We start from the raw sequence: 55,707 nt of genomic DNA on the forward strand, positions 1-55,707 counted from the left end.
CAGCACTCACCCCTGCCCCCATCACCTTCATTTTCTGGATCAGTCAGGCTGCTCGAGACGGAGGAGGAACTCCTTCGCGGCCGGCCCACCGGCATACCCACCGACACCGACGCGGCCGGTGACCCCGCCGCCCGCGGGCAGCACCCGGTGGCACGGCACGAACAGGCACAGCGGGTTCGCGCCGAGCGCCGTCCCGACCGCCCGGGACGCACGCGGCCGGTCGATCTCACCCGCGAGCGCGCCGTAGGTCGTCGTCTCGCCGTAGCCGACCCGCCCCGCGAGCTGCTCCAGCACCTCTCGCTGGAACGCGCTCGCGAGGGCGAGATCGACGGGGGTCTCGAGGTGCCGCGCGCGACCGTCGAGGTAGGCCGCCAGCTCGCGTCGCGCGGTGTCGAGTGGTCGCGCCTGTCGCAGCACCCGCGGTGACACGACGTCCGAAACCCGTTGCAACCAGTGGGTTTCCGCGTCGTCGTCCGGGACGTACGCCGACGTGACGAGCCGTCCGTCGGCGCGCACCGCCAACAGCAACCGGCCCACGGCGGTCTCCTCCACGGCATACGAGACATCGGTCTCCGGCAGGACCGGAGGTCGCACGGGCGGATCGAAGTCGCTCCAGGTCGTCGTGGTCATCGCAGCTCCTCGGCGTCGAGTCGGAGGGTCGCCAGCGCGTCCGAGACGAGGCGCCGGCTCATCGCCGGCGTCGTCCCCAGGGAGGCGGCGACGGCGTGGTGGTCGAGGTCGCCGACGTACTTGAGGACGACGGCCTCGCGCTGTCGCTCGGGCAGGGCGGCGACCCGCGCCCAGAGGTCGGCGTCGGGTTCGGTGGGCCCGGCCACGACGGGGGCCTCGGTGAGCGAGGCCGGGTCGTCGTGGGCGACGGTGCGCCGACGCGCCCGGTGGGCGTCCATGGCGCAGCGGTGGGTGATCGTGAGCAGCCAGCCCCGCAGGTTGCGGGCCGACGTGAGCCGCGGATAGGCGGCAAGCGCCTGGGTCCACGCCTGTTGCGCGACGTCGTCGCCGAGGTCGGGCCCGGCGAGGGCGTGCGCGAGCCGGCCGACGTCGCGCCAGTGGGCGTCGACGAGGCTCTGGAACGGCGGCAGGCTCACGATGAGGGAACGGTATGCCGTCTGGTCCTGTGAGTGGGCGTGCGGAATCGACCGCTCAGCCGCCGGAGCGCAGCTGGTCGAGCTCGGCACGGTAGTCGGCGTACACCGTCGTGAGCTCGTCGACCGGCCAGTCCGCAGGCAGGAGCTCGGGCGGGAGCGCGGGGTCGGTGCCGAGATGGCCCACGGCGGCCACCATCGTGAAGAAGCGCGTCCCGTCGTCCTGCGCCGCGCGCAGGGCGTCGAGGTAGGCCCGGCAGCGCGCCGCCCATGCCTCGAGATCCCACAGGCGGGCCGCCAGGGCGGAGGGGTCCTCCTGCGGTTGCGCCCGGAATCGGGTCACCACCTCGTCGAGGGGGCCGTCCGGGTCCTGCTCGAGGTTGGCGGGGCGGGTCCACACGCCCTCACGCAGTTCGGCGAGGCGGCGACGGCGCATGTCCGTGCGCAAGGCGCTCCGGTCTGCTGGGCTGCGTCCCGTCGTCGTGACGACCTCCATCTCCCAGGTCCCGTCCCACGGCCGCTGCTGCGGAGGCTGGGCATCGCGCTGACGCTGGATGAGCCGGGCGGAGAGGGTGTAGACCGCGTCGTCGCGGGTGAGGTCACCGCTGGCGACCATGCGGGTCAGGGCGACGCGGGTGGTCGCCTCGGAGATCCCGAACAGTCCCATGGCAGTGACGATGTCGCGTCCGCTCAGTGAGGGTGGGTGGGCGCCCAGGAGCAGGCTGAGCACGGCGGAACGGGCCGTGACGGGCGGGACCAGGGGCGAGGACATCGCTGGCACCCTACCGACGCCAGACCTATTACGTTCTTGCGTCGAGTGTTGCTCGGGATGTAATGTCCGGGTCATGTCCACGCACGAGGTGACGAACCAGGTCCCGCCGCTCGTCGGCGCCAACCCCGCCGAGGCCCCGGTCATCGCCGAGACGGTCGCCCGCTCCGGCATGGACGCCAGCGGTGTCGAGGAGATCACCACCCTCGGTGCCCTCGCCGGCACCGCCGAATCCCTCGAGCTGGGTGACCTCGCCGAGGCCCACCCGCCCGTGCTGAGGACGCACGACCGCTACGGCAACCGCGTCGATGAGGTCGCCTACGACCCGGCCTACCACCGCCTCATGCAGACCGCCGTCGAGCACGGCCTGCACGCCGCGCCGTGGGCGGACCCGCGTCCGCACGCGCACCTCATCCGCGCCGTGAAGTTCTCGGTGTGGGGGCACGTCGACGCCGGCCACGGGTGCCCGATCTCGATGACGTATGCCGCGGTGCCGGCGTTGCGTGCGGACGCCGCGCTCGCGGCGGCATACGAACCACTACTCACGGCACCGGCATACGACCCCGGACTGCGCGCTCCGCTGACCAAGCGCGGGCTCATCGCCGGCATGTCGATGACCGAGAAGCAGGGTGGCTCGGACGTGCGCGCCAACACGACGTCGGCCCTGCCGCAGGGTGACGGGACCTACCGGATCACCGGGCACAAGTGGTTCACGTCGGCACCGATGTCCGACCTGTTCCTCACGCTCGCGCAGGCGCCGGAGGGGCTGACCTGCTTCCTCGTGCCGCGGGTGCTGCCCGACGGGACGCGCAACACCTTCACCCTGCAGCGGCTCAAGGACAAGCTCGGCAACCACTCCAACGCGAGCAGCGAGGTCGAGTACGACGGCACGCTCGCGTGGCGCGTCGGCGACGAGGGGCGTGGAGTGCGCACGATCGTCGAGATGGTCAACATGACCCGGCTCGACTGCGTCCTCGGGACGGCGACCCTCATGCGCACGGGCGTCGCGCAGGCAGCCCACCACGCGGCATACCGCACCGCCTTCGGTCGCCCGCTCAGCGACCAGCCGCTCATGCGCAATGTGCTCGCCGACCTCGCCGTCGAAGCCGAGGCCGCGACGACGGTCGGCTTGTGGCTCGCCGAGCTGACGGACGCGAGCGCGCGCGGGGATGAGCGGGCGGGGCTGCTGCGGCGGATCGGGCTGGCCGTGACGAAGTACCACGTGTGCAAGCGCGGCCCCGTCCACGCGGCCGAGGCCCTCGAGTGCCTGGGCGGCAACGGGTATGTCGAGGAGTCGCGGATGCCGCGGCTCTACCGCGAGGCGCCGCTGATGTCGATCTGGGAGGGGTCCGGCAACGTCGCCGCCCTCGACGCGCTGCGGGCGATGGCGCGCCAGCCGGAGTCGGTCGCGGTGCTGCTCGACGAGCTGCGGTCGGCGACGGGTGCCGATCCGCGGTACGACGCGGCGGTGGCCGAGCTCGAGCGGACGATGCTGGGGCTCGACCCGGGTGACCAGGACGCGATGCAGTTCCGGGCGCGGCGCATCGTCGGTGACATGGCGACGCTGCTCCAGGGGTCGCTGCTCGTGCGCCACGGGGACCCGGCCGTCGCGGATGCGTTCTGCGCGAGCCGGCTCGCGGGGGAGCGCGGTGACGTCTTCGGGACGCTGGGGCCGGGTGTCGACGTCGGCCGCATCGTCGAGCGCGCGACCCCCAAGGTCCCCGAGACCGCCTGAGCCGCCCGGCGAGGCACCGATCGGTGAGCCGAGCACCCATGCGTGGTCGGTTGACCAGGTGGTGGCTCGCTCGGTCGTGACGTATGCCGTCCGCTCGCGACCCGGCGTAGGCGCCACTGATTGCGCACGGTTCGCATGCTCGCTGGCGCTCGCGTGCGAACTGTGCGCAATCAGTGGGGTATGGGGTGCCGGGAACTGGCAATCAGTGGGGTGTGGGGTGCCGGGAACTGGCAATCAGTGCCGACTTGTTGCTGGTTCCGTGCGGTCGGGGTGAACGGAATCGGCAATCAGTGGGGGTGCGGGTGCGAGAGTGGGGGCGTGCAGGGAAACTCGTCCGGGCGGCCCCTCGTCATCGCCCACCGCGGGGCGAGCGCCGAGCAGCCGGAACACACCCTCGCGGCCTACACCACCGCGTTCGAGGCGGGCGTCGACGGTGTCGAGTGCGACGTCCGGCTCACCGCCGACCACCACCTCGTCTGCGTCCACGACCGCCGCGCCAACCGCACCAGTGACGGCACGGGGGTCATCTCCACCCTCGAGCTGGCCCGGCTCAAAGAACTCGACTGGGCGAGCTGGAAGACGCTCGATGACGGCAGCAGCACCGAGCAGGCCGACCGTGACCCCGAGCGCGGCCGGCTGCTCACCCTGCGCCGCCTGCTCGACGCCCTCACCGACCAGCGCCAGGAGCTGCTCACCCTCATCGAGACCAAGCACCCCACCCGCTGGGGCGGTCTCGTCGAGCGCCAGCTCGTCCAGGTGCTGCGCGAGTTCGGCCTGACGACCGGGGACCTCCCGGGGCTGCCGCACGTGCGCGTCATGTCGTTCTCGCTCATGGCGCTCAAGCGGATGCAGGGCCTCGCGCCGCAGGTGCCGCTCGTCTATCTCATCGACCACGCTGCCCCGCGGTTGTCGTTCGACGGGTCGCTGCCCAAGGGGATCGACATCGTCGGCCTCGACATGCGCATCGTCCGCCGCAACCCGGCCGCCGTCGAAGCGCACCGTCGGCGCGGACACACCGTGTACGTGTGGACGGTCAACACGCCGGAGGACGTCGAGCGCTGCGTCGAGGCGGGCGTCGACGCGCTCATCAGCGACCGGCCGCGTGACGTGCTCGCCCAGCTCGGTGGCGACCAGCGCCGGTTGCTCGGCTAGCGGTCCATCACCGTCTCGCCTAGCATCCCCGGGGTGACTCGCCCCGCAGCGTCCCGCAAGGCCGCCGATCCCGACCTCCCGGGCCTCGGTGACCTCGACGAGTTCGGCGGCACCGTCGGGCAGGGTCAGGTGCGCACCATCCGGGTGCCGTGGGGCCCGTCGACCGTTGCCAGGGTCCGCAAGGCCGTCGTCGCCGACCTACGCGCCCGCGACATCGCCGAAGGCACGATCGACGAGTCCGAGATCGTCGTCTCCGAGCTCATGACCAACGCCATCCGGCACGCCCGCCCGCTCGCCGACGGGTGCCTGCGGGTGCGCTGGAAGGTCCGCGGCGAGGTCGTCGAGGTCGAGGTCACCGACGGCGGTGGCGACACCGTCCCCAAGCCCGCCCCCGCCTCGCTGTGGGTGACGAGCGGCCGCGGACTGCGCATCATCCGTTCGCTCGCGCACGAGTGGGGTGTCGGCGAGGACAAGGGCGCCCAGACCGTGTGGGCCGCCATGGGCGGCCCGAGCCGGCGCCGCGCCACCTGAGGCGACGCCACGGCGCGCAGCGCGCACCCGGCATACCGTCGATCGGCGCGGACACGCGCCAGTAGGGTTGCGGTCATGGGCAAGGCTTCGCGACGACGCAGGACCACCGACGACACCGGTGCACCGGCCAAGAGGCGCAGCGCCGCCGTCCCCTACGTGAGCCGTCCCTTCGAGGGGCTGCCCAACGAGACGGACTGGGTCGCGATCCGCGAGATCTTGCCCGCGGCGACCGCGCCCGTGACCTTCACCGGCGAGCACGCCCCCGAGGGCGTCACCGACGCGACCATCGCCACGGTCCTGCCGATGGCATGGCCGGCGCTGCACCGTGCCGACGGCACCGTGCTCATCGGCACCCAGGCCGGCAGCTCGACCGGCGACCCGAGCCGCGACCTCGCCGCGCAGCTGCTCGCCGGCGCGGCCGCCGAGCCGGGCAGCGCCGTCCAGCACGTGCCCGCCGCGACCGCCGACACCCCGAGGCTGCAGGACCTCATCGACACCACCGCGCCCTTCGAGGTGACGGTGCACGAGGGCTTCGACTTCTGGGTCGAGGGCCAGGAGCTCGACGACGAGGGCCGGGCCTCCCTCGACAGCGCCAACGAGTCCGTCGTCCCGACCGTGCGGATGGAGGCGCTGCCGTCGGCCTACTGGGTCCGCATCGGCGAGCGCACCTACATCCGCGTCGTCCTCCCCGAGGACGAGGACACCGCGACCGACGCGCTCGCGCGCATGCACGCCGCCGGGGAGTCCTCGCTCGGTGAAGGCACACGCCTCCTCGGCGCCTTCCGGGCGTGCGGCCTGCTCGTCCCCGTCCTCGAGGTGCCCGCTGACACCGAGGCGGCCGCTCACGAGGACGCGCTCGCGCAGTTCGGCACGCGGTATACCGCCGCGCTGGCTTCCACGGACCAGCTCACCGCGGAGGAGCGTCGGGCCCGCAACGGCCTGCTCAGCCGCCAGGTCACACTGCGGTGACCGCGCCGTCGGGGACAGCCGCCGACGCCCGCTCGGTCGCGGCGATCATCCCGTGCAAGGACGAGGGTGAGCGCATCGTCGCCACCGTCGAGGCGGTGCTCGGGCTCGAGCACGTCGACCGGGTCGTCGTCGTCGACGACGGCAGCACCGACGACACTGCGGCGGCCGCGCACGCCGCCGGCGCGGACGTCATCGTGCACGCCCAGAACTTCGGCAAAGCCGCGGCGCTCACGACCGGCGTCCGTCACCTGCGCGAGCTCGAGTCGGGCGAGGGAGGCGTGGGCGCCGCGGGCGAGGCGGGTGGCGCCGTCGGCGCGGGTGGCACCGGGGCGGGTGGCGCCGCTGCAGGCCCGCGCCACCTGCTCTTCGTCGACGGTGACCTGGAGGGTTCGGCGAGCAACCTCGGCGTCCTCATCCCACCGGTCCTCGAGGGGCGGGCCGACATGACCATTGCGATCCTCCCGCCGCAGCGCACCCCCGGCGGTGGCCGCGGCTTCGTCGTCCGGCTCGCCCGTGACGGGATCGAGGACCTCACCGGCTGGACCGCCACCCAGCCCCTGTCGGGCATGCGCTGCCTCACCGCCGAGGCGTTCGAGGCGGCGAGCCCCCTCGCCCCGGGCTGGGGTGTCGAGGTCGGCCTCACGACCGACGTCCTCGCCGCCGGAATGCGGGTCGTGGAGGTCCCGTGCGACCTCCAGCATCGCGTCTCCGGCTCGGACTGGCGCGGACAGCTGCACCGCGCCGAGCAGTACCGCGACGTCTGGCGCGCGCTCACCTGGCGCCGCACCCGCAAGGCCCTCACCGAGCTGGCCCCCGGTGTCGCGCGTCGCCTCTGACGCCACCCCCGGCGCGGACCGGGCAACGGGTGAGGCAGCCACGCTCACCCGTCGCGGGCTGCTCACCGTCGCGTTCGTGCTGCTGCTCGTCGTCGGTCTCGCCCTCCCGCACGCCGCCGCCCCCGATCTAGGCCCACGCGGCTGGGCACCGGGCACCATCCTCCCGATCACCCTCACACCGGCAGCGGTCACCGCGACCCTCTGGACGGCATACGCGCTCGGCGCCGCAGGCGTCGTCCTCGCGCTGCGCCAGGGGATGCGCGCCCTCTCGACGCCGGTCGTCGGCGGGCTCGCGCTCGCGGCGGCGCTGACGACACCGTTTGGGTCGGCGGACCACGTCAACTACGCGGCATACGGGCGGATCCTCGCGCTCGGCGACGACCCGTGGCTCGTCTCACCCGTGTCGTGGCGCGGTGACGCCGACCCCGTCGTCAGCGCCGTCGAGTCGCCGTGGCGCGAGGAACCGAGCGTCTACGGGCCGTTCGCGACCCTGCTCCATGGGCTCGGCTCGCTGGTCGGCGGGGACAACCTGCGCGAGACCGTGTGGCTGTGGCAGCTCGTCGTCATCGCGTCGTGGCTGGCGGTGCGCTGGTGCCTGCGCCGGCTGCTGCCGGGCCACGAAGGGCGGGTCGACGCCCTCTGGACGGCCAACCCGCTCGTCTTCGCCACCGGCGTCCTCGGCGCGCACGTCGACATGCTCGCGGCGGCGTTCGTCGTCGGCGCCGTGTGGGCGGTGCAGCGGTATGCCGGCGTCGGCGGCGCCGTGCTCGCCGGCACCTTCGGGGGGCTCGCGTTGTCGTCGAAGTTCACGTATGCCGTTGTGCTGCTTGCGATTCTGCTCGCCCTGCGGTCACGGCGGGTCGCCCGCGGTGCCGTCATGATCGGCGTTGCGGCGCTGGTGGCGGGGGTGCTGCACCTGTGGGCCGGACCGCACGTGTTCGACCAGGTCGGGCGGTCGGCCAAGGCGGTCGCGCTGTCCTCGCCGTGGCGGATGCTGCTCGAGGTGGGCGGAGGCGGACCCACGGTGCGGTCGGTCATCTCGGTGCTCGCGGCGCTGGCGGCCGTCGGGTTCGCGGTGTGCCTCGCCCGGCTCACGACGCCCCGTGGTGACGGGGAGGGTGCGCGGGCGCTGCGCTGGGTCGTCGTGCTCGGCGGTGGCTACGCGCTGGCGGCGGCGTACTCGCTGCCCTGGTACGACGTGCTCGTGTGGTCGGCACTGCCTGCCGTGGTGTCGGGGGTCGGGGTGGCCCGAGTGGGGCTCGTCGAGCTCGCGCTGCTCGCGCGGCTCACGGTGATGTCGTTCGCCTACACCCCGGGGCGCGTCCTCGGCATGACACCCGGTGTCGAGGCGGTGACGATGACGGTGCGCAAGGAGGTCGCGCCGGTGCTGCTGCTGGCCGTGTGGGCCGGGGTCGTCGTGGCCGCCTTACGCGCGCGACCGCGGGCTCCCGGCGTCCCGAACCGTCCAATTGGGTGAGATCGGGACGGGAGGTGAGCGCGCGGCATACCGGCGCGGCTGTCCCCAACCGTCCAATTGGGTGAGATCGGGACGGGGTGTCCCCAACTGTCCAATTGGGTGAGATCGGGACGGGGGGTGAGCGGACGGCATACCGGCGCGGCTGTCCCTAACTGTCCAATTGGGTGAGATCGGGACGGCGCCGGGGGTCAGGCGCGGCGGGCGCGGCGGGTGGGCGCCACCGCGCGCAGGTCCTCCTCGAGGTTGCGCACGACGACGCTGACGATGAGCGGCACCGCCACCGTCGCGCCGACGGCCGGGATCGCCGTCCCCGAGTCGTTGATGAGGAACCCGACCGTCAGGGTGATGACGACCGCGATGAGTCCCGAGCGCAGCGTCGGCGCCTTCTCGAACGACTTGGCCAGGCCCTTCGACCCCCACGACGTCGGCCGCGCCAGCACGTAGATCACGAAGATCAGGGCCGCCGGGACGAGCAGGGTGAGGGGAGCGTTGCCGGTGAGGATGTCCCAGTTCTGCTGGGCCTTGCGCTGCACGATGTCGAGCGCGTTGCCGTCGATGATCGCCTGGATGAAGTTGCCGAGGTGGGTGCGCTCGCTCGGCGCGCGCAGCCAGTCGAGGAACGCGACTCCGAGGAAGAGCCCGGCTGACCCGAGCCCGATGAGCAGGACCCGCTGCCAGGTCATCGCGATGCCGAGGATGGCGAGCACGAGGTAGGCGATGCCGGGGATGAGGGCTGGTGGACCGCCGCCGTCGGCGCCCCAGAAGGGCGCCCCGTCGACGATGACGGTGCCGATGCCGAGGACGAGCACGGCCAGCGCCGCGACCCGTGGCCGACCCGCCCGGACGAGCACGCTCGAGACGGCAGTCGCGAGGAGCAGTGCCGACGTCGCGAAGAGCGCGAACGTCACGTTGCCCATGCCGTAGAACCGTCCGGCCACGACGGGCTGCAGGCCCATGAGGGAGGACTGCTGGAGCCGGGATCCGGTGATGACGTCTCCGGCGAGGACGGCCATCGTCACCGCCGCGACGAAGGCGAGCGGGCCCAGAGCCGCACCGCCCCACGGGCCGCGCAGCGCGGCATACGCGATGAGGGCGACGAAGACGCCCACTGCGGCGACGATCGAGATCATCGGGATCGGGAAGCGCCACCAGGGCAGCAGGTTCGCGAGGAACGTCGAGGCGGGCACGGCCGCGGCGGCGACCGCGACGACGCGCACGACGCCGAGGACTCGGCGGCGGGTGTCGTCGGTGCCGATCTTGCCCTTCCAGACGAGCAGGACGAGGAGATAGATGACGAGCTGGCCGTAGGCGAACCCGTTGAAGAACGGCGGGACGAGGCTGTGCACCTCGTGGCTCGCGAGGTCATAGTCGACGAGGGACTGGAGCCGGTCCGCGGCCCGCTTCTCGGAGTTGTCCGGCGCCGACTCGCTCGTCATCGCGGCACCGCCGAGGCCGCTCGGCTTCGTGATCCCGGTGATGTCCATGAGGGTGACCGGCAGGTCCTGGGACTGGACGAGGCCGGGCTGGCGGGTCGAGTGCGACAGCAGCACGCCCGAGCCGAAGTTGGGTCCGCGAGCGACGACGAGCCGGAGGCGCTCGGTCACGCCGGCGTCGGACAGGCTCGCGACGATGAAGTCGGCGCCACCCGGTGCGGCCGCGATGACGTCACCGATGCGCTTGTCGACGGTGGCGATCTGCTGCTCGCGCGACTGGGTCGGCACCTGCTCGCCCTCGGCGACGTCGTCGGGGTCGCGCACACTGCCGACGTCGACGATCGTCACGGGGCAGGTGTTCATGTCGACGAGGAGGTTCTCGTCCGAGTAGGGCGACCAGCGGTCGACGGTGCCCTCGGGCATGGCGGCCGCGATGGCGGCGCCCGGACCGACGGGCTTGATGCACACGTCGGACTTCGCCGCAGCCTCACCGAGCAGGCCGAGCCGGGCGTCGAACTTGCGCGACTGCGCGGACTGCACGTACGTCTCCCAGTTCGCGACCTCGCCACCCTTCGGCTCCGCCACGGGTGGGCACGGGCGCTGCTGGGGAGACCCCTTCCCGGTGCGCGGAGCGGAGGCGCGCGTCCCCGCCGAGAGCCCCAGCCAGCCGTCGACGGGACACGTGTTGGTCTCGACGGAGCGCACCGACATCGCCGCACTCGAGCCGTCGCGCAGGAGCGTCCAGAGGTTCGGCGTCTTTTCCTTGGACACGTCGGTCCAGGTGATGCCGCCCGTGCCGATGAGCACGGTGGCCCCGAAGGGGTCCGGGGTGCCGGCTCGATGGGCGGCCGCGGAGCCGGGCACGCTGGCCGTGCTGCCCGAGGCGCCGATGGCCCATCCCCCGATGCCGAGAACCGCCACGACGGCGACGAACAGCGCAGCCAGGGCTCGACGAGTCATGGGCTGGATCCTAGGCGGGCCACGTGTGGGTGGCCTGCCGAGGCCGTGGGTGCCGGCTGGAGAAGGTGTGAAGGCCGGCGCCAACCAGCCCGGCTGGACACGCGGGCCGGCCCGGCTGGGACACGCGGGCCGGCCCGGCTGGGACACGCGGGCCGGCCCGGCTGGGACACGCGCGCCGCCGGGGGAGGCGCGCGGACGGCATACGGGGACAATGGGCACCGTGACCCCGACGAACCCGCCGCGTGCCCGCTGGCTGTGGCCGCTCGCCGTCGTCGTCATTGCGCTCGCGGCGACGCCGGTCGTGTTGCGCTATCTCGTCTTCTGGCCGATGGACCAGTGGCAGGTCGACGTCGAGGTCTACCGCGAGGCGGGGGTGTCGATCCTCACCGGTCGGCCGATCTACTCGGCGATGACCGAGGCGCCGCAGCTGCTGCCGTTCACGTACCCGCCGTTCGCGGCGCTGCTCGCGCTGCCGCTCGCGTGGGTGCCGTTCGAGGTGGCCGCGTGGCTGTGGACCGCGGCGCAGGTCGCGGCCACGACGGCGATCGTCTGGTATGCCGGGTGGCGGCTGTGGACGCGCGCCGGCGGGTGGGCGCCCCTCGCGCTCGCCGTGGTCGTCGCGCCGATGTTGTGGCTGCACCCGGTGTCGGACGGGATCCGGTTCGGTCAGGTCAACGCGTTCATGGTGCTCGCGTGCCTCATGGACCTGCGTCGCCCGCGGCCGCGGCTGCTCGCGCGGGTGCCGGCCGGCGTGCTCGTCGGGCTGGCGATGTCGGTCAAGCTGACGCCCGGGGTGTTCGTCATCCACTACCTCGTCAACCGCCGATGGCGCGAGGCGGCGACGGCGGTCGGGACCGCGGTCGGGGTGACCCTCGGGTCGTGGGTGCTGCTGCCGGAGGCGTCGTTCGCGTTCTGGGGCGGGGCGCTGCAGGACCCGACGCGGCTCGGGCCGAACTTCGGGACGTCGAACCAGTCGCTGCGCGGGCTGCTGCTGCGGGTCGGGCCGGACGGGACCGCGGGCACGGTGCTGTGGCTGGTGCTGGCCCTCGGCGTCGCAGTGTTCGGGTATGCCGTGGCGCGGCGGTTCTATCTGCGCGGCGACTCGGTGGGCGAGGTCGCGACCGTCGGGATGCTCGCGTGCCTCTGCTCTCCGGTCGCGTGGATCCACCACTTCCACTGGATCGTCGTCGTGGTGCTGGCGCTCGTCGGTGGGTGGCCGCTCGTGCGTGGGCGTCTCGTGGCGGCCGGCGTCGTCATGGCGTGGTTCCTCATGCGGATGCCGTGGTGGGGCATCTCGTGGCTCAACCATCCGGACTGGCCGGAGCTGCCGGGGCGGCTGCTGCAGAATGCCGACGTCGCCGGTGGGGTCGTCGCGCTCGGCCTGCTCTGGTGGGTGAGCCGCCGCCAGCCCATGGCGAACATGCCAACGGATCGTCGGTACGTCGTCAACGAGATCATCGAACGAGGGCGCCGTCGTCCCGTCCTTGATGACCGTTCCGAGGACGAGATCTTGGGCTACGACGAGCGCGGGCTCCCCTCCTGAGCGTCGGGGGTGAGCGGACGGCATACGCTGGCGGGCATGTTCGCGCCGTCGTGGGCCGAGTGGTTGCTGCTCGCCCTCACCGTCCTGCTGCCGCTGGTGGTGCTCGCCGTGCTGCTCGTCGCCGTGTTGCGGTTGCGGGCGCGGGTGGCCCAGCTCGAGCGGCAGCGGCCTGTCGGGGCGGGGGAGCTCGCGGCGCTGCGCGCGGACATCGGCCAGGCGCTGCGGCACGTCGCGGTGGTCCGCTATGACGCGTTCGGGGACATGGGCGGCCGGCTGAGCTTCAGCGCGGCGATCGTCGACGACCAGGGTGACGGGGTCGTGCTGTCGTCTATCCACGCGCGCGGGGAGTCCCGCACCTATGCCAAGGGGATCACCGACGGCGGCTCGGACGCGACCCTCACCCCGGAGGAGCAGCAGGCGCTGAGCGCGGCACGGACGGGGCGGCAGCGATGACGACGCGGTATGGCTACCTCGGGCCGGAGGGGACCTTCACCCAGATGGCGCTGCAGTCATGGGTGACGGCGCACGAGGACGGTCCGGATGCGGCCGGAACCGGTGAGCAGGTGCCGTTCGGGTCGGTCGACCAGGCGCTGGATGCGTTGCGCCGCAGTGAGATCGACGCCGCGATGGTGCCGATCGAGAACTCCGTCGAGGGTGGCGTGTCCGCGACGCTCGATGCGCTCGCGTCCGGTGACCCGCTCGTCGTCACCGGCGAGGTCAACGTGCCGATCACGTTCGTGCTGGCTGCCCGCGCCGGTATGCCGCTCGCGGACGTGCGCTCGGTCGGCACCCACTCGCACGCGTGGGCGCAGGTCCGCGGCTGGATGGACGCTCACCTTCCAGCGGCGACGTACGTCCCGACGTTGTCCACGGCCGCTGCCGCGGCCGGGCTGGGAGACGCGGGCGGGAGCGACGGTGGGCGCGCGGCATACGACGCCGCCGTCTGTGCCCCGGTGGCGGCGACGAACCACGGGCTGACGGTCCTCGCGACCGACATCGGGGACCGGGTCGGGGCGGTGACCCGGTTCGTCCTCGTGGCGCGACCGGGGGCGCTGCCGGAGCGGACCGGGGCGGACAAGACGACGGTCATGCTCTTCCAGCGCGACGACCGGGCCGGTGGGCTGCTCGAGCTGCTGGAGCAGTTCGCGGTGCGCGGCATCAACATGACGCGCCTGGAGTCGCGGCCGACGAAGGAGTCGCTCGGGTCCTACTGCTTCTCGATCGACTTCGAGGGGCATGTGTGGGACGAGCGGGTCGGCGAGGCGCTCATGGGGCTGAAGCGGGTGTGTGCGGAGGTGCGCTTCCTCGGGTCCTACCCGCGCGAGGACGGGGCGCAGGTCGAGGTAGCGCCGCTGACGACCGACGAGGACTTCGCCGGCGCGCGCGCCTGGCTGACGTCGCTGCGCCGGGGGTAGTCCGTCGTTCGGTGTGCTCGGGCGCGATCCGTGTCCGGGAGACGGCGTGCGCAACGTTTCCGCGCCCGGTGCTCTGATCTTGCGTCGTCCTTTGGGCCACCCTGACTCCGAGTGGCCCAAAGGACGACGCAAGATCAGAGTGTTCGACGACGGGCCCAGCGGCCCAGCGGCCAGGCGGCTCGTCGGCGGGTTCGCTGCGAGGGACGGGGGAGTCGGCGCTCGGTGGGGAACCGGGTGGGGACAGGTCCGGGTCACAGGGCGCCGGCCGCGATGACGCTGGCGAGGACGAGGTAGACGATGCCCGCTGCGTAGTGCAGGACGGAGGCGGATCGCGCCGAGCGCAGGAACCGCGCATGGAAGGCGCCGGCGAGGACGCCGATGGAGCCGTAGAGCACGACCTCGCTCGCGACGTTGACGGCGCCGAGCATGGCGAGCTGGACGCGGGTGCTCTGGGCCGTGCCCACGAACTGCGGCAGCACCGCGAGGAAGAACAGGATCACCTTCGGGTTGGTGAGGCTGACGATGACCCCGCGTCGATAGGGGCTGCCGGGGCGGGGGGCCGCCACCTCGGCGACCGTCGTGCGCTCATGGGCCTTGCGCAGGGTCACCCACGCGAGCCACGCGAGGTAGGCCGCGCCGACGAGCTTCACCGCGTCGAGGGCCGTCGGGTGGGACTCGGCGAGCTGGGCAACCCCCATCACGACGGCCAGGGCATACACGCTCATCCCCGTCCCGATGCCGAGAATCGCGGCCACCGCAGGCCGACGACCGCTCTCGAGCCCCACGGCGATCATGAACGCCATGTCGGGTCCGGGCGGTGCGAGGAACACCAGGATGACCGCCACGAATCCCGGCAGCACGGTGAGGTCAACCATCGCCTCCTCCTCTCCAGCATCGTTCCGCGACATGGGGAACCGTCTAAGACGGTTCTACATCGGGAGGCGGGAGGGCGCAACCGCCTAAGATGGTTCCATGAGCGATGAGCCACCCCCGTTTCGTTCGGGCAACGTGCTCGCGACCACGTTCACCGGCACCCTGTCCGAGCGCCGGGGGGAGCCCGTGGAGCGGATCCCGACTCCGCAGCGGTTGATGGACTGGTTCGCCGAGCAGGGCCTTGCCGTGTCGTCGTGCTCCGCGGCCGAGCTGCGGCTCGCCCGCGGCCTGCGCGAAGCCATCCACCGTGCCGCGACGCAGGTGGCGCAGGGCGCGGCCGTGAGGGCGGCTGACCGCCGGATCATCAATGACCGCGGCGCTGGTGGCCGGGCTCACGCGCGACTGGCCCCGGACGGCACTCGGCACTGGGTTCTGCCGTCGTCCTCCGTGGACGACGCGCTGGCGGTCATCGCGGCCGACGCCATCAGCCTGCTCACCGGCGACCGCGACGGCAGGCTCGCGCTCTGCGCGTCACCGACGTGCCGGGCGGCCTTCCTGGACACGAGCCAGAGCCGCAGCCGCCGCTGGTGCGACATGAACACGTGCGGCAACCGGGAGAAGAAGGCGCGCTTCCGGGCCAGGCAGCGTGAGGGTCGCGGCTGAAGCGGGTGTGCGCGGAGGTGCGCTGCGCCGGGGATAGTCCAGCTGGGCCGCTGGTCGCACGGGCCGGCGCCGTAGGCTGCGGGCATGGACGCGATGCCACCGATGGAGAATGCGGTCCACCCGCCGCGGGAGGACCCTCCGACGTGGTCCGAACGGCACCCTCGCGCGATGGCGTGGCTGAGGTGCCTCCCTCCGCTCGCGTTCATGGTGCTGATGGTGGGACGTCTTGAGGAGGACGGGTTGGACTGGTGGCCGGTCGCTGGTCTCGTGGCCGCCTCGATGGTTCTGGGCGCCAACCTCACGATGGCGGTGTCGGGCGCCGACCGGGGCGCTGACTCGGCCTAGCGGAGGCCGCCCGCTGAAGACGAAGCGCCCACGGTTCGGCGCTTCGTCGTGCGTGTCCTTCCAGTGCTTGGGTCTTGACCCGTACTCTGGAACACCACTGGGCCGTTCCACAGTACGGGTCAAGACCTGAGTGTGAACCCGACCGATGCACCGAGCGTCGCCTCAGGTGCGAGGGGCCGAGTGCTGAGTGCTCGACAAGCCCGTTGCGGGCTCTGGACCGCCTTCGTATGCCGTGACCCAGGCGTCGATGTCGTCCCACCGTTCGTCGATCCACGCCTCGATCCCCGCGGCGTCGTTCGGCACCTGCGACCCGGCGTACGTCTGCGTGCGCACGAGGAACGGCCGCCCGGTGAACGGGATCGCGTCCCAGATCTCCGCCGGCGTCGTGAGCCGGCCGAACCCGGCGTGCCCGACGATCATGACGTCGGCATCGGGGCGGGCCTCGAGGCTGGCGATGACGCCCCGGGTCTTCGGGGGCAACGTGTTCCAGAGCTGGAGCGCGCGGCGCACCCGCAGCTCGTGCCCGGCTTCACGCAGCCGGTCGATGAGGTCGCGGCGCCGGCGCAAGGAGAAGTTCTGGCCTTCCGGGAAGAGCAGGAGCACGTCGTCGCCGTCGAGACCTTCGGCCAGCGCGCGCACTCCCGCGGTCCGGTCGTCGCCGGCCCCACTGCGTGACGGGACGAAGTAGGAGCGCATCCGCGTCAGCAGCGCATCGACGGTCGGGTCCCACCGAAGTGCTTCTGCGAGAACGATCTTCGGCATCCGGCCAGCCGTGTGACCGAGCAACCAGGCCAGCGCGAGCGAGTCGCCCGGTCCGGCGTGCCGGGCGAACGCGATGAGCGGCGCCCCCTCGGTGCCGAAGTGCATCCGCCCGTCGAGGACGACCTCGAACCCGACCCAGCGCTTGGCGAGGATCATCGCCCGGTTGAGCCCGGCGAGGAAGACCTGCTCGTGGTCCTCCTCCCACGTCGGGCTCGCCTCACCGCGCGCCCGGAGCGAGAGCTTCCAGCACTCCATGAGCATGCGGACGTCGACCCAGACGAGCCCGACCCCGAGGCAGCTCACCCGGAACAGCCGTGCGCGCTTGTCGACGAACGAGTGGAACGCGCCCGCGACGATGACCGGTGCCGCGAGGCCGGTGAGCGCCGCCGCCCCGACCGGCCAGGCAACGGCGAGCGCCCGCCGCGCCAGCTTCGGCGGCTTCGGGATGGCGGCGAGACCCATGGAGCGAGCGTATGCCGGTCTAGAGGTCGGCGAGGTAGGCCGACGACGCGGCATACGCCTGCTCGGCACGCGCCGTGAGGCGCGAGGTGCGGCCGTAGCCGATGGCGACAGACGGCGTCTCCGGCGCGCCACTGGGCAGCACGTGCACCTCGACGTCGTCCGGGATCTCGGCCATCTCGTGGACGAACCGGTGTCGACGCCCGATCTCGAACGCGACGATCCCCACCTCCCACGGGCGACGCGGCGGCGTCAGCGGCTGCTCCACGCGCCCGACCTGGAGCACGAAGATCCGGTCCGCCCCGAGCTGGACAGCCCGGCCGACCGGGATCGAGTGCACGAGACCGCCATCGAGGTAGTGCCGACCGTCGATGACGACCGGCGGGAACAGCCCCGGCACGGTGCACGAGGCGATGACCGGGTCGACGAGCTCGCCGCTCGAGAACCATTGCGCGTCAGCGGTTTCGATGCACGCGGCGACGCACTGGAAGTCGACGTCGAGCTCCTCGAACGTGTCGACCGGCAGGTGCTCGTCGATGACCTTGCGCAGTGGCTTGCTCGACAGGATGTGCGTGCGGAACCGGGCGATCCGCGCGGCCGAGCGCATCGGGTTCTCGAGGAAGATCCCGCTCGACCCCATCGCCCGCCACAGGTCGGCGAGAGCGGTGATGCCCTCGACCGACGGGTTGGCCGCGACGAAGGCCCCGTTGAGGGCGCCGATGCTCGTGCCGAGGACGACGTCGGGGCGGATCCCCTGCTCGGCAAGGGCGCGCAGCATGCCGATCTGGGTCGTGCCGAGCACCCCGCCGCCGCCGAGAACGAACGCCGTCGTCATGCCGACCACCCTAGAACCCGCCGACCGCTCGCCTCGACCGGGAAGCCGCGGCGTGGGAAAGGCGAGAGGGGCGCGGGCGGCGAGCGGGCCTCATACAGTGAACGCCATGCCCGGCGCCGCGTTCTTCGACCTCGACCGGACGATCCTGCGCGGCGGCACCGGGCCGCACCTGTCGCAGGCGATGCTCGACCTCGGCCTCGTGCCCCGCGAGCTGCCCGGCCAGAAGGCGCTCTTCACGATCTTCGACGTCCTCGGCGAGACGCTGCCGTCGATCGCGCTCGCCCGGCAGGCCACTGTCGTCGCGCGCGGCAAGGACGCGACGAGCTTCGACCAGGCCGCCCTCAACGCCGCAGAGGTCATCGCCGAGCTCATCCACCCCTTCGCCCTCGCCCTCATCGAGCAGCACCACGCCGAGGGTCGCCGCGTCGTCATGGCCACGACGACCCCGAAGCACCTCATCGCGCCGCTCGCGGACCGGCTCGGCTTCGATGACGTCATCGCGACCCGCTACGGCACCCGCGAGGACGGCCGCTTCGACGGGTCGATCCGCGGGCCGTTCGTCTGGTCGACGGGCAAGCTCGCCGCCGTCCGCCACTATGCGGAGCGGCACGACATCGACCTCGCCGAGAGCTTCGCCTACTCCGACAGCATCTATGACGTGCCGCTCCTCGAGGCGGTGGGCCGTCCCGCGGCGGTCAACCCCGACCCGCGGTTGACCCTGTATGCCGTCGCGCGGCGCTGGCCGATCGTGCACTTCGACGTGTCGCCGGGTGTGCTCAAGGTGCCGGTCGTCGGGGTGGAGCTCCAGCGGCTCGCGCTCGAGGCGCTGCGCTCGACGTTCTTCCCGGCGGCGCGCTTCGACATCGCCGGGGTCGAGAACATCCCGCGTCACGGGCCGGCCATCCTCGCCGTGAACCACCGCAGCTACTTCGACCTCGTCGCCATGGCGCAGGTCGTGCGGCAGTCCGGTCGGTCGGTGCGGTTCCTCGGCAAGAAGGAGCTGTTCGACGTTCCGGTGCTCGGGTCGCTGTTCACCGCGATCGGCGGGATCCGGGTGGACCGCGGCGGGGGCGGGCTCGAGTCGTATGACATGGCGGCGCTCGCGCTCGAGGGTGGTGAGGTCGTCGGGGTGACGCCGCAGGGGACGATCCCGCGCGGTGAGGCCTTCTTCGACCCGGTGCTGCGTGGCAAGACCGGGGCGGCGCGGCTCGCGGCGCTGAGTGGCGCGCCGGTCATCCCTGTCGGGCTGTGGGGCACGGAGAAGGTGTGGCCGCGCTCGTCTTCGATGCCGAACCTGCTCCGGCTCTGGGACCCGCCGACGGTGCGGGTGCGCGTCGGCGAGCCGGTGGAGCTGAAGTATCGCTCCGCCACCGCCGACACGAAGCGGATCATGGCCGCGATCGCGGGCCTGCTCCCCGAGGAGGCGCGCACCCGGCATACGCCCACCGAGACCGAGCTGCGCACCACCTACCCCGGCGGCAGCCTCCCCAGCCATCCCTGACGTCTGACCCCGGGCCGCGTCCCCCGACTTATTGCGCATAGTTCGCATACGAGTGCCAGGGAGCGTGCGAACTGTGCGCAATAAGTCGGGGTCGGGGGGTGAGGTGCCGGGCGCTTGTGGATGACGGTGCCGGGAAGTCGGCGGGACGGCATACCGTTGTCGTTCGTTGGTACGCACGGCAGGCGCGAACGGGAGGTGAGCCGCCATCGTCACCCACGACCCGCAGACGCTGGCGGAGGTCACCGACCGCATGGTCACGCGTGCGTTCGACAAGGCGACCCGTGTGCGCGGCGCCGACTACGCGCGGGCCGGGCGGGTGACGAGCCTCGTCCTCGCCGACGCCGGCCGCCGCGCCGCCGCGAAGGTCATCGGGTCCGGCAGCAGCATCTACCGGACCGAGGTGGCGCTCGAGATCGGTGACGACCTCGCGCCCTACCTCGACTCCGACTGCACCTGCCCCATCGGTGTCGCGTGCAAGCACGCCGTCGCAGTCGTCCACGCCGTCCGGACACAGCAGCCGTGGCGCGTCGAGGGCGAGGAGCCGCCGACCGCGAGCGCGCCGGCGTGGCAGAACGCCTTCGACGAGCTGCTCGCCACACCGGCGGCCGGTTCGGCGTCGCGCACGGGAACCGTCGGCATCGTCCTCGACGTCGAGCCGGCGACCCGCCGCCCGAAGCCGTGGCAGCACGGCGCCGACCGCGACCGCATCATGCTCCGCCCCGTCGTCCCCGGCGCCCAGCCCGGTCGCTGGATCAAGACCGGCATCTCGTGGGAGGAGGTGGCGGGTGCCTACTACTCGCCCTACCACCGACCCATCGACGACGACGCTCTCGACGCGTTGACCGCGATCGCCGACGCCTACCGGCGGGGCAGCCGGATGTCCGGGTATGGCCGCATGCCCGCCTCGCTCGCGCTCGCCCAGGTCGGACGTGGCTGGGTCACGCTGCTCGCCCGGGCGCGCGGCGCCGGGGTCGCGCTGCTCACCTCCGCGAAGGACGGGGGTGAGGTGCATCTCGACGAGGAGCCGGGGCATTTCGTCGTGGACCTCACGCCCGCGCCCGAGGGGGGAGTTCGGGTCGAGCCGAGCCTCGACCTGCCGCCGGGTGACGGCCAGGTCGTCGTCGTCGGCGAGCCGCCGACGGGCTGGTTCCGACGCGAAGGTGACGACCTGCGGCTTGGCGGCTTCGGCCCGGACGTCGACCTCGCCGCGGCCCGGTTCGTCGAACGCGGTGGTTTCACCATCCCCGAGAGCGACTGGCCGGTGTTCGCCATGGAGCGGCTGCCGGCTCTGCAGCGCCGGGCGACCGTGCGGGTCCACGACGGGCTCGACGTCCCCGAGGTCACCCCGCCGCGACTGCACCTGAACATCCGGTTCGCGGCGAAGCACACCGCGCACCTGGAGTGGTCCTTCCACTACGGACCGACCGGGTCGCCGGTCGTCGTGCCGGTGCGCCGCGACCCCTATCCGGCGCGCGACCCGCACGCCTACCGCGACCCCGACGCCGAGGCCGAGCTGCTCGAGCTCGTCCCCGACTGGCGTCGCGTGCCCGCGCTGTGGGAGCTCACCGGCATCGGCTGGGTGCTGCGAGAAGCGGTGTCGCTCAAGGGTTTCGAGACCGTCGCCTTCGCTGCGGCCCTGCCCGAGCTGGAGGCCCACGACCAGGTGGAGGTTGTGACGCGAGGTGAGCGGCCGGCATACCAGGAGGTCACCGAGGCGCCGCGGATCGCGATCGGGACGACGCAGTCCGAGGAGCGCAACGACTGGTTCGACCTGTCGATCACGGTGACCGTCGGCGACCACGAGGTCCCGCTCGCCGACCTCGTCACCGCGCTCGCTCGCGACGAGAGCCGGCTGCTGCTGCCCGACGGTGCGTGGTTCACCCTCGATCATCCCGAGCTGCACAAGCTGCGTGCCCTCGTCGAAGAAGCGAGATCGTTGCAGGACAAGGCTTCCGACCCGCTGCGGCTGTCGGTGCTGCACGCCGGACTGTGGGACGAGCTCGTCGAGATCGGCGTCGTCGAGGAGCAGTCCGCAGCGTGGCAGAGGTCGGTCGACGCCCTGCTCGGCATCGGTACCGACGCCGGATCGGGGCTGCCGCCCGCGGAGGTGCCGAGCGCGCTCAAGGCGACCCTGCGGCCATACCAGGAGGACGGGTTCCGGTGGCTGTCGCTGCTGTGGGACCTCGGCCTCGGCGGCGTGCTCGCTGATGACATGGGTCTCGGCAAGACCCTCCAGGTCATCGCGACCGCGTTGCGCGCCAAGGATCGAGGCGAGCTCACCGACCCCATGCTCATCGTCGCGCCGACGTCGGTCCTCGCGACCTGGGTCGGCGAGGTCGAGCGGTTCGCGCCGGATCTGACTGTGGCAGTGCTGGACCGGACGCGCGGCAAGGCGCGGGTGCCGATCGAGGAGGCGATCGCCGGTGCCGACCTCGTCGTCACGACGTATGCCGTCGCGCGCATCGACGCCGAGGAGTTCCGGTCGGTTCCGTGGTCGGCTGCCGTGCTCGACGAGGCGCAGTTCGTCAAGAACCACCAGGCCAAGACGTATGCCGCGATGCGGCGCCTCCCCGCGCGGGTCACCTTCGCGCTCACCGGCACGCCGCTCGAGAACTCGCTCATGGACCTGTGGTCGCTGTTGTCGATCGTCGCGCCGGGGTTGCACCCGAGGCCGCAGCTGTTCAAGGAGCAGTGGGCGCGGCCGATCGAGAAAAGTGGGGACGCGGAGCGGCTCGCCACGCTGCGTCGGAGGATCCGGCCGCTCATGCTGCGCCGGACGAAGGAGGCCGTCGCAGCGGACCTGCCGCCGAAGCAGGAGCAGGTGCTGCATGTCGCGCTCGACCCCAAGCACCGGGCCATCTATGACCGGCACCTGTCACGCGAGCGGCAGCGGCTGCTCGGGCTCATCGACGACGTCGACGGCAACCGCATCCTCATCCTGCGGGCCCTGACGGTGCTACGGCAGATGGCGCTCGACCCCGCTCTCGTCGACGCCGAGGCGTATGGCGGGATCGCGTCGAGCGCGAAGGTCGAGGCCTTGGTCGAGCAGGTGAGCGAGCTCGCGGCCGAGGGGCACCGGGCGCTCGTGTTCAGCCAGTTCACCGGGTTCCTGTCGGTGGTGCGCGAGCGGCTCGAGGCCGAGGGGATCGACTATGCCTACCTCGACGGGCGCACCCGCGGACGCACTGAGGTGGTGCGCTCGTTCCGGGAAGGGGATGCGCCGGTCTTCCTCATCTCCCTCAAGGCGGGCGGGTTCGGGCTCACCCTGACCGAGGCGGACTACGTCTTCGTCCTCGACCCGTGGTGGAACCCCGCCGCCGAGAACCAGGCCATCGACCGGGCCCACCGCATCGGCCAGACGAAGTCGGTCAACGTCTACCGGATGGTGTCGACGGACACGATCGAGGAGAAGGTCGTCGCGCTGCAGGAGCGCAAGCGGGACCTCTTCGCCAAGGTCGTCGACGAGGGCGCGGCGCTGTCGAGCGCCATCACCGCCGACGACCTGCGCGCCCTCCTCGAGCGGTAGTCGCACGGGTGGTCCCCTGGCCACAGTGAGCGTCCCGTGGACGCCACTACCGCCCTAGGCTGACGACCGGATTCTGAGCCGTCCTGGTCTGGTGCAAGCGGAAGGGAGACATGAGCGAGGCAGCCAAGCCCATGGGGCGCTGGAAAGCCATTGTCGTTGCCGGCGGGGCCGGGCTGGGGGGCCTGCTGCTCCTGTCGTTGAGCGGGTTCCTCATGACGACCGTCGATGACGAGCCGCAGAACTCGGTGGGTGTCTTCCTCACTGCAGCTGCCGGTCTGATCGTCCTTGCCCTGGCGGCGGTGATCGGAACCGGCTTGCGCTACGGGAAGTCGACCCGGGGCCGTCAGGCCCTCACGACGGCCTGGGTCGGGCTGGGGATGACGGGGCTCATCTTCACGATGCTTGGCGTGCTGTCGGCTCGCCTGCCCTGGACCATCTTTGCGATCATCCCGCTGCTCGTCGTGGTCGCACTCATCAAGGACATTGGTCGAGTGCGTCGGGTCAGCCAGGACGTCGAAGATTGAGCCCGAGAGGCTGAGCCCGCCGTCCGGCGGGCTGTGTGGCGCAGCAGGGGAGCCGTTTACGGCTCACCCGGTCACGGCGTGGACCCGGGCCGTACTGCCGGGGACGGCGGCCAACTTGCCGTCGAGGGTGATCAGCGGGACGTCGAGCTGCCCGGCGAGGGCGAGGTACGCAGCGTCGTACGCCGTCGCGTTGTGCATCAGCGATCGCATGGCCGGCGCGAGGTTTGCGCGATCGGTCGGGGTGCTGGGTGAATGGAACCGGCAAACATTGCCGGTGGGCGCCTGGGTGAGCGCAACGAGAGGCGAGCGGACGGCATACCGGCACGCCCGCCGCAGGCGCTGGCGCAGGCGACATGAACGCGCAAGGCTGAGCCTCATGAGCGAGCCGACCACGGACCCCACGACCGTCATCCTCTTCGGCGCGACGGGCGACCTCGCCAAGCGCAAGCTGCTTCCGGGGATGCTGAACCTGTTCGGGACGCGCCTGCTCGACGACCTGCGCATCGTCGGCACCTCGCTCGACGAGATGAGCCCCGACGAGTTCCGCACGCTCGCGCACGACGCGATCAAGGAGTTCGGCACCCGCGAGCTCGACGAGAAGCAGTGGGAGGCATTCGCCAAGCGGCTCGACTACGTGCCGATCTCGGCCGGTCCGCAGGCGCTGCGTGAGGCGGTCGAGCGCTCCGAGGCCGAGCTGCCCGGCGACACCGAGCTGCGCCTGCACTACCTGTCAGTGCCGCCCAAGGCGGCGCTCTCCGCGATCCGCACCATCGCCGACGCGGGTCTCGTCGAGCGCAGCCGCGTCGTCATGGAGAAGCCGTTCGGCACCGACTACGCCTCCGCCGTCGAGCTCAACCGGCAGGTGCACGAGGTCTTCCTCGAGGACCAGGTCTTCCGCATCGACCACTTCCTCGGCAAGGAGCCGGCGCAGAACATCCTCGCGTTCCGGTTCGGCAACGGCCTCTTCGAGCCGATCTGGCACCGCAACAACATCGCCCACATCCAGATCGACGTGCCGGAGACACTGGGGTTGGCGACGCGCGGCGACTTCTACGAGGGCACCGGCGCCTACCGCGACATGGTCGTCACGCACCTGTTCCAGATCCTCGCGTTCACGGCAATGGAGCCGCCGACCTCACTCGAGCCGCTCGCGATCAGCCGCGAGAAGAACAAGGTCTTCGAGTCGATGCAGCCGATCAACCCCAGCGACGTCGTGCGCGGGCAGTACCTCGGCTATCTCGACGAGCCCGGCGTCGCTCCCGACTCCGACACCGAGACCTTCGTGGCGCTCAAGGTGCACATCGACAACTGGCGCTGGGCGGGCGTGCCGTTCTACCTGCGCACCGGCAAGCGCATGGCCGAGGGTGCGCGCATCATCTCGATCGCGTTCCACGAGCCGCCGCAGTCGATGTTCCCGCCCGGCTCCGGCGTCGGCGACCACGGCCCCGACCACCTCACCTTCGACCTCGCCGACAAGTCGCGAATGTCGTTGTCGTTCTATGGCAAACGGCCCGGGCCGGGGTTCAAGCTCGACAAGCTGTCGATGCAGTTCGCCATGCAGGAGACGTCGTGGGCGGGGTCGGTTCTCGAGGCCTACGAGCGCCTCATCTACGACGCCGTCCGCGGCGACCACACCCTCTTCACCTCGGCCGAGGGCATCGAACGCCTCTGGCAGGTGAGCCAGCCGCTCCTCGACAACCCGCCGGTCGTGCGTCCGTATGCCCCCGGCACGTGGGGCCCGAACCAGATCCACCAGCTCGTCGCACCGCACACCTGGCGACTGCCGTTCGAGCGGCCGTGGCGGGAGAAGTCGCCGGATCCGGGGCCGATGTCACCGGTCGAGGGCGGCGCCCGCCGCTGACTCGGGGCGCTGGCGCTGCTCGCCACGCGCCTGCCCAACATGGTTCGCGAACCACGGCGTGGCTCGGAAACCGGATCGATCCGGACTGCGAGTGCGTCGATGGTTCGCGAACCGTTCTGTGCCGGTATGCCGGTCAGTCGCCGGGCGTGGTCGCGACCGCTGCCGCCTGGGTCGCCGTGGGCGTCCGGATGATGAGAGCCTTGGGACGAACCTCGAACCGCACCTCGCGGGCCTCGCCGATGACGTCACCGTCGACCTCGACGAGCTGCGGGTGGTCGAGCTCGACGAGCACCGACTGGCAGCGGTAGCGCTCGATGCGCGGGTGGCGGCGCTCGCGCTTGGCGAGGACGTGCACGGCGACGCCGGCCCAGCCGACGATGCCCTTGGGGGTGATGGCGACGACGTCGAGGATGCCGTCGTCGACCTCGGCGTCGGGCATGAGCGTGATCCCGCCGGTGAGCCGGCCGACGTTGCCGACGACGACCGAGCGAGCGGTGTGCCGGATCGGCTCGCCGCCGTCGATGCGGAGCCGGGTCTGGAACCGGGCGCCGAGGATGTTGCGTGCTCCCGCCGCGACGTAGGCACCCCAGCCGATGCGTGCCTTCGCCTCCTCCGACGTCTGGTGCATGATGCTCGCGTCGAGGCCGAGCCCGGCCATGACGAGGAACGCGAACTGGTTCTCCGCGGCCGCCGACCCGGTCTCGTCGGAGGCGCCGACATCGGGCTCGGTCGGACCGTCGTGCGCGGGGTCGAGCTCCTCGGTCGACTCCTGCACCGGGTCCGGGTCGAGCGTCACCCAGCCGACGTCGATGCGCCGGTTGCGGCCGGTGAGGGCGACGTCGAGGCCCTCGGCGATGTCGAGTGGGACCTCGAGGTTGCGGCCGAGGAGGTTGCCGGTGCCGGCGGCGATGAGGCCCATCGGCGTCGACGTGCCGGTGAGGACGTGTGCCACGGCGCGCACCGTGCCGTCGCCGCCGATGGCGCAGACGAGGTCGACGCCCTGCTCGAGCACCGCCCGGGTCTGCCCGAAGCCGGGGTCCTCCGCGGTCGTCTCGGTGATGATCGGCTCGTCCCACCCGGCGTGCTTCGCGACGGTCGTGCGCACCAGCTCGCGCGTCGCCTCGACGTCCTCGACCTTCGTCGGGTTGAGAACGACGCCGACCCGCTTGAGCGGCGGCGGCGCATCGTCCTCACCGCCCTTGCGGAAGGAGTCGCGGGCGGGCCGCTTGGCGGCGGCGTGGCGACCCTTGGACCGCCCCATCCCGGTCGCGAGGAGGACACCGCCACCGAGCACGAGCAGCACGACGAGGATCGCGATGATGACGGGCAGGGAGTCGGACACGACAGGGACCGTACCCCACAACCGATCAGGGATAACCTCACGCTCACGGCTGTGGCGAGGCCGTCCCCCGCTGCCTAGTCTGGCGCCATGAGCGACGCGAGCCGCACCGCCCCGGGCGCCCCTGCCCCCGGCGGGATCGTCCCCGACACCAAGGACTGGACCTGGACGCTCGAGCGTCCCTGCCCCGACTGCGCCTTCGACGCCGGCACCGTCCCGGCAGCCGACATCGCGAGCCGCGTCACGGCATACACGACGCCGTGGACCGAGGTCCTCGCGCGCCCGGACGTGGCCACGCGGCCGGACCCGGGCACGTGGAGCGCTCTCGAGTACGGCTGCCACGTCCGCGACGTGTGCGACCTCTTCGCCGAGCGCGTCGCCCTCATGCTCGAGACCGACGGCGCACCCTTCGAGAACTGGGACCAGGACGCGACCGCCGTCGAGAAGGCGTATGCCGACCAGTCGCCGTCCGAGGTCGCCGCGCAGCTCCCGCTCGCCGCAGCGCGGCTGTCGAGCGCGTATGCCGGCCTGTCGCCCGAGCAGCTCGGGCGCCGCGGGGTGCGGTCGAACGGGTCGGAGTTCACCGTCCTGACGTTGGGGCAGTACGGGCTGCACGACCTCGCCCACCACCTCTGGGACGTCCGGGCGTGAGCGCTGCCGACGCGGCCTACCTCGTCCTCGGGGTGGCCCTCTTCTTCGCTGTCATCGTCCCGCCGCTGCTCGAGCGGTGGAAGATCAACGCCCCGATCGTCCTCGTGACGCTCGGGCTGCTCATCGGGCTCATCCCCGGCGTCGGCGACCCGGAGGTCAAGGGCGGGTTCGACCTCGACCCCATGGAGCACGAGACCCTCGTCATGCACGTCACCGAGTTCACCGTGCTCGTCTCGCTCATGGGTGTCGGGCTCGCGCTCGACCGGCCACTGAGCCTGCGCAACCTGCGGACGTGGAAGTCGTGGTCGCCGACGTGGCGGCTGCTCGGCATCGCCATGCCGCTGTGCATCGCCGGGGTCGCGTTGCTGGCGTGGGGTCCCTTCGGTGTCGCGCTGCCCGCGGCCGTCCTGCTCGGGGCGGCGTTGGCGCCGACCGACCCGGTCCTCGCGTCCGACGTGCAGGTGGAGGCGCCGAGCGTCGACGAGGTCGACGCGGACAAGAACGCTGACGCGGACGAGAACACCGGCGCGGACAAGCACGAGGCCGACGGCGCCGCGCAGGAATGCGAGGGCGACGACGGATCGCAGAAGCCGGCGAAGCAGCACGGCGACGCCTGCATCGACGAGGAGGACGAGGTCCGCTTCGCCCTCACGAGCGAAGCCGGGCTCAACGACGGTCTGGCGTTCCCGTTCGTCTACCTGGCCCTGATGCTCGCGACGATGGGTGCCTTCTCGGAGTGGGGCTGGCGCTGGGTCGCCTGGGAGCTCGTCGGCAAGGTCGTCCTCGGGGTCGGTGCCGGGCTGCTCGTCGGCTGGGCCGTGGCGCGGCTCGCCTTCACCGCGCGCAACTCCCAGATCCGGTATGCCGCGACCGGGCAGCCGCTCGTCGCCATCGGTGCGCTGCTCACGTCATACGGTCTCGCGGAGGTCATCGGCGGCTACGGCTTCCTCGCCGTGTTCACGGCCGCGGTGGCGATCCGCAGCTTCGAGCGCTCGCACAGCTACCACCACGACATGCACGCCGTCATCGAGCGGCTCGAGCGGTTGCTCACCCTCGTCGTGCTGCTGCTCCTCGGGGCGTCGATGACCAACGGGCTCCTCGCGAACCTCGACCTCGCCGGCGTCGTCGTCTCGCTCGCCCTGCTGCTCGTCATCCGGCCCCTCGCCGGGATGGTGGCCTTCCTCGGGCACCGCAGCCAGCGCGGGGTCTACGGGCTGGGGTGGCGCGAGCGCGTCGTGACGTCGTTCTACGGCGTGCGCGGCGTGGGGTCGCTGTTCTACCTGTCCTATGCGCTCACCGAGGCCGAGTTCGCCGAGGCCCGCTGGATCTGGTCGGTCGTCGGGCTGACCATCGTCCTGTCGGTCTACCTGCACGGGTTGACCGCGCCGTGGGCGATGCAGTGGCAGGAGCAGGGCGAGCAGGCCCAGCGTCGCGCGAAGGTTCGGGCCGCCGGCGACTGAGGCGTCAGTGACCCTCCGTCAGTAACCCCCCCGAGTCGGTGACCCCCGTCGCGACCCGTCAGCGCGGCTCCGTCCGCAGTCGCTGTGCGATCTCGTCGATATCGCGCAGCTCCCCACCGGCGATGTCCATGACCAGAGTGAAGGCTTCGTCGTCACTCAGCGTGACGCGCTGCCCGTTGAGGTCGAGGAACACAGTGCACGCCAGCCAGGCGAGCCGCTTGTTGCCATCGACGAGTGCATGGTTGCTGGTGATGGAGTGCAGCAGGGCGGCCGCCTTCTCCACCGTGCTCGGATAGGCGGGCGCCCCGAACACCGTCGAGCGAGGTCGTGCGACAGCGGAGTCGAGCAGGCCGACGTCCCGCACAGGGCCCGCGTCCAGCAACCGCGTCAGGGTGATGAGGTCGTCCAGATCAAGGAAGGTGGTCACACCGTGCCCAATCGGTCGATGACGTCCTTCCAGCGGTCGAGCTGCCGGGCGGCGCTGTCCGTGACCTTGGTGGAGTGGTCCATCCGGGCACGGCGCTCCAGGACGGCGGCCCGGATGACCTCCTGCTTCGAGGTCCCCTCGGCTTCGGCCAGCTCGGTCAGGGCGGCGTCGAGCTCGGCATCGGTACGCAGGGTCATCGCCATACCCTCGACGGTATCACTCTGATACCACTCGGGTCACGGCCTCGCGACGAGCCAGCACCCACACGACTCCACCGAGCAGGAGCGTGGCCGCTCCGGTGAGCAGGAAGAGGCCAACCCGCCACGTGTGACCCACCGCGCCGAAGAACCCGGCCAGCATCCAGACGCTCGCCGCGGCCCACGTCCACGCCCAGACATCGAGAACGCGCGGTGAACGCGACGGCGCCGCTCCTCCTCTGGGGGCTGTGATCCCCCACCACGTCTCACGGAAGAGCTGATGGGTGAAGACGACGTGGATCACTGGCACGAACCACGCCACGAGGAGCCAAATCCGGTCACGGTGAAGACGGCTCGGATCCACGCGCCGCGACCCAGAGAGGAGGTAGGCCCACCCGCCGACGAGGAGGGTTTGTGCGGTCACGCCCGTCATGACCAGCCCGCCGAGGCCATCGAGGAGCTCGACCGGGAGGCCGCTGAGCCACACGAGTGCCGCCATCGCAAACAGCGCGAACCCGACCAGTCCGGTCACGGCATACAGGGCGTGGGTCATGGAGCGGAAGGACGGTGGGAGGGCCGGACGGGACGCGGTCAGCGCATCGTGGGTGTGTTCGGTCCAGCGGGTGCCGTCCCACCACCGCAGCTGACCCCGCAGGCCGGGGTCGGGCGCCCAGTGCGGGGGAAGGGGAGGGGTGGGTGTGGCGAGCGTCGTCGTCTGGGTGCGTGGTGTGGTCGTCATGGCAGCGAGTGTTGCCGGGATCGCGAAAACCGCCGCGGAGTTTTCCACAGCCCACCATTAGGCTGGCGCGCGTGATCGATCTCAAGCTGCTCCGTGACGACCCCGACCGAGTCCGCGCCTCGCAGCGCGCGCGGGGCGAGGACGAGTCCGTCGTCGACGCCGTCCTCGCGGCCGAGGAGAAGCGGCGGGCGAGCCTCACGGCATACGAGCAGGCCCGCGCCGAGCAGAAGGCGATGGGCAAGCAGGTCGCGCAGGCCCAGGGCGACGAGAAGCAGGCCCTGCTCGCCCGCACCAAGGAGCTCGCCGCGCAGGTCAAGGCCTACCAGGCCGACGCCGACACCGCGGCCGAGGACCTGCAGCGGCTGAGCCGCGGCATCGGCAACATCATCGAGCCCGGTGTCCCCGTCGGCGGTGAGGACGACTACGTCGTGCTCGAAACCGTCGGCACCCCAAGGGATTTCGCCGCCGAAGGCTTCGAGCCACGCGACCACCTCACCCTCATGGAGGGCCTCGACGCCCTCGACATGGAGCGCGGCGCCAAGGTCAGCGGCTCGCGGTTCTACTTCCTCAAGGGCGTCGGCGCGCGCCTCGAGATGGCGATGCTCCAGCTCGCGATGCAGCGCGCCATCGACGCCGGGTTCGTCCCGATGATCACGCCGACCCTCGTCAAGACCGAGGTGATGGCCGGCGCCGGCTTCATCGACCACCACGCCGAGGAGGTCTACCGCCTCGAGGCCGACGACCTCTACCTCACCGGCACGAGCGAGGTCGCGCTCGCCGGCTACCACGCCGACGAGATCATCGACCTCTCGAACGGGCCGATCCGCTATGCCGGCCAGTCGACGTGCTACCGGCGCGAGGCCGGGTCCTACGGCAAGGACACCCGCGGCATCATCCGCGTGCACCAGTTCAACAAGATCGAGATGTTCGTCTACTGCAAGCCCGAGGACGCCGACGCAGAGCACCAGCGGCTGCTCCAGTGGGAGCGCGAGATGCTCGACCTCATGGAGGTGCCGTACCGCATCATCGACACCGCGGCCGGAGACCTCGGCGGGCCGGCGGCGCGCAAGTTCGACTGCGAGGCGTGGGTGCCGACGCAGGGCCGCCACCGCGAGCTGACGTCGACGTCGAACTGCACGACGTTCCAGGCGCGGCGGCTCAAGACCCGGTATCGCGTTGATGGCGGCGGGACCGAGGTCGTCGCCACCCTCAACGGCACCCTTGCCACGACCCGTTGGCTCGTCGCGATCCTCGAGAACCACCAACAGGCCGACGGCTCGGTCGTCGTCCCCGAGGCGCTGCGCCCCTACCTCGGGCTCGACGTCCTCTCTCCGGTCTGAGGGTCGAGCGGGCCCGTGGTCGCCTCCGCCTCGAGGCGGATCCGTCGCGGGTGGTTCCGTCCCTAGGCTGAGTCGTATGCCGTCCGCTCGCCCCTCGCTGCCCGCGCGCCTCGGCGGTCGGCTGCGTGCGTTCTTCGCCCTCGACGACGAGTGGGTCCGGCCGAGTCCGGGCATCGGGCAAAGTGATCTGACCTTCGGCCTCGTCATGCTGGGGCTGGGGTTGCGCGCGCTCGAGCTGTCCCGCAGCGCCGGCGGGCTGACCGGCGTGACCGAGCCGCGATGGGTGCAGATGCTCACCGTGGCAGCGGGTGCCCTGCCCCTCGTGGCGCGTCGGCGCTATCCCGTCGCGGTGGGGGTCTTCCTCGCGCTGCACATGTTCGTCGTCGGCGTGACGATGGGCCCGGTCATGGGGCAGCTGGCGATGCAGATCAGCTACTTCATCGCTCTGTTCAGCCTCGTGGCGTGGTCACGCTCGCGCCGCACGGCGGTCGTCGTCGGTGGCGGCATCATCGCGTTCATGCTGCTCTGGGTCGTGTGGCAGTTCGCCCTCGGATCAGGAGCGAGCGAGTACCTCGACGCACGCCCCGAGGATGCCTCGACGGGAATCTTCGCGCCGCTGCCTGCCGCAATCATCCTGTCCTTCGCCGTGAACATCCTCTACTTCCTCGGGGCGCTCGTCGGTGGGCAGGTCGCCTGGCGGGGAGCACGTCAGCGCGCCGCGCTCGAGGCCCAGGCGGCGACGATCCACGAGCAGGCCGACTCGCTGCGCCGCCGCGCCGTCGTCGACGAGCGGCTGCGCATCGCCCGCGAGCTGCACGACGTCGTCGGGCACCACGTCGCCGTCATCGGCATCCAGGCCGGTGCTGCCCGTCGGGTGCTCGACCGTCGGCCGGCAGAGGCAGCCGCTGCGCTCGGACGCATCGAGTCGAGCTCGCGCGACGCCGTGACCCAGATGCGCGGCCTGCTCGGGACTTTGCGCGACATCGAGGACACCGCCGACGGCACGAATCCCGATGTGTCGCAAGGTTCCCGGGACGGCGACTCCCGCACACCCGAGCCGACGCTCGCGGACCTCGCCACGCTGGTCGGTGACCACGACTCGGGAAGCCTGCGGACGGCATACCGGCTCGTCGAGAGTCGTGACGGCGCCCACCGGGACGTGCCCGCTCCGGTGGGGCTGACCCTCTACCGCATCGCGCAGGAGGCGCTCGCGAACGTCTCACGGCACTCGACGGCGACGAGGGTCGACGTGGTCGCGCGGGTCGAGTGCGAGGGCCGCGCATATGCCGAGGTGGAGGTCGTCGACAACGGGCGCCCGCGGGCCGGCACGTCGGGGTCCGGACTCGGCCAGCTGGGCATGCGGGAACGGGCCGCGTCTCACAAGGGGATGGTCGACATCGGCCCACGACCTGTCGGGGGCTATCGTGTGCGCGTGCGAATACCGTTGGGGGAGAAGGATGTCTGACGCCACTGGTGCGGACGCACCGATCCGCGTACTCATCGTCGACGACCAGGCGCTCGTGCGGTCGGGGTTCTCAATGATGCTGTCCGCCGACGACGACATTGCCGTCGTCGGCGAGGTCGCGAACGGCGAGCTGGGGGTCGCTGCGGCCCGTGAGCTGCGACCCGACGTCATCCTCATGGACGTGCAGATGCCGGTCATGGACGGCATCGAGGCGACGCGCGCCGTCGTCGCGGAGGACCTCGGCCGGGTCATCATCCTCACGACGTTCGACCGCGACGACTACCTCTTCGACGCGTTGCGGGCGGGGGCGAGCGGGTTCCTGCTCAAGAACTCCGAGCCGGAGCAGCTCGTCGAGGCGATCCGGTCGGTCGCCGGCGGCAACGCGTTGCTGGCACCGGAGGTGACGACCCGGGTCATCGCGGCCATGGTCGACGGTGGCGCGCAGCCGGTCGGTGCCGTCGCCGGGGGAGAGGGCGGGGTCGCTGCTCCGGCGCCCGCCGAGATCGTCGGCTCCCCGGAGGAGCTGGGGCGGCTCACCGAGCGCGAGCGCGAGGTGCTCGTGCTCATGGGCCAGGGCCGCAGCAACGCCGAGATCGCCGCCGAGCTCTTCCTCGGCGAGGCGACCGTCAAGACGCACGTGTCGAGCTGCCTGGCCAAGCTGCACCTGCGTGACCGCGTGCAGGCCGTCGTCTTCGCGCACCAGCAGCACCTCGTCGCCACCCGCTGACCGCCGGGAACCGGCAATCAGTGCGACTTCTTGCTGGTTCCGTTCGGGTGGGGGTGAACGGATTCGGCAATCAGTGCGACTTGTTGCTGGTTCCGTTCGGTGGGGGTGAACGGATTCGGCAATCAGTCGGGGGAGGGAGATCAGCCGGGAGGGGGAGGTGCGTGGCCGGCGGAGTTCGTCCTTGCGGCTGATCCGCTCTCGTATGCCGGTCCGTAGCGTCGTCGTCATGGACACCTCGCAGACGAACCCGACCGGCTCCACCGCCCAGACCACCACGCGCCAGGCCGACGCACGGATCCTTGCGCTCATGCCCGCTCTCATGCTCATCCCCGTCGGCCTCGTCCTCGCGGTCGTGTTCGGCCCGAAGGTCACCGACACCAGCCGCGCAGCCTGGGGCGTCGCCGCCATCGTCATCTGCGCCGTCGGCGGCGGCATCATCGCCGGGCTCGTCGCGCGGGCCAAGAAGCAGGGGCGCGCGTGATCGCCGTCAAGGGGCTGACCCGCACCTTCGGTGACCTCGTCGCGGTCGACGACGTCACCTTCGACGTCACCGACGGCCTCATGACCGGGTTCGTCGGGGGCAACGGCGCCGGCAAGACGACGACGATGCGGATGGTCATGGGCCTGCTCGCCATGCATGGCGGCGAGGTCCTGTGGAACGGCGCGCCCATCACGGCCGCCGAGCGGCGCCGGGTCGGCTACATGCCGGAGGAGCGTGGCCTCTACCCGAAGCAGAAGGTGCTCGACCAGCTCGTCTACCTCGGTGAGCTCTCCGGCATGACCGCGTCCGCCGCCCGTGCGTCCGTCACGACCCACCTCGAGCGCTTCGGTCTCGAGGACCGGGCCGGCGAGCGGGTCGAGAAGCTCTCGCTCGGCAACCAGCAGCGCGTCCAGATCATCGCCGCGCTCATGACCGAGCCCGACGCCCTTATCCTCGACGAGCCGTTCTCCGGCCTCGACCCACAAGCCGTCGACTCGATGGCCGACCTGCTGCGCGAGCACACCGCTCGCGGGATCCCGGTCCTCTTCTCCAGCCACCAGCTCGACCTCGTCGAGCGGCTCTGCGATCGGCTCGTCGTCCTGGCCCACGGGCGGGTCGTCGCCACCGGCAGCGTCGACGAGCTTCGCTCCGGAGGGCCCGAGCTCTACCGGCTCACCCTCGATGGCGACGCCGGCTGGGTCCGGGACCTGGCCGGCATACACGTCCACGACGTCGACGGGACCACGGCGCTCGTCGAGCCGGACGACGCAGGTGCGCGCCGCGCACTTCTCGAGGCTGCCGTCTCCCGCGGCGACGTCCTCGACTTCGCCAAGCAGGTCCCAGCCCTGTCCGAGATCTACCGAGAGGTGACGGCATGACCCGCCACGCCTGGCTCACGGTCGCGCGCCGCGAGATCATCACCAAGCTGACCGACCGCGCGTTCATCGTCGGAACCCTCGCCCTCATCGGCATCCTCGCCGCCGCGCTCGGCGTCCAGGCGTATGTCGGCAGCCGAGCGAGTGAGTATGCCGTGGTCACCAGTTCCGCTGCGGCAGAACGGATGGCGGACGCCGTCAAGGTCGCGGCCGAGGGCGCCGACGACAAGACCACCGTCACCCTCGCCACCGCACCCGACGACGCGGCCGCGACCCAGCGGGTCCGCGACGGCGACGCCGACGTGTGGATCCGTGAAGGCACCGACGGGTGGGTTCTCACCGGCAAGGAGGAGGTGCCCGGCGACCTCGAACGCGTCGCGACGAGCGCCATCCGGGATGCCACCCTCTCCGAGAACGCTTCTGCCGCAGGCACGTCCGTCGAGGCGCTCGCGCGCGGCTCCGAGGTGACGACGGCCGTGCTCGACGGTGACGCCGACAAGGCGTTCATCGCCCAGGCCGTCGGGTTCGCTCTGGCGATGCTGTTCTACCTCGCGTCGTTCACGTTCGGGCTCGCCCTCGCCAACAGCGTCGTCGAGGAGAAGGCCAGCCGCATCGTCGAGATCATCACGACGAAGATCCCGGTCCGGCAGCTCCTCACCGGCAAGGTCGCGGGCAACCTCGCGCTCGCGTTCGCGCAGATGGCGATCTTCGTGGCCGTCGGCCTGGTGGGGCTGAGCTTCACCGAGTACGACCGGTTCCTGCCGGCGGTGTCCGGCGCGGTCGGCTGGTTCGTCGCGTTCTTCGTCGTCGGGTTCGGCCTGCTCGCCTGCCTGTGGGCGGTGGCCGGCGCCCTCGCCAGCCGGACCGAGGACGTGCAGTCCACCTCGACCCCGTTGACCATGCTCACCATGGCGGTCTTCTTCGCGGCGCTGCTCGCGGAGGGTTCGCTCAAGGTCGTGCTCTCGTTCGTGCCGCCCTTCTCGGCCGTGCTCATGCCGATCCGGGTGCTCGAGGGGTCGGCTCCGTGGTGGCAGGCGCTGCTCGCGCTCGGCCTGCTCGTCGCGGCGGCAGCCGGTGTCGTCGCGGTGGCGTCGCGGCTCTACCAGCGTTCGCTGCTCCAGACCCAGGGCAAGCTCTCGCTCCGTCAGGCCTGGTCCACCCCCGAGTGACCCGGGGGCGGAGCGGCGGGCCCTCAAGCGCCGTGGAGGCGGTCATCTCGGACACGTGACGCGCGCGGCATACGCAGCGCACCGGCATACGGGCCACGCTGGCTCACCCGAAAGGACATCCACCTCCACCCGAGAAGCCTCCTCGGGTGGAGGTGGACCGTATCGGGTCACCCGATACTGCTGGGAAGGATGAGACGGGATTTGACAAGGTGAGGCTGACCTAACTTAGGGTCGCCTTATGTTCTCCCGACGCCGACTTCTTGCGGCGGCCGCCAGCACCGCTGCCGCCCTCGCCCTCACCGCCTGCTCGACCGGCCCGACCTCCGACGCGGGCGCCGACCCGGTCGCGTCGTCGAGCACGTCCGTCGACGAGGGCGCCTTCCCCACGACGATCAAGCACGCCTTCGGCGAGACCACGATCACGGCCGAGCCCAAGCGCGTCGCCACGGTCGGCTGGAACGACCAGGACGTCGTCGTCTCCCTCGGCGTCATCCCGGTCGGCGCCACGAAGATCACCTGGGGCGGCAACGCCAAGGGCTCGACCGAGTGGTTCGACGCCGGCGTCGCCAAGCTCAACCCGGAGGCGACCGTCACCCGCTACGACGACAGCGCGGGCATCCCCGTCGAGGAGATCGCGGCCACCAAGCCCGACCTCATCCTCGGCGTGAACTCCGGCCTCACCAAGGAGGAGTACGACAAGCTCTCGAAGATCGCCCCGACCGTCGCCTACCCGGGGCAGGCCTGGGGCACCTCGTGGGAGGACAGCCTCAAGATCGTCGGCCAGGCGCTCGGACGGTCCACTCTCGCCACGGAACTCGCCGCCTCGACCAACAAGCAGATCGACGAGGCCGTCGCCAAGTACCCCCAGATCAAGGGCAAGAAGGCCGCGTGGGCGACGTTCGCCCCGAGCGACCTCTCCGTCATAAGCCTCTACACGACGAACGACCTCCGGCCGCAGCTGCTCCGCCGGTTCGGCCTCGTCGACTCGCCGGTCGTCACCGCCCTCTCGAAGGGCACGAACCAGTTCAGCGCGAACCTGTCCGCCGAGAAGTCCTCGACGCTCGACGCCGACGTCCTCATCTTCTACGTCGAGAAGCCCGATCTCGTCGACACCCTCAAGAAGAACCCGCTGCTGAGCCAGATCCCCGCGCTCAAGAACGGCACCTACATCGCGAACGCGGACAACGCCACCGCCCTGACGATGTCGTCGCCGTCGCCGATCTCGATGCCCGTGACGCTCGAGAAGTTCCTGCCCAAGATCGCCGCGGCCGTGGACGGGACCCCGCAGCAGTGACCGTCCGGGCCACGACCGCGCCCGCCATGCCGGCCCGCGCCGACCGCGGGACCGGCCCCCAGCCGGCTGCCTCGGCTCACCTGACAGGGGAGGTGAGCCGGGGCGGTCGTGTCCCGGCGCCGGTGATCGTGGGCGTCGGCCTCCTCGGTGTCGCCCTCATCGCAGTGGTGTCGCTACTCCTCGGCACGCAGTCCGTCGCGCCGGGAGCGATCCTCCGCGCCCTCTCGGGTGGTGAGGCATCCACCGAGGTCCGCGGGATCGTCGACTCACGGATCGACCGCACCGTCATCGGGCTCGTCGTCGGCGCCGCCATCGGCGTCTGCGGCGTCGTCCTGCAGGGCCTCACCCGCAACCCCCTCGCCGAGCCGGGAATCCTCGGCATCAACGCCGGAGCCGCCCTCGCCGTGGTTCTCGGCATCAAGTTCTTCGCCATCTCGACCGTCGGCGGCTACGTCTGGTTCGCCCTCGCGGGGGCGGTCGTCGCCGCGGTCGTCGTGCAGCTCCTCGCCCTCCTCGCGCCGGTCCGTGCCCAGCCGGTGACGATGGCCCTCGCCGGCGCCGCCATCATGGCGACCTCGACGAGCGTCGTCGGAGCGATCGTCGTCTCCGACCAAGGTGCCCTCGACGTCTTCCGCTTCTGGCAGGTCGGGTCGGTCGCCGGCCGCAACTGGTCGATCGTCACCGAGGTCGCGCCGTTCCTGATCCTCGGCTTCATCCTCTGCTTCGCCTCCGGCCGCACCCTCAACGCGATCGCCCTCGGCGACGACCTCGCCCGAGGGCTCGGCCAGCGTGTCGTCCTCCATCGGCTGCTCGCGGCGACGGGCGCCATCCTCCTCGCGGGTTCGGCGACGGCCCTCGCCGGCCCGATCGCCTTCGTCGGCCTCGTCGTCCCGCACGTCGTGCGCGCCGTCGTCGGTCCCGACCACCGGCGGATCCTGCTCGGCTCGCTCTTCGCCGGGCCAGTGCTCGTCATCGCCGCGGACACGGTCGGCCGCCTCGTCGCCGCGCCGAGCGAGGTGCAGGCCGGCATCGTCTGCGCCGTCGTCGGAGCGCCGTTCCTCGTTGCCCTCGTCCGCCGGATGCACGTCTCATGAGCGCCCTCATGGCCGCTGCGCCCCACCTCGCCGACAGCGCTCCCGAACCCCGGGCCGCGAGGCGGGCCGACACGATCGCGACGTTGCGCGACGTACGCCGTCGGGTGCGTCGCCGCCGGGTCCTCCTCGTCACCGCCCTCGCGGTGCTCGTCGTCGCTCTCTTCCTCGTCCGGGCGCTCCTCGGTGACTACCGCATCTCCTTCGTGGACGGCATACGGATGATCTCCGGGACCACGATCCCCGGTGCGTCGTTCATCTTCATGGAGTCCACGCTCCCGCGCGCCGTCATGTCGGTCCTCGCGGGGGCGGCGTTCGCGTCGGCGGGTGCGGCCTACCAGTCGATGCTGCGCAACCCGCTTGCGAGTCCCGACGTCCTCGGCATCAACCTCGGTGCGAGCGCTGCTGCGGTGTTCGCGGTCGTCCTCCTCGGGTGGTCCGGTATGCCGGTCACGGCCGTGGCGTTCCTGGGTGCGGTCGCCGTGGCGGTCACCATCCACGGCTTCGCCGGACGCGGTGGAGCGGCCACCGGGCGGATGATCCTCGTCGGTGTGGGGCTCGCGGCCGTGCTGTCGTCGGTCGTGCACTGGGTGCTGCTGCGCGCCGACGTCTACCGCGCCCAGGACGCGCTCGTCTGGCTCACCGGCAGCCTCGGCTCGGTGACGTGGAGCGAGATCGCGCGGCTGGGGGCCGTTGTGGCAGTGGGGGTTCCGCTGCTCACCCTCGTCACCGGCCGTCTCGGTGTGCTCGCCCTCGGCGATGACCTCGCGTCCGGTCTGGGGGAACGTGCGCACCGGCTGCGCGCCCTCGTCACGACCCTCGTCGTCCTGCTCACCGCGTCGGCGACCGCCGTCTGTGGGCCGATCGCGTTCGTCGGCTTCCTCAGCGGCCCGATTGCGCGCCGCCTCGCCGGGGGCCGGACCTCGATCCCGGCAGCCGCCCTCGTCGGCGCCGCCATGGTGCTCGCCGCCGACTACGTCAGCGCGTACGCCGTGCCCGGCACCGCCTACCCCGTCGGCGTCGTCACCGGCCTCGCCGGCGCCCCCGTCCTCATCTGGCTGCTCGTCGCGCAGCGCCGTTCCACGCAGGAGACCGCATGACCGCCACTGTTCCCACCACGTCAGGACCGGCCACACCAGGTCCCACCGCCACAGGCGCAGCGGACAGCGCCCGCCCGGCAGACGCCACCACCCTGAGCGCGGAGTCGCTCAGCCTCGCCTACGACAAGCGCGTTGTCGTCGAGGGCCTCGACCTCACCGTCCCGAGCGGCCGCGTCACGGCGATCGTCGGACCGAACGGGTGCGGCAAGTCGACCCTGCTGCGCGGCCTCTCACGGCTGCTGCCGCCGGCGTCCGGACGGGTCCTCCTCGACGGCCAGGTCATCGGGGACCTCCCGACCAAGGAGGTCGCGCGTCGGCTCGGGCTCCTGCCGCAGCAGCCCATCGTGCCCGAGGGCATCACCGTCGCCGAGCTCGTCGAACGCGGGCGTCACCCCCACCACGGCCTGTTCCGCCAGTGGTCGCGCGAGGACGAGGACGTCGTGGCCGACGCCCTCGAGGCGACCGAGCTCGTCGACCTCGCCGGGGTCGCCGTCGACAGCCTCTCGGGCGGGCAGCGGCAGCGGGCGTGGATCGCCATGGCCCTCGCGCAGCGCACCCCGGTCCTGCTGCTCGACGAGCCGACCTCGTTCCTCGACATCGCGCACCAGATCGACGTGCTCGAGCTCGTGCGCGACCTCAACGCCCGCGAGGGCACGACCGTCGTCATGGTGCTGCACGACCTCGCCATGGCGGCCCGCTACGCCGACCACCTCGTCGCGATGTGTGAGGGCGAGATCGTCGCTCAGGATGCACCGGCCGAGATCGTCACGCCCGAGGTCATCGAGTCCGTCTTCGGCATCGCCGCGTCCGTCGTCACCGACCCCACGACGGGCGACCCCGTCGTCATCCCCCACCGCAGGAAGCGAGAGCTGACATGACCGTCGTCGACCGCGTCGCCGCCAGTGCCGCCGGTGCCTCCCGGGCCGCCGGGGGCGCCAGGGCGGCCGCTGCCGCCACCGCGCGGTCCCGGCTCACGATGGCCTCGCCGGTCTACCGCGACAGCGACGCCCAGTTCGTCATGACCGTCACCGCGGTGCGCGACCTCGGGCATGGCCTGCGCCGAATCACCTTCTCTGCCAACGAGTTCGGGGACTTCAGGGTCTGCGGCGCCGACGAGTACTTCGGCTTGGTCTTCCCCCGGGGCGGCGCGGAACTCACCCTGCCCGACCCCGGCGAGAACGTGCGGGCAGCCATCGCCGAGATGCCCGACGACGTCCGCCCCGGCCTCCGCTGGTACACCGTCCGCTCCCAGGACCCGGCCGCCTCGACGATCGACGTCGACATCGTCACCCACGGCGACTCCGGCCCCGGATCCGCCTGGGCGTGCACCGCGCGGGTCGGTGACCGCGTCGGCTTCCGTTCCGGCGGCGCGCTCTACCGCGGTCACGAGTGCGACGGCCGGCTCCTCCTCGTCGCGGACGAGACGGCCCTGCCCGCACTCGCCGCGATCCTCGAGACCCACCCGGCCGACGCGGACCGGGCCACGATCCACGTGGAGCTTCCCGACGAAGGCATGCTCACGGCATACCCGGTCATCGCCGGCACGGACGTGACGGTGCACCGACGCACGGACGGCATCCCGGGATCGGCGCTCCTCCCCGCGCTGCGCGCGGACGCGGCGACGAGAGGGCTGCGCGACGTCGAGTACGCCTGGGCCTGTGGGGAGTCCGGCCTCGTCACCGAGACCCGGCGACACCTCGTCAAGGCGGTCGGTCTCGACCGCCACAGCGTGCTCTTCTCCGGCTACTGGAAGCTCGGCCAGGAGCGCGGCTGACGCGTCGTCAGGACCGCTGGATAGCGTGGGCCCATGACCGCTCACCTCGTCGCCCTCGACGTCGACGGAACGACGATCAACCACGCCGGCGAGATGTCCCCAGCGGTGCACGAGGCGGTGCGCGCGGTCGTCGACGCCGGCCACCACGTGACGATCGCGACGGGACGCTCGATCGTCGCGGCGCTGCCGATCCTCGCCAAGCTCGGCATCGACACCGGCTTCGCCGTCTGCTCCAACGGTGCCGTGACGATCCGCCTCGACCCGCGACTCGACGGCGGCTACGAGGTGACCGAGGCGGTGACGTTCGACCCGGCGCCCGCGCTCAACCTGCTGCGCGCGGAGTGGCCCGACGCCGTCGTCGCGGTCGAGGAGCTCGGCGTCGGGTTCAAGGTGAGCGGCTACTTCCCCGACGGCGAGCTCGGCGGCGACCAGCGGATCGTGCCGTGGGAGGAGCTCGTCGCGCACCCCGTCACGCGCGTGACGTTCCGCGACCCGACCGGCACGGCCGAGGATTTCATGGACCTGGCCGAGCGCATCGGCCTGCACGGCGTGAACTACGCGGTCGGGTTCACGGCCTGGCTCGACATCAACCCCGAGGGGGTGAGCAAGGGGTCCGCCCTCGAGCTCATCCGGCGACAGCTCGGGGTCGAGCCGGCGCACACCGTCGCGGTCGGCGACCAGCGCAACGACGTCGAGATGCTGCAGTGGGCCGCGCGCGGCGTCGCCATGGGCAACGCGCCCGACGAGGTCAAGGAGGTCGCCGACGAGGTGACGCTCGACGTCGACGAGGACGGGCTCGTGCCGGTGCTGCGGTCCCTGCTGCCCGCTGCGAACGAACCGGTCGCGACTGCCTGACCTGCGGTTTCGGCCCCATCGGGGTGGCCCGGCTGCCTAGGGTGTCCGCCATGGACACCCCCACCAGTCACCGCGACGCCGCCCACAAGGCGCAGAACTCCTCCGTCGTCGAGGCCGGGGCCCGCACGGGCTTCGCCATCAGCGGCGTGCTGCACCTCATGATCGCGTGGATCGCGCTCCGCCTCGCCTGGGGCGGAGGCGGCGGGTCCGCGGACCAGTCGGGCGCGCTCGGGACGTTGTCGTCCTCGCCCGGCGGCACGGTCATCCTCTGGGTTGCCGTGCTCGGGTTCGCGCTGCTCGCGATCTGGCAGCTCGCCGAAGCCGTCGTCGGACGCCACGGAGCCGAGGCCAAGGACCGCGCCTCCGCCGCCGGCAAGTTCGTCATGTATGCCGCCCTCGCCTTCTCCGCGTCGAAGTTCGCCCGCGGCGGGGGCTCCTCGAGCGGCGAGCAGTCCGCGGACTTCACCGCGAAGCTCATGGGTGCGACGGGTGGCCGCTTCCTCGTCGGCCTACTCGGCCTGGCCGTCATCGCCGGCGGGATCTACCACGTGTACAAGGGCTGGACCTCCGGCTTCCTCGAGGACCTCGAGTCGCACCCCGGGCGCTGGGCCGAGACGTCCGGGCGCATCGGCTACGTCGCCAAGGGCGTCGCTTTCGTCATCGTCGGCGGGCTCTTCGGCGTCGCGGCGCTGCAGCAGCAGCCGGAGGAGGCGCGCGGTCTCGACGGGGCGCTCAAGACCCTCGGCGAGCAGCCCTTCGGGTCGGTCCTGCTCACCCTCATCGCCCTCGGGCTCGCCGCGTTCGGCGTGTACTGCTTCGCCCACGCCAAGCACGTCAAGCTCTGACCGGCCCTCCGGCTTCCGACGCCGCGCGGCGTGGGAGGCCGGTCCGATCGCGGGGGACAATGCCCGTATGCCGTCCCGTCCCGACCTCGAGATCACCTCACCGGCGAACCCGCGCCTCAAGCAGGTCGTCGGGCTCCGGCGCCGGCGTGCCCGTGACGACGCCGGGCTCACGGTCGTCGAGGGTTTCGAGGAGCTGACCCTGGCGATCGGGGCGGGAGTGCGGCCGCGCACCGTCTTCTATGCGCCGGAGCTGATGCTCGACGCCGATGCGCAGCTCGCCCTCGTCGACGACGCGCGCCGCGACGGCGTCGAGACGATCCGAGTCTCGCGCAGCGCCTTCGGGAAGATGGCCTACCGCGAAGGACCCGACGGGTTCCTCGCCCTCGTCCCCGCGGTGCGCCGCAGCCTCGCCGACCTCGACCTCCCGGACGCGCCGCTGCTCCTCATCTGCGAGGGACTGGAGAAGCCGGGCAACCTCGGCGCGATGCTGCGCACGGCCGACGCCGCCGGTGTCGATGCGGTGATCGCGGTCGATCCGGTCACCGACTGGGGCAACCCCAACGTCGTGCGCGGTTCCAAGGGAACGGTTTTCGCCGTCCCGGTGGCGAGCGCCACGCTCGGTGAGACGGTCGACTGGCTGCGGGAGGGCGGCATACGCCTCGTCGCGACGACACCGGACACCGACGCGCTGCACACCGACACCGACCTCACCGGCGGCGTCGCGATCGCCGTCGGGACCGAGAAGTTCGGCCTCACCGACGAGGCGCTCGCGGCCGCGGACGCGCGGGTCCGCATACCGATGCACGGCGCCGTGAACTCACTCAACGCGTCGGCCGCCGCGGCGATCGTCGTCTACGAGGCGGTGCGCCAGCGCGGGTCCGCGAATCGCTGACCTGCGGAGTCACTGCTTCCCCCTGCGTCACACCCGTGTCAGGAGCACCCCTTCCTGTGTGTCACGATTGTCGGCATGCGAGTTGACCATGTCGTCTATGCCGCAGAGAACGATGGCGCCCGTGAGACCGCTGCCCGCCTGGCGGAGCGGCTCGGGGTCGAGGCCGTCGACGGGGGTGTGCACCCGCGGTTCGGGACGCGCAACGTCATCCTCCCGCTGCGTGAGGACCGCTTCCTCGAGGTCGTCGAGGTGCTCGACCACCCTGCCTCCGACAAGGCGCCGTTCGGCCAGGTCGTCCGCGCCCGCTCCGAGGCCGGCGGCGGCTGGCTCGGCTGGGTCGTCAGCACCGAGGACATCACCGAGCAGGAGGAGCGGCTCGGTCGCGCCGCGGTCGACGGCAACCGGCACCGTCCCGACGGCGTCGAGCTGCGCTGGAAGCAGCTCGGCATCAAGGGCCTGCAGGCCGACCCGCAGCTGCCGTTCTTCATCCAGTGGGCCGACGACGCGCCGCACCCCTCGTCGGTCGGTGACACCACGGTGGCGCTGACGTCGCTCGAGATCGCCGGCGACCCCGACCGCGTCCGCGAGTGGCTCGGCATCGACGAGGACTTCGGCACTGACGGCATCGCGTTCGACTTCGTGTCGCCGCGCGGCACCCCGGGCCTGATGTCGGTGACGTTCGAGACCCCCGAGGGCCCTGTCACCCTCTGACCCGGTCTGCGGCCTCAGCGGTCGAGACGAGAGAAAAGCAGGCATCCAGCCACTGGAAGCCTGCTTTTCTCTACTATGGACGGCCTTCGTCCGTATGCCGTCCGCTCACCCCAGGTGGTCGACGAGCCTTGGTGCGAGGCCGACGTACGTCGCGGGCGTCATCGCCGCGAGCCGCTCCTCGACCTCGGCCGGCAGGCCCAGGCCCCGCACGAACTCGACGAGCTCGGGCTGACCGATGCGCCGGCCGCGGGTGAGCTCCTTGAGCCGCTCGTAGGGCTCCTCCATGCCGGGCACGCCCTGCGCGCCGAGGGCCCGCATCGCCGACTGGATCGGCTCGCCGAGCACCTCCCAGTTGGCGTCGAGGTCGCGCGCCATCGCCTCGGGGACGGCGTCGAGCCCGGCGAGGCCGCGCGTCGCGTTGTCGATGGCGAGGAGCGAATGCCCCAGTGCGACACCGATGTTGCGCTGCATCGAGGAGTCGGTGAGGTCGCGCTGCAGCCGCGACTGCACGAGCGTGGAGGCGAGGACGTCGAGGAGTGCGTTGGAGACCTCGAGGTTGGCCTCGGCGTTCTCGAAGCGGATCGGGTTGACCTTGTGCGGCATCGTCGAGGACCCGACGGTGCCCTGCCCGCGAACCTGCGCGAAGTAGCCCATCGAGATGTAGGTCCACACGTCGGTGCACATGTTGTGCAGCACCCGGTTGAAGCGGGCGATGTCGGCGTAGAGCTCGGCCTGCCAGTCGTGGCTCTCGATCTGCGTCGTCAGCGGGTTCCACGTCAGCCCGAGGCCCTCGACGAACGTCTCGCTGATCTCCTCCCAGTCGGCCTCCGGCACCGCGGCGACGTGCGCGCCGTACGTCCCGGTCGCGCCGTTGAGCTTGCCGAGGAACTCGGCGTCCTCGACGCGGCGGAGCTGGCGCTGCAGCCGCCACGCGAGGACCGCGAGCTCCTTGCCGAGGGTCGACGGGGTCGCGGGCTGGCCGTGGGTGTGCGACAGCAGCGGCACGTCACGCAGGTCGGAGGCCATCGTCGACAGCGCCTCGACGAGCGCGGTCGCGCGCGGCAGCCATACGTCCTCGACGGCACCCTGGACCATGAGCGCGTAGGAGAGGTTGTTGATGTCCTCGCTCGTGCAGCAGAAGTGGATGAGCTCGGCGAGGCCGGTGTCGTCGTGGGCGGGGGCGATCTCGGCGAGCCGCTTCTTGAGGAAGTACTCGACGGCCTTGACGTCGTGCTGGGTGACCTTCTCGGTCTCGGCGAGCTCGGCGATTTCGTCGGGGCCGAAGTCGTCGACGACCTGGCGCAGCCGGGCCTGCTCGTCGCCGGTGAGGCGGCGCACGCCGGGGACGACCTCGTTCGACGTGAGGTGGATGAGCCACTCGATCTCGACGTGGATCCGCTGGCGGTTGAGCGCCGGCTCGGACAGGTGGTCGACGAGCGGGGCGACGGCGCCGCGATACCGGCCGTCGAGGGCGCCGAGCGCGATGGGAGGAGTGACGTCAGCGAGGGAACCCATGACCGCCATTCTCCCATCCGCGCGGGGTGCCTCCGTACGCCGGTGAGGTCGCCCGGAGAACCAGCCGTATGCCGTGGCGCGCGTCCCCGGGAAGGCGCACCACGGCATACGCCGAAGTCCTGCCGCGGCATACCCAACCGCAGGTGAGGTGCCTACACTCACGGGCGTGTCCGCACCCACCCCGAACCCCCGCAGCGGCCAGCCCCGGCCGGCGTCCGTCACGCGACTGCTGCAGTCGGACGCGTTCGCGCGCTCGCGTCGCACGGCGGCCCGGATGGAGAGCGACCCGGCCGCGCTCGGCGACCTCATCGCGCTCGTGCGGCTGCGCAAGCTCGACACGGACCCGCACCTCGGTGCGGTGGCCGACCTGGTGCACCGGGCGACCGAGTGGCTGCTCGCCTCGGGACCGGACTCGACCGTGCCGGACCGGATGTCGACGACGCTCGCGGCTCGTCGGCGGATGGCGGTCGCGGCGCTGTGCTACCTCGTCGACGTCGGCGACGTCATCCCCGACCACCGGACCGACGGGACACTCGACGATCTCGTCGTGCTCCAGTCGGTGCTGAGCCGGGCCGTCGAGGTCGACGCCCCGCCGGAGGACGTCGTCTGACCGGTCGGTCCGACCGGGGCGCGCGGGCAGCTCAGCGCAGGCGCGCCGCGATCTCGTCGAGGGACTGACCCCACGAGGAGTCGTCGGTCTCGTCCCACAGCTCGGCGAGCTCGGAGTCCTCCGAGCGGACCCGTTCGAGCGCGGCCCGGGCTGCAGCCTTGAGGTCGGCGTCGGCGGACACCCCGGCCGACCGCACCCAGCCCGCCGCGTCCTCGCCGTAGCCCGACTCGGGGATGCTGCCCGGGTCCGCGAGCCAGCCCACGACGGCAGCCGCGGCGACGGCCTCGGCACCCTCCGGCGCCTCGACGGCCTCTCCCGGCGCGCCGAGGTCGAGTGCGTCACGCAGCCTCGTCAGGCCGGTCGCGGCGTCGGCGCCCTCGAAGTCGAAGGCCCAGTCGCCCGCGTCGTCGTTGTCGAACGGTCCAGCACCCCACGTACCCATGGCGCCGACCCTAGCGACGTCGTGGGTCCCGCGGTCAGGAACGCGTCTCGCGGATGTGCTCGATGATGCCGGGCAGGGCGGCGCGGACCTCGTCGTAGGTCTGGTCGAACGCGTCGTCGTCACCCCACCACGGGTCGTCCATGTCGAGGTCGCCGGAGTCGGCCGAGTCGGGGTCGAAGGACCGGATGAGCCGGATCTTGTCGCGGTCCTCGTCGGTCGTCGCGAGGCGACGCAGCGCGCGCTCGTGCCCGCGGTCGGCGGCGAGGACGAGGTCGAGGTCGGCGAAGTCGTCCGCGTCGAACCGTCGCGCCCGATGGGTGTCCCAGCCGGCATCGACGTGGCCGCGGCGCTGCAGCACCGCGATGGTGCGTGGGTCCATCGGGTTGCCGCTCTCCTCGGCGGAGGTACCGGCGGAGACGACCTCGACATCGGCGACGTCAGCCTCCTCGAGGGCTTCCCGCAGCAGCCACTCGCCCATGGGGGAGCGGCAGATGTTGCCGGTGCACACCACCGCGACCCGGTATGCCGGCCGCTCGCCGCCGGTGGTCGTGTCGCGCGTGTCCGTGGTGGTCTCGTCCTTCGTGTCGTTGATCCCGTGCGTCACCGTCCCAGCCTCGCACCCTCGTCCCGATCTCACCCAATTGGATGGTTCGGGACGGGCCCGGCCGCGCGTCAGCGCCAGGCGAGCCAGAGGAGGGTGAGCGGGAGCGCGACGACTGCGGCGGCATACAGGTACATCAGCGCGACGACGGGCGCGGGCAGCGGGCGGTCGGCGAGGAGGCGCATGCGGGCCGCGGTCGCGCCCTGACCGCCGGCACCGAGCCCGGCGACGGGAGTCTGCCCGTGGGCGAGGGTGAGCAGCGCCCGCGCGGTCTCGACCGGACCGGATGCGCGCGAGGCGGCGCGGTCGGCGAGGGCCTCGATGAGGAGGCGCACCTCGCGCAGGGCCTCGGGGGAGCGGACGGGTCCGGGAACGGAGTGGTGCAGCACCGTGAAGTACTCGAGGAGCAGGTCGTGCCGCCCGCGCAGGTGCGCCCGTTCGTGCGCGAGGACGGCCGACAGCTCGCCGGTGGGCAGCGCGGTCAACGCGCCTTCGGTGAGGACGACGCGCGACCGCCGTCCGGGCAGGCAGTACGCCGTCGGGGTCGCGTGGGCGAGCACGCGCAGCTGCGTGCCGTCCTCCTCGCGGGGGTCGCCGAGGACGTCGACGAGCTCGGTATGCCGGGTGCGCGCTGCGCGCAGCCGCGTCCCGATCCGGTGGCCGGACACGAGGAGCGGGAGCAGGACGGCGAAGGTGACGACGGCCGCGACCACCAGTACGGCCCACCATTGAGTCCGCCATGCGGCCACCGCGGAGGGGCACTCCTCGGACGCGCAGGCGATCGTATGCGTGCGCGTGAGGAACGGGATGGCGGCTGGTGCCACTGCCAACGCCGACAGGACCGCCGCGAGCGACACCGCCTGCCACGCCACGAGGGCGGCTCGCGGTGAACGGCGGAACACCTTGAGCCGGGCCATGATCCGCGGCGCCACCGCCGCGAGGACGACGGCGATGAGGGCGAGGGCGAGTGCGTACACGTCAGGTCTTCGGGGTTGCCATGGCGACTCGGGTCAGCCCCGGCGTCGCTCGACCTCGGCGAGCGCCGCCCGCAGCTCGGCGAGCTCGTCGGGCGAGGCGCCGTCGAGGAAGTGCAGCAGGGCCGCGTGCCGGTCGCTCGCGTCCTCGAGGCTCGCGCGCATCGTCTCGGCGGTGAGTGACTCCCGGGTGCCGGCAGGGCGGTAGCGCCAGGCCCGGCCGTCGCGCGCTCGGGTGACGAGCTGCTTCTTCGTGAGCCGGTCGAGGACGGTCATGACGGTCGTGTAGGCGAGGTCGCGACCCGCCGGCAGCCCCTCGAGGACCTCGCGCACGCTCTCGCCCTCTGGGTGCTCCGCGGCCCTGTCCCAGAGCTGCTCCATGACGGCGCGCTCGAGCTCTCCGAGTCGCGGAGTCGAGGCAGGGCTGGAGGTGGGGGTGGTCACGGTCGGTCCTTCGGGGTGCTGGCTGCGGTGAGCTGCGCAGAGGAGGCAGAGGTGGGGGAGTCGGCGGTGAGGTCGATGACCTCATCGACGCCGTCGAGCCCTTCGGCGCGATGGCTCACGAGGACAACGCTACGCCCCTCCGTCGCTGACCAGACGTCCCGCATGACCGCCGTCGCGGTCGCGTGGTCGAGCTGCGCGACGGGCTCGTCGAGGAGGATGACCGGCCGCCCGGAGAGCACGGCTCGGGCGAGCGCGATGCGGGTGCGCTCGCCGCCGGAGACGCCGCGACCACCCGCGCCGAGACCGGTGTCAAGACCATCCGGCAGGGTCGCGAACCAGCCGTCGAGACCTGCGACGTGCAGCGCGGCGAGGATGGCGGTGTCGTCCGCATCGGGGGCTGCGAGAACGAGATTGGCCCGGACATCGGCGGCGAAGAGGTGCGGCTCGTCGTCGACGACGGCGACGAGGCCGCGCACCTCCTCGAGCCCGAGCCCGGTGGCGTCGGTGCCGTCGACGAGGTAGCGACCGGCCGACGGGTCGAGGGCGCGCGCGAGGACGGCGAGCAGGGTCGACTTGCCGGAGCCGTTCGCCCCGACGACCGCGACCCGCCGCCCGGGCGGCAGGTCGAGGTCGACCGGTCCCACGTCGCGGCGTCCGTCCACCCACCCAGCGGTCACGCCCGCCAGCCGCAGGTGCGGCACCCCCGTCCCGATCTCACCCAATTGAACGGCTCGGGATGCCTTGGGATCGGTCTCCCCCGTGAAAAACTCACCCAATTGGACGGTTGGGGACGTCCCGGGGTGCGCGTCAGTTGTCCCGATCTCACCCAATTGGACAGTTGGGGACGTCCCGGGGTGCGCGTCAGTTGTCCCGATCTCACCCAAGTGGACGGTTCGGGACGGCTCGCGGGCAGCGGCGACGGCCGGCTCCTGGTCGAGCAACGCGTCGACGCGAGACTGTGCCTCCTCGGCCCGCGCCTGCGCCCGGGCCGCATCGGCCAGTGGCAGCAAGGTGTCGGCGAGCGCCGCCGGCACGACGACGAGCAGCGCCATGACCGGTGCTCCGAGGTCGGACCGGACCGCGAGCGCGGCCATCACGACGCAGGCGATGCCAGTCAGCCCGAGCACTCCGCCGGTGACGAGCGCCCGGCCACGACTCTGCCGACGCAGTGCGCGAGCGAGGTCGTCCTGCGCCCGGTCGAGGCGCGCGAGCACCTCACCTTCGGCGCCGATCGCCTGCAGCTGTGCCGTATGCCGTGCCACGAGGTCCGCGGCCCGGCCCACCTCCGCGCGGGCTGCGCCCACGACGGGCTGGGCGCCTCGTTCGAGGCCGAGCCCCCACCGGTGCAACGCCACGGTGACGAGCGCCCACACCGCGATGACGCCACCGGCGACCGGGAGCAACGCCCCCGCGAGCACCGTCGCGAAGACCAGGGTGAGCGCCGCCGCGAGCACCGGCACCCGCACCCGCACCTGCGACTCGACGACGTCGGTGAGGTCGTTGACCACCCCGGTGAGGACGGCGCTGCGGGACCGGCGACCGAGGCGAGCCGGCGTCAGCGGGATGAGGGCGGCATACACGTCCGTGCGGTCGCGAGCGAGGTCGTCGAGCGCGCGGTCGTGCGAACGCAGCCGCTCGAGGTAGCGGAAGAACGGTCGCGCCATCCCGAACGCCCGCACCGACACGATCGCCATGAGCAGCGTGAGGATGACCGGGCGTTCAGCGGCGCGGACGATGAGCCAGCCCGAGGTCGCGGTGAGGGCGACCCCGGACGACAGCGCGAGCCCACCCCAGAGTCCGGCGAGCAGGTCGGTGCGTCCCCGAGCGAGCGTCGTCATGCGGGCACCTCCACGCGGGCGCCGAGTCGCACGTGGTCGTCGGCGAGGGCGGCCAGCTGCGGCGAGTGGGTCGCGGCGATGACGCGGCGGGTTCGGGCGAGATCGACGACGAGGTCGTGGACGAGCGCCGCCGCGTCACCGTCGAGGTGTGCGGTCGGCTCGTCGAGAAGGAGTACCGGAGCGTCGGAGAGGAGCGCCCGCGCCAGTCCGAGCCGGGTGCGCTGGCCCGCGGACAGCCCGAAGCCGTCGTCGCCGAGCCGGCTCTCGAACCCGTCGGGCAAGGCCATCACGACGCCGTCGAGCCCGACGCGACGCAGCGCCTCCCACTGGCGCTCGGGCCCCACGTCGCCCGCGCCGAGCGTGAGCACCTCGGTGACCGACCCGTCGGGCAGGAACGGCTGCTGCGTGACGTAGTGGACGGCGCCGGACCCGAGGTCCGCACTGATGCCGAGCCGATCCGCCGCGGCGGTGACCTCGGGCAGACGGTCGGTCCGGCGCACCCCGGCGAGGCGGTCGAGCAGCGTCGTCTTGCCGACCCCGGACGGCCCGGTCACCGCCGTCAGGCCCACGCCCCACCCCGACGTCCGGTGGGTTGGGGACGGTTCTGGAGCGGTGACGGAGCCCAGACCGTCCCCAGCTCGCACGAAGTCGTCGAGGGCCTGGGCGCCGTCGGCCGCCGCGTGGAACTCCTGCCCCACCCTGCGGATCGGCCAGTACGCCTCCGGCGCGAGGAGGATCGCGAGCAGCCCGGCCTCGAGCGACATCGAGCCGTGCGACAGGCGCAGCCCCACCACGACCGCGACGATCGCCACCGAGATCGTGGCCAGCAGCTCCAGCGCCGCCGACGACATGAAGGCCAGCCGCAGCGTCCGCATCGTCGCCCCACGGTGTCGCTCCGACACGGTCCGCACCACGTCGACCTGCCGCCGCGCTCGCCCGTAGGCGACGAGCGTCGGCAGCCCCCGCATGACGTCACCGAAGTGCCCCGCCAGCTGCTCCAGCGCCTGCCAGCGCCTCGTCGTGTCGTCGCGGGTCGACGCCCCGATGAGGGCCGCGAAGAGCGGCAGCAGCGGCAGCGTCAGGACGACGATGAGCGCACTCCAGGGGTCGACGAACAGCAGCGCCACGACCGCGAGGACCGGCACGACCACGGCGGCGACGAGCGCTGGGAGGTAGCGCGCGGCATACGGCTCGACGGCGCTCGCCCCCTCGGTCGCGAGGACGGACGCGCGTGCCGGATCGGGCCGCTCATCAACCGGCACCGACAGCCAGCGCGCGAGTAGCCCCCGCCGCAGCGCGCTGCTCACCGTCGCTCCCGCGCTCACCGCCACCCGCTCGGCCGCCACCGCGAGCAGCGCCCGCACGAGGAAGGCCGCGAGCAGCCATACGCCTCGGGTCCGCCAATCCCCTTGTGTCGCAACGGCGGCCACGAACAGCGCGAGCGACACGGCGACCGCGATCGCGGCAGCGCCCTGCGCCGCGGCGACGACGGCGAGGGCCGTCACCGGTCGCCGCGCGGCAGGGACCGCCGTGAGCAGTCGCGTGTCGAAGGGCTTCATGCCGTATGCCGTCCGCTCACTTCACCGCGGCGTAGGCCGGGAGGTGGTGGGTCGCCAGGCGCTTGCGGAAGACCCAGTAGGAGAAGGCCGTGTAGGCGAGGACGAGCGGCATGAAGATGGCCGCGGCCCACGTCATGATCTCGAGGGTCATGGGGCTGCTCGCGGCGGCCGCGGCGGTCAGGGGTGCCCCGCCGTCCAGGGTCGTCGGCAGGACGTTCGGCCACAGGGCGACGAAGTAGGCCGCTGCCGTGCCCACCCACGCCAGGGTCGTGCCGACGAAGGCGATGCCCTCGCGGTCGGCGCGGTTCGCGACGAGCCCGCCGACGAGGCCCACGACGGCGATGACCGCCAGGACGACCACCATGGGCGAGCCGTTCGAGGAGATGAGCCACAGCAGCAGCGCCCCGCCGAGGACGGTCGCCGCGATGCCCGCGCGCTGGGCCACGACCCGCGCGTCCTCACGGATGTCACCGGCGGTACGCAGCCCGAGGAAGTGCCCACCGTGCGTCACGGACAGCGCGACGAAGGCGAGGCCGCCCAGCAGACCCGGCAGGCTGATGATCGACGCGAGCGACCCGACGAACTCCGCCTCGGAGTTCAGGGGCACGCCGCGCACCATCGTCGTGAGGAAGAGCCCGACGAGGAACGGCGTCGCGACCGATCCACCGGTGATGGCGAGATCCCAGCGTCGGCGCCAGGTCTCGTTGTCGCGCTTGAGTCGGTACTCGAGCCCCATGTTGCGCATGATCAGCGCGACGAGGATGAGCAGCATCACGAGGTAGAACGTCGAGAACGTCGTGGCGTACCAGGCGGGGAACGCCGCGAACATCGCACCGGCGGCGGTGATGAGCCACACCTCGTTGCCGTCCCAGTGCGGGCCGATGGTGGTGAGCATGACGCGCCGCCGCTTGGCCGGGTCCTGCTCGTCGTCAGCACCGCCGACGGCCGCCTCGGCCTCCGCCGTGCCGCGCCGACCGAGGACCGGCAGGAGTGCCCCGACGCCGAAGTCGAAGCCCTCGAGCACGAGGTAGCCGGTCCAGAGGACGGCGATGAGGACGAACCAGATGAGGGGGAGGTCCATGGTGAGCTCGCTTCTCTTCCTTGGCTTTTCGTATGCCGGGTGGCTTGCGTGTGCCGGCCGGTGTGGGTCGGGTCCAGTGCGTCAGTAGGCGAACTGGAGCGGGGAGTCCTCGGTCTGCTCCTCGTCGGGCTCGTGGTACTCCTCGGCGCCGTAGCGCACGTAGCGGAGGAAGAGCTTGACCTCGACGACCGCGAGGGCGGCATACAGGAGGGTGAAGATCGTCATCGAGGTGATGACCTCGGTGGTCGAGACCGACGGTGAGACACCGAAGTTCGTCGTCATGAGGCCGTAGACGAGCCATGGCTGCCGACCGGTCTCGGTGAAGATCCAGCCGAAGCTGTTGCCGAAGATCGGCAGGAGCGGGACGGCCGCGGCGACCCACACCCACCACCGTGCGGTCGGGGCGCGACCCTTGCGGGTCATCCAGAGCAGGAGGGCGGCGACACCGGTGGCGGCCATGCCGACGCCGATCATCAGTCGGAAGGTCCAGTAGGCGAGCGGGATGATCGGCGTGTAGTCCCCGTTGTCGTCGGCCGCGATGGCCGCGACCTCGGGTCCGTAGGTCTGCTCGATCTGGGCGATCATCTCGGGGTTGCGGGCCTTGACCTGGTTGATGCCCTCGACCGTTCCGTTGAAGCTGCCGGTCGCGAGGAAGGACAGCAGCTTGGGGACCTTGATGGCGAAGACCTGCTCCTCACCGTCGAGCGAGCCGATGGTGAAGATCGAGAAGCCGGCACCCTCCTGGGTGTCGTAGAGCGCCTCGGCGGCGGCCATCTTCATCGGCTGCACCTCGGTCATGACCTTGCCCTGGAGGTCGCCGGTGATGGCGACCCCGAGGCCTGACACGAGCGTCATGACGGCGCCGAACCGGGCGGCCTTGCGGTACATCGGGACGTCACCGGGGGTCTGCGACCCGGGCAGTGCGGAGCGGCGCCACAGCCAGACCGCGACGCCCATGACGACACCGCCACCGACGAGGTAGGCCGACGTGATGACGTGCGGGAACGCGACGACCTGCACCTTGTTCATGAGGATCGCCATGAAGTCGGTCATCTCGGCGCGGCCGGTGTCGGGGTTGTAGCGGAAGCCGACGGGGTTCTGCATGAACGAGTTCGCCGCGAGGATGAAGTAGGCCGAGAGCAGCGTGCCGACGTGGACGACCCACATCGTCGCGGCGTGCAGCTTCTCGGGCAGCCGGCCCCAGCCGAAGATCCACAGCCCGAGGAACGTCGACTCGACGAAGAACGCGAGCAGCGCCTCGAGCGCGAGCGGCGCCCCGAAGATGTCGCCGATGAAGCGGGAGAAGTCCGACCAGTTCATCCCGAACTGGAACTCCTGGACGAGCCCGGTGACCAGCCCGAGGGCGAAGTTGATCGTGAAGAGCTTGCCGAAGAACTTGGTCAGGCGGTACCACTCGGGGTTCCTCGTCCGGATCCACGCGGCGTGGAAGACGGCGACGACGAACGACAGCCCGATCGTCACCGGCACGAAGAGGAAGTGGTAGACGGTCGTGATGGCGAACTGCCACCGGGCGAGGTCGACGGGGTCCACGTGCCCTGCTCCTTGGGATCGGCGATGCAATCGGACGAGATCTACTACCGTCGATAGTATCTACTACTTCCCGTCGTAGACAACTGGGCGGCGTGGCCGGTCATCTTCCGGGTTTCGGGGGGTATGCCGTGCGAGCATGTTGTCGTGCAGAACTTCCTCATTCGACTGGTCAGCAACGCCATCGCGCTGTGGGTCGCCGCGTGGCTCATCGACGGCGTCCGCTTCGGCGACCCGGGCGAGGAGTGGACGAAGCAGATCGTCACCGTCGTCCTCGTCGCACTCCTCTTCGGTCTCGTCAACGCGGTGATCCGGCCGATCGCGAAGGTGCTGTCCTTCCCGGCGATCGTGCTGACGCTGGGGCTGTTCACGTTCGTCGTCAACGCGTTCA

55 protein-coding genes (1 of these 55 only partly in view) are annotated in these 55,707 nt (G+C 71.7%); 34 read left to right on the plus strand and 21 right to left on the minus strand.

The features are described 5' to 3' along the window. Positions 1-39: 39 nt before the first annotated feature. From BCF74_RS12560 to BCF74_RS12570, 3 genes are read right to left on the minus strand one after another with little or no spacing between them, the layout of a single operon-like run. Positions 40-630: a methylated-DNA--[protein]-cysteine S-methyltransferase gene (locus tag BCF74_RS12560; RefSeq protein ID WP_106298306.1), complete on the minus strand. Its 591-nt coding sequence runs from the start codon at positions 628-630 to the stop codon at positions 40-42. Continuing rightward, entirely contained in the window at positions 627-1,106 is a 480-nt protein-coding gene (locus BCF74_RS12565; RefSeq protein WP_106298365.1) for an RNA polymerase sigma factor, read from the minus strand. Before BCF74_RS12565 ends, BCF74_RS12560 begins: the two co-directional genes overlap by 4 nt. A 55-nt stretch (positions 1,107-1,161) precedes the next feature. Further along, on the minus strand, positions 1,162-1,875 hold the full coding sequence (locus BCF74_RS12570) for a PaaX family transcriptional regulator C-terminal domain-containing protein (RefSeq protein ID WP_106298307.1): 714 nt from the start codon (positions 1,873-1,875) through the stop codon (positions 1,162-1,164). A gap of 73 nt (positions 1,876-1,948) precedes the next feature. Here BCF74_RS12570 and BCF74_RS12575 point away from each other — a divergent pair, with 73 nt between their 5' ends. The 6 genes from BCF74_RS12575 to BCF74_RS12600 all read left to right on the plus strand — a co-directional run bounded on the left by BCF74_RS12575 (position 1,949) and on the right by BCF74_RS12600 (position 8,572). Beyond that, positions 1,949-3,607, plus strand: a complete 1,659-nt coding sequence (locus tag BCF74_RS12575) for an acyl-CoA dehydrogenase family protein (RefSeq protein WP_106298308.1) — start codon at positions 1,949-1,951, stop codon at positions 3,605-3,607. A gap of 318 nt (positions 3,608-3,925) precedes the next feature. Next, complete coding sequence (locus tag BCF74_RS12580) at positions 3,926-4,759, plus strand: glycerophosphodiester phosphodiesterase family protein (protein WP_218279268.1); 834 nt, start codon at positions 3,926-3,928, stop codon at positions 4,757-4,759. A gap of 33 nt (positions 4,760-4,792) precedes the next feature. Beyond that, complete coding sequence (locus tag BCF74_RS12585) at positions 4,793-5,290, plus strand: ATP-binding protein (RefSeq protein WP_106298310.1); 498 nt, start codon at positions 4,793-4,795, stop codon at positions 5,288-5,290. Positions 5,291-5,365: 75 nt separating this feature from the next. Continuing rightward, the gene (locus BCF74_RS12590) at positions 5,366-6,259 is read left to right on the plus strand and encodes a DUF5926 family protein (protein ID WP_170070237.1); all 894 of its coding nucleotides are present in this window, start codon (positions 5,366-5,368) and stop codon (positions 6,257-6,259) included. Beyond that, entirely contained in the window at positions 6,256-7,095 is an 840-nt protein-coding gene (locus BCF74_RS12595) for a glycosyltransferase (protein WP_106298311.1), read from the plus strand. The genes BCF74_RS12590 and BCF74_RS12595 overlap by 4 nt, the downstream gene beginning before the upstream one ends. Beyond that, a complete protein-coding gene (locus BCF74_RS12600; RefSeq protein ID WP_106298312.1) occupies positions 7,076-8,572 on the plus strand; it encodes an MptA/MptB family glycosyltransferase in 1,497 nt (498 codons plus the stop codon). Before BCF74_RS12595 ends, BCF74_RS12600 begins: the two co-directional genes overlap by 20 nt. Before the next feature lie 188 nt (positions 8,573-8,760). On the opposite strand, the gene BCF74_RS12605 is transcribed toward BCF74_RS12600, so the two are convergent. Further along, on the minus strand, positions 8,761-10,965 hold the full coding sequence (locus BCF74_RS12605) for a hypothetical protein (protein ID WP_106298313.1): 2,205 nt from the start codon (positions 10,963-10,965) through the stop codon (positions 8,761-8,763). Between the two features lie 220 nt (positions 10,966-11,185). On the opposite strand from BCF74_RS12605, the gene BCF74_RS12610 reads away from it, so the two are divergent. The 3 genes from BCF74_RS12610 to pheA are packed head-to-tail and all read left to right on the plus strand — an operon-like array spanning position 11,186 to position 13,923. Then, the gene (locus tag BCF74_RS12610) at positions 11,186-12,508 is read left to right on the plus strand and encodes a glycosyltransferase 87 family protein (RefSeq protein WP_245889339.1); all 1,323 of its coding nucleotides are present in this window, start codon (positions 11,186-11,188) and stop codon (positions 12,506-12,508) included. Between the two features lie 36 nt (positions 12,509-12,544). Then, positions 12,545-12,961: a DUF4446 family protein gene (locus BCF74_RS12615; protein ID WP_106298315.1), complete on the plus strand. Its 417-nt coding sequence runs from the start codon at positions 12,545-12,547 to the stop codon at positions 12,959-12,961. Further along, a complete protein-coding gene (gene pheA / locus BCF74_RS12620; protein WP_106298316.1) occupies positions 12,958-13,923 on the plus strand; it encodes a prephenate dehydratase in 966 nt (321 codons plus the stop codon). The genes BCF74_RS12615 and pheA overlap by 4 nt, the downstream gene beginning before the upstream one ends. Before the next feature lie 251 nt (positions 13,924-14,174). Here the strand turns inward: pheA and BCF74_RS12625 are convergent, their stop codons facing one another. Next, entirely contained in the window at positions 14,175-14,798 is a 624-nt protein-coding gene (locus BCF74_RS12625) for a LysE family translocator (protein ID WP_106298317.1), read from the minus strand. A 97-nt stretch (positions 14,799-14,895) separates the two neighbouring features. Between BCF74_RS12625 and BCF74_RS12630 the strand changes: the two genes are divergently transcribed. Continuing rightward, entirely contained in the window at positions 14,896-15,459 is a 564-nt protein-coding gene (locus tag BCF74_RS12630; protein WP_106298318.1) for a CGNR zinc finger domain-containing protein, read from the plus strand. Between the two features lie 168 nt (positions 15,460-15,627). Continuing rightward, the gene (locus BCF74_RS17375) at positions 15,628-15,804 is read left to right on the plus strand and encodes a hypothetical protein (protein WP_170070238.1); all 177 of its coding nucleotides are present in this window, start codon (positions 15,628-15,630) and stop codon (positions 15,802-15,804) included. Positions 15,805-15,966: 162 nt separating this feature from the next. Here the strand turns inward: BCF74_RS17375 and BCF74_RS12635 are convergent, their stop codons facing one another. Next, positions 15,967-17,028, minus strand: coding sequence for a 1-acyl-sn-glycerol-3-phosphate acyltransferase (locus tag BCF74_RS12635; RefSeq protein WP_170070239.1), 1,062 nt, complete (start codon positions 17,026-17,028; stop codon positions 15,967-15,969). A 19-nt stretch (positions 17,029-17,047) separates the two neighbouring features. Next, complete coding sequence (locus BCF74_RS12640) at positions 17,048-17,860, minus strand: patatin-like phospholipase family protein (RefSeq protein ID WP_106298367.1); 813 nt, start codon at positions 17,858-17,860, stop codon at positions 17,048-17,050. A 106-nt stretch (positions 17,861-17,966) separates the two neighbouring features. On the opposite strand from BCF74_RS12640, the gene BCF74_RS12645 reads away from it, so the two are divergent. From BCF74_RS12645 to BCF74_RS12655, 3 genes are all read left to right on the plus strand, one after another. Continuing rightward, positions 17,967-19,361, plus strand: coding sequence for an HAD-IB family hydrolase (locus tag BCF74_RS12645; RefSeq protein WP_106298368.1), 1,395 nt, complete (start codon positions 17,967-17,969; stop codon positions 19,359-19,361). 250 nt (positions 19,362-19,611) lie between these two features. Further along, positions 19,612-22,887, plus strand: a complete 3,276-nt coding sequence (locus BCF74_RS12650) for a DEAD/DEAH box helicase (RefSeq protein WP_106298320.1) — start codon at positions 19,612-19,614, stop codon at positions 22,885-22,887. A gap of 110 nt (positions 22,888-22,997) precedes the next feature. Next, positions 22,998-23,411 (plus strand): hypothetical protein, encoded by a 414-nt coding sequence (locus tag BCF74_RS12655; protein WP_106298321.1) that lies wholly within the window; start codon positions 22,998-23,000, stop codon positions 23,409-23,411. A 63-nt stretch (positions 23,412-23,474) separates the two neighbouring features. Here BCF74_RS12655 and BCF74_RS17380 read toward each other — a convergent pair whose 3' ends face one another. Then, positions 23,475-23,621 carry a hypothetical protein gene (locus tag BCF74_RS17380; RefSeq protein WP_170070240.1) on the minus strand — a complete coding sequence of 49 codons (147 nt, stop codon included), beginning with the start codon at positions 23,619-23,621 and terminating at the stop codon, positions 23,475-23,477. Positions 23,622-23,787: 166 nt separating this feature from the next. Here BCF74_RS17380 and zwf point away from each other — a divergent pair, with 166 nt between their 5' ends. Then, on the plus strand, positions 23,788-25,272 hold the full coding sequence (gene zwf, locus BCF74_RS12660) for a glucose-6-phosphate dehydrogenase (RefSeq protein WP_106298322.1): 1,485 nt from the start codon (positions 23,788-23,790) through the stop codon (positions 25,270-25,272). A gap of 133 nt (positions 25,273-25,405) precedes the next feature. Here zwf and BCF74_RS12665 read toward each other — a convergent pair whose 3' ends face one another. Beyond that, complete coding sequence (locus tag BCF74_RS12665; protein ID WP_106298323.1) at positions 25,406-26,614, minus strand: diacylglycerol/lipid kinase family protein; 1,209 nt, start codon at positions 26,612-26,614, stop codon at positions 25,406-25,408. Between the two features lie 87 nt (positions 26,615-26,701). Here BCF74_RS12665 and BCF74_RS12670 point away from each other — a divergent pair, with 87 nt between their 5' ends. Both BCF74_RS12670 and BCF74_RS12675 read left to right on the plus strand, forming a co-directional pair. Then, the gene (locus tag BCF74_RS12670; protein WP_106298324.1) at positions 26,702-27,262 is read left to right on the plus strand and encodes a DinB family protein; all 561 of its coding nucleotides are present in this window, start codon (positions 26,702-26,704) and stop codon (positions 27,260-27,262) included. Beyond that, positions 27,259-28,722, plus strand: a complete 1,464-nt coding sequence (locus BCF74_RS12675) for a cation:proton antiporter (RefSeq protein WP_245889340.1) — start codon at positions 27,259-27,261, stop codon at positions 28,720-28,722. The genes BCF74_RS12670 and BCF74_RS12675 overlap by 4 nt, the downstream gene beginning before the upstream one ends. Positions 28,723-28,780: 58 nt before the next feature. On the opposite strand, the gene BCF74_RS12680 is transcribed toward BCF74_RS12675, so the two are convergent. The 3 genes from BCF74_RS12680 to BCF74_RS12690 are packed head-to-tail and all read right to left on the minus strand — an operon-like array spanning position 28,781 to position 30,085. Continuing rightward, a complete protein-coding gene (locus tag BCF74_RS12680; RefSeq protein ID WP_106298325.1) occupies positions 28,781-29,149 on the minus strand; it encodes a type II toxin-antitoxin system death-on-curing family toxin in 369 nt (122 codons plus the stop codon). Further along, the gene (locus BCF74_RS12685) at positions 29,146-29,346 is read right to left on the minus strand and encodes a ribbon-helix-helix domain-containing protein (RefSeq protein ID WP_218279269.1); all 201 of its coding nucleotides are present in this window, start codon (positions 29,344-29,346) and stop codon (positions 29,146-29,148) included. Before BCF74_RS12685 ends, BCF74_RS12680 begins: the two co-directional genes overlap by 4 nt. 19 nt (positions 29,347-29,365) lie before the next feature. Continuing rightward, positions 29,366-30,085 (minus strand): DUF2510 domain-containing protein, encoded by a 720-nt coding sequence (locus BCF74_RS12690; protein ID WP_146132962.1) that lies wholly within the window; start codon positions 30,083-30,085, stop codon positions 29,366-29,368. A gap of 71 nt (positions 30,086-30,156) precedes the next feature. On the opposite strand from BCF74_RS12690, the gene serS reads away from it, so the two are divergent. The 15 genes from serS (at position 30,157) to BCF74_RS12765 (ending at position 44,704) form a co-directional block, all read left to right on the plus strand. Then, entirely contained in the window at positions 30,157-31,425 is a 1,269-nt protein-coding gene (serS, locus tag BCF74_RS12695; protein WP_106298328.1) for a serine--tRNA ligase, read from the plus strand. Between the two features lie 76 nt (positions 31,426-31,501). Next, positions 31,502-32,890 carry a sensor histidine kinase gene (locus BCF74_RS12700; protein ID WP_106298329.1) on the plus strand — a complete coding sequence of 463 codons (1,389 nt, stop codon included), beginning with the start codon at positions 31,502-31,504 and terminating at the stop codon, positions 32,888-32,890. Then, entirely contained in the window at positions 32,883-33,617 is a 735-nt protein-coding gene (locus tag BCF74_RS12705) for a response regulator (protein WP_106298330.1), read from the plus strand. The genes BCF74_RS12700 and BCF74_RS12705 overlap by 8 nt, the downstream gene beginning before the upstream one ends. A gap of 226 nt (positions 33,618-33,843) precedes the next feature. After that, a complete protein-coding gene (locus tag BCF74_RS12710; protein WP_146132963.1) occupies positions 33,844-34,098 on the plus strand; it encodes a hypothetical protein in 255 nt (84 codons plus the stop codon). Continuing rightward, a complete protein-coding gene (locus BCF74_RS12715) occupies positions 34,095-34,976 on the plus strand; it encodes an ABC transporter ATP-binding protein (protein ID WP_106298332.1) in 882 nt (293 codons plus the stop codon). Before BCF74_RS12710 ends, BCF74_RS12715 begins: the two co-directional genes overlap by 4 nt. Continuing rightward, a complete protein-coding gene (locus tag BCF74_RS12720) occupies positions 34,973-36,142 on the plus strand; it encodes an ABC transporter permease (RefSeq protein WP_106298333.1) in 1,170 nt (389 codons plus the stop codon). The genes BCF74_RS12715 and BCF74_RS12720 overlap by 4 nt, the downstream gene beginning before the upstream one ends. Positions 36,143-36,380: 238 nt before the next feature. Further along, the gene (locus tag BCF74_RS12725) at positions 36,381-37,436 is read left to right on the plus strand and encodes an iron-siderophore ABC transporter substrate-binding protein (protein ID WP_106298334.1); all 1,056 of its coding nucleotides are present in this window, start codon (positions 36,381-36,383) and stop codon (positions 37,434-37,436) included. Beyond that, positions 37,433-38,530 (plus strand): FecCD family ABC transporter permease, encoded by a 1,098-nt coding sequence (locus BCF74_RS12730; RefSeq protein WP_245889341.1) that lies wholly within the window; start codon positions 37,433-37,435, stop codon positions 38,528-38,530. Before BCF74_RS12725 ends, BCF74_RS12730 begins: the two co-directional genes overlap by 4 nt. After that, a complete protein-coding gene (locus BCF74_RS12735; protein WP_245889342.1) occupies positions 38,527-39,627 on the plus strand; it encodes a FecCD family ABC transporter permease in 1,101 nt (366 codons plus the stop codon). Before BCF74_RS12730 ends, BCF74_RS12735 begins: the two co-directional genes overlap by 4 nt. Further along, entirely contained in the window at positions 39,624-40,505 is an 882-nt protein-coding gene (locus BCF74_RS12740) for an ABC transporter ATP-binding protein (RefSeq protein ID WP_106298336.1), read from the plus strand. The genes BCF74_RS12735 and BCF74_RS12740 overlap by 4 nt, the downstream gene beginning before the upstream one ends. Then, positions 40,502-41,401: a siderophore-interacting protein gene (locus BCF74_RS12745; protein ID WP_106298337.1), complete on the plus strand. Its 900-nt coding sequence runs from the start codon at positions 40,502-40,504 to the stop codon at positions 41,399-41,401. Before BCF74_RS12740 ends, BCF74_RS12745 begins: the two co-directional genes overlap by 4 nt. A 33-nt stretch (positions 41,402-41,434) precedes the next feature. Further along, on the plus strand, positions 41,435-42,256 hold the full coding sequence (locus BCF74_RS12750) for an HAD family hydrolase (RefSeq protein ID WP_106298338.1): 822 nt from the start codon (positions 41,435-41,437) through the stop codon (positions 42,254-42,256). Between the two features lie 50 nt (positions 42,257-42,306). Continuing rightward, positions 42,307-43,101 carry a DUF1206 domain-containing protein gene (locus BCF74_RS12755; RefSeq protein ID WP_106298339.1) on the plus strand — a complete coding sequence of 265 codons (795 nt, stop codon included), beginning with the start codon at positions 42,307-42,309 and terminating at the stop codon, positions 43,099-43,101. A 67-nt stretch (positions 43,102-43,168) separates the two neighbouring features. After that, the gene (locus BCF74_RS12760; RefSeq protein WP_106298340.1) at positions 43,169-43,993 is read left to right on the plus strand and encodes an RNA methyltransferase; all 825 of its coding nucleotides are present in this window, start codon (positions 43,169-43,171) and stop codon (positions 43,991-43,993) included. 75 nt (positions 43,994-44,068) lie between these two features. Further along, complete coding sequence (locus tag BCF74_RS12765; RefSeq protein ID WP_106298341.1) at positions 44,069-44,704, plus strand: VOC family protein; 636 nt, start codon at positions 44,069-44,071, stop codon at positions 44,702-44,704. 105 nt (positions 44,705-44,809) lie between these two features. Here BCF74_RS12765 and purB read toward each other — a convergent pair whose 3' ends face one another. Beyond that, complete coding sequence (gene purB, locus BCF74_RS12770) at positions 44,810-46,219, minus strand: adenylosuccinate lyase (RefSeq protein WP_106298371.1); 1,410 nt, start codon at positions 46,217-46,219, stop codon at positions 44,810-44,812. Positions 46,220-46,385: 166 nt separating this feature from the next. Between purB and BCF74_RS12775 the strand changes: the two genes are divergently transcribed. Beyond that, complete coding sequence (locus BCF74_RS12775; RefSeq protein ID WP_106298342.1) at positions 46,386-46,829, plus strand: hypothetical protein; 444 nt, start codon at positions 46,386-46,388, stop codon at positions 46,827-46,829. A 31-nt stretch (positions 46,830-46,860) separates the two neighbouring features. On the opposite strand, the gene BCF74_RS12780 is transcribed toward BCF74_RS12775, so the two are convergent. From BCF74_RS12780 to BCF74_RS12815, 8 genes are all read right to left on the minus strand, one after another. Then, positions 46,861-47,271 carry a DUF4259 domain-containing protein gene (locus BCF74_RS12780; protein WP_106298343.1) on the minus strand — a complete coding sequence of 137 codons (411 nt, stop codon included), beginning with the start codon at positions 47,269-47,271 and terminating at the stop codon, positions 46,861-46,863. Between the two features lie 34 nt (positions 47,272-47,305). Further along, on the minus strand, positions 47,306-47,875 hold the full coding sequence (locus tag BCF74_RS12785; RefSeq protein WP_245889343.1) for a low molecular weight protein-tyrosine-phosphatase: 570 nt from the start codon (positions 47,873-47,875) through the stop codon (positions 47,306-47,308). Between the two features lie 68 nt (positions 47,876-47,943). Further along, positions 47,944-48,849, minus strand: a complete 906-nt coding sequence (locus BCF74_RS12790) for a M56 family metallopeptidase (RefSeq protein ID WP_245889344.1) — start codon at positions 48,847-48,849, stop codon at positions 47,944-47,946. Between the two features lie 33 nt (positions 48,850-48,882). Beyond that, positions 48,883-49,290, minus strand: a complete 408-nt coding sequence (locus BCF74_RS12795; protein WP_281257187.1) for a BlaI/MecI/CopY family transcriptional regulator — start codon at positions 49,288-49,290, stop codon at positions 48,883-48,885. Beyond that, positions 49,287-51,128, minus strand: coding sequence for an amino acid ABC transporter ATP-binding/permease protein (locus tag BCF74_RS12800; protein ID WP_106298344.1), 1,842 nt, complete (start codon positions 51,126-51,128; stop codon positions 49,287-49,289). The genes BCF74_RS12795 and BCF74_RS12800 overlap by 4 nt, the downstream gene beginning before the upstream one ends. Beyond that, positions 51,125-52,687: an ABC transporter transmembrane domain-containing protein gene (locus tag BCF74_RS12805; RefSeq protein WP_106298345.1), complete on the minus strand. Its 1,563-nt coding sequence runs from the start codon at positions 52,685-52,687 to the stop codon at positions 51,125-51,127. Before BCF74_RS12805 ends, BCF74_RS12800 begins: the two co-directional genes overlap by 4 nt. 16 nt (positions 52,688-52,703) lie before the next feature. After that, the gene (gene cydB, locus BCF74_RS12810) at positions 52,704-53,768 is read right to left on the minus strand and encodes a cytochrome d ubiquinol oxidase subunit II (protein ID WP_106298346.1); all 1,065 of its coding nucleotides are present in this window, start codon (positions 53,766-53,768) and stop codon (positions 52,704-52,706) included. Positions 53,769-53,849: 81 nt separating this feature from the next. Beyond that, positions 53,850-55,319, minus strand: a complete 1,470-nt coding sequence (locus tag BCF74_RS12815; RefSeq protein WP_106298347.1) for a cytochrome ubiquinol oxidase subunit I — start codon at positions 55,317-55,319, stop codon at positions 53,850-53,852. 144 nt (positions 55,320-55,463) lie between these two features. Between BCF74_RS12815 and BCF74_RS12820 the strand changes: the two genes are divergently transcribed. Beyond that, a protein-coding gene (locus BCF74_RS12820) for a phage holin family protein (protein WP_106298348.1) crosses the window boundary here: on the plus strand, positions 55,464-55,707 show its 5' portion. Its footprint extends 149 nt past the window's final position; the window shows 244 of its 393 coding nt (coding positions 1-244); it begins with the start codon at positions 55,464-55,466; its stop codon lies off the right edge, out of view.

The organism is Knoellia remsis, from assembly GCF_003002895.1.
Taxonomy (GTDB): Bacteria; Actinomycetota; Actinomycetes; order Actinomycetales; family Dermatophilaceae; genus Knoellia; species Knoellia remsis.

Excerpts from the sequence above, each read along its gene's own strand:
- purB (WP_106298371.1), bottom strand. The coding sequence starts at position 46,219 with ATGGGTTCCCTCGCTGACGTCACTCCTCCCATCGCGCTCGGCGCCCTC.
- BCF74_RS12750 (WP_106298338.1), top strand. The coding sequence starts at position 41,435 with ATGACCGCTCACCTCGTCGCCCTCGACGTCGACGGAACGACGATCAAC.
- BCF74_RS12780 (WP_106298343.1), bottom strand. The coding sequence starts at position 47,271 with ATGGGTACGTGGGGTGCTGGACCGTTCGACAACGACGACGCGGGCGAC.
- BCF74_RS12745 (WP_106298337.1), top strand. The coding sequence starts at position 40,502 with ATGACCGTCGTCGACCGCGTCGCCGCCAGTGCCGCCGGTGCCTCCCGG.
- BCF74_RS12720 (WP_106298333.1), top strand. The coding sequence starts at position 34,973 with ATGACCCGCCACGCCTGGCTCACGGTCGCGCGCCGCGAGATCATCACC.
- BCF74_RS12735 (WP_245889342.1), top strand. The coding sequence starts at position 38,527 with ATGAGCGCCCTCATGGCCGCTGCGCCCCACCTCGCCGACAGCGCTCCC.
- BCF74_RS12805 (WP_106298345.1), bottom strand. The coding sequence starts at position 52,687 with ATGAAGCCCTTCGACACGCGACTGCTCACGGCGGTCCCTGCCGCGCGG.
- BCF74_RS12635 (WP_170070239.1), bottom strand. The coding sequence starts at position 17,028 with ATGGGTCTCGCCGCCATCCCGAAGCCGCCGAAGCTGGCGCGGCGGGCG.
- BCF74_RS12700 (WP_106298329.1), top strand. The coding sequence starts at position 31,502 with ATGCCGTCCGCTCGCCCCTCGCTGCCCGCGCGCCTCGGCGGTCGGCTG.
- BCF74_RS12740 (WP_106298336.1), top strand. The coding sequence starts at position 39,624 with ATGACCGCCACTGTTCCCACCACGTCAGGACCGGCCACACCAGGTCCC.
- BCF74_RS17380 (WP_170070240.1), bottom strand. The coding sequence starts at position 23,621 with ATGCGATCGCTGATGCACAACGCGACGGCGTACGACGCTGCGTACCTC.
- BCF74_RS12590 (WP_170070237.1), top strand. The coding sequence starts at position 5,366 with ATGGGCAAGGCTTCGCGACGACGCAGGACCACCGACGACACCGGTGCA.
- BCF74_RS17375 (WP_170070238.1), top strand. The coding sequence starts at position 15,628 with ATGGCGTGGCTGAGGTGCCTCCCTCCGCTCGCGTTCATGGTGCTGATG.
- BCF74_RS12760 (WP_106298340.1), top strand. The coding sequence starts at position 43,169 with ATGCCGTCCCGTCCCGACCTCGAGATCACCTCACCGGCGAACCCGCGC.
- BCF74_RS12560 (WP_106298306.1), bottom strand. The coding sequence starts at position 630 with ATGACCACGACGACCTGGAGCGACTTCGATCCGCCCGTGCGACCTCCG.
- BCF74_RS12575 (WP_106298308.1), top strand. The coding sequence starts at position 1,949 with ATGTCCACGCACGAGGTGACGAACCAGGTCCCGCCGCTCGTCGGCGCC.
- BCF74_RS12625 (WP_106298317.1), bottom strand. The coding sequence starts at position 14,798 with ATGGTTGACCTCACCGTGCTGCCGGGATTCGTGGCGGTCATCCTGGTG.
- BCF74_RS12615 (WP_106298315.1), top strand. The coding sequence starts at position 12,545 with ATGTTCGCGCCGTCGTGGGCCGAGTGGTTGCTGCTCGCCCTCACCGTC.
- BCF74_RS12570 (WP_106298307.1), bottom strand. The coding sequence starts at position 1,875 with ATGTCCTCGCCCCTGGTCCCGCCCGTCACGGCCCGTTCCGCCGTGCTC.
- BCF74_RS12710 (WP_146132963.1), top strand. The coding sequence starts at position 33,844 with ATGGACACCTCGCAGACGAACCCGACCGGCTCCACCGCCCAGACCACC.
- BCF74_RS12645 (WP_106298368.1), top strand. The coding sequence starts at position 17,967 with ATGCCCGGCGCCGCGTTCTTCGACCTCGACCGGACGATCCTGCGCGGC.
- BCF74_RS12640 (WP_106298367.1), bottom strand. The coding sequence starts at position 17,860 with ATGACGACGGCGTTCGTTCTCGGCGGCGGCGGGGTGCTCGGCACGACC.
- BCF74_RS12755 (WP_106298339.1), top strand. The coding sequence starts at position 42,307 with ATGGACACCCCCACCAGTCACCGCGACGCCGCCCACAAGGCGCAGAAC.
- pheA (WP_106298316.1), top strand. The coding sequence starts at position 12,958 with ATGACGACGCGGTATGGCTACCTCGGGCCGGAGGGGACCTTCACCCAG.
- BCF74_RS12690 (WP_146132962.1), bottom strand. The coding sequence starts at position 30,085 with ATGACGACCACACCACGCACCCAGACGACGACGCTCGCCACACCCACC.
- cydB (WP_106298346.1), bottom strand. The coding sequence starts at position 53,768 with ATGGACCTCCCCCTCATCTGGTTCGTCCTCATCGCCGTCCTCTGGACC.
- BCF74_RS12630 (WP_106298318.1), top strand. The coding sequence starts at position 14,896 with ATGAGCGATGAGCCACCCCCGTTTCGTTCGGGCAACGTGCTCGCGACC.
- BCF74_RS12650 (WP_106298320.1), top strand. The coding sequence starts at position 19,612 with ATGGTCACGCGTGCGTTCGACAAGGCGACCCGTGTGCGCGGCGCCGAC.
- BCF74_RS12655 (WP_106298321.1), top strand. The coding sequence starts at position 22,998 with ATGAGCGAGGCAGCCAAGCCCATGGGGCGCTGGAAAGCCATTGTCGTT.
- BCF74_RS12705 (WP_106298330.1), top strand. The coding sequence starts at position 32,883 with ATGTCTGACGCCACTGGTGCGGACGCACCGATCCGCGTACTCATCGTC.
- BCF74_RS12725 (WP_106298334.1), top strand. The coding sequence starts at position 36,381 with ATGTTCTCCCGACGCCGACTTCTTGCGGCGGCCGCCAGCACCGCTGCC.
- BCF74_RS12765 (WP_106298341.1), top strand. The coding sequence starts at position 44,069 with ATGCGAGTTGACCATGTCGTCTATGCCGCAGAGAACGATGGCGCCCGT.
- BCF74_RS12670 (WP_106298324.1), top strand. The coding sequence starts at position 26,702 with ATGAGCGACGCGAGCCGCACCGCCCCGGGCGCCCCTGCCCCCGGCGGG.
- zwf (WP_106298322.1), top strand. The coding sequence starts at position 23,788 with ATGAGCGAGCCGACCACGGACCCCACGACCGTCATCCTCTTCGGCGCG.
- BCF74_RS12800 (WP_106298344.1), bottom strand. The coding sequence starts at position 51,128 with ATGACGACGCTCGCTCGGGGACGCACCGACCTGCTCGCCGGACTCTGG.
- BCF74_RS12605 (WP_106298313.1), bottom strand. The coding sequence starts at position 10,965 with ATGACTCGTCGAGCCCTGGCTGCGCTGTTCGTCGCCGTCGTGGCGGTT.
- BCF74_RS12685 (WP_218279269.1), bottom strand. The coding sequence starts at position 29,346 with ATGACCCTGCGTACCGATGCCGAGCTCGACGCCGCCCTGACCGAGCTG.